The following is a 41420-nucleotide window of genomic DNA, read 5'->3' on the forward strand; positions in this document are numbered from 1 at the left end:
ATGAGTTGCATACCGTCGCCCGCAACAAGCTCAAAAGCGCTCAACACCGGCCTTCGATCATCGCCGCGTGCTGGGTTCAGGCAACGTTGTGGTGATGTCATGATTTACGGAAAGATCAATAGAACGAAATGTGCTGTCGCTGGCCAATGGCGGCCGGCTGGTGCAGGTCGGCCTGCTTGGCGGCGCGGAGGGGGCTAATCTGCCGCTGGAGCGGCTGCTTTACGGCCATCTGCAGATCATCGGCACGGTGATGAAATCGCGTACGCCGGAGGTCAAGCGGCAGATGGTGGCGCGCTTCGCGGAGCGCTGGCTGCCGGGCTTTACTGAGAGCGGACTGGTGCCGGTGGTGGACAGCGTGTACCCGCTGGCCCAGGCCGCCGATGCGCACCGGCGCATGGAGTCGAACCAAAGCGTGGGCAAGATAATCCTGTCGACCGGGGCATAGCGGAATCACTACATTGCCGGCAGGCGGAATACGACGGTGGATTTGATCCGCCCTGACCTAGCTCAGGCCACCTGGCCAACTCGCTCTTGCGCACCGGCTCAAGCGTGGTTTCCCTGGCCTGCCCGCGCGCCCGCAGTCGACGCGAGCGCGTGCCTATCTTGCAAGCAATCGTTGCTTCCAAGCTGGTCGAGCGGCAGTTGTGGGTGAAGAAGGCAATCAGGTAGCGGTGGGCCGAGGTCCCTTCCCGGCCAGCTTGAGTCGACCTACTGCTCGGCCGGAGGGTTGAGAATACCGCGCGGGATCAGCGCGATCAGCACGCAGCTCACCAGCAGGCAGGCACCCAGCGCATAGGTGCCGTTGTTGATGTTGCCGGTCATTTCCTTGGCGATGCCGGTAATCATCGAGCCCGTGAAGCCGGACAGGTTACCCACCGAGTTGATCAGTGCAATGCCGGCGGCCGCAGCCGTGCCGGACAGGATCTGCCCCGGGAAGGTCCAGTAGATCGGCATCAGCGCCAGGATGCCGCAGGTGGCGATGGTCAGGAACAAGATCGACAGCGCCACGTTCTGCGCGCACGCCGCGCTCAGGATCAGGCAGACGCCCCCAATGAGCGCGGGAATGGCCGCGTGCAGGCGGCGCTCGCCGGTCTTGCGCGAGTGCGATGCGTTCCACACCATCGCAAAGATCGCCGTCAGGTACGGAATGGCGGTGAGCAGGCCGATATGCAGCGGGCTCTGCACGCCCGACGCGCGAATGATCGACGGCAGCCAGAAGGCCAGGCCGTAGAAGCCGGTATTGAACGTGAGCAGGATGAAGGTCAGCAGCCAGACGCGCGGGCTGCGCAGCGCGGCGCCGACACTGTGCGACTTGTGCGCGGCCTCGCGTTCGAGGTTGCGCGACAGCAGCGCCTTTTCCTGTGCAGACAGCCACTTCGCCGACTGCGGGCCATCGCCGAGGAAGGCCAGCACGATGAACGCCACCACGATCGACGGCAGGCCTTCGAGCAGCAGCATCCATTGCCAGCCGCTCATGCCGGACAGGCCGTGCGTCTGCTCCATCAGCCAGCCGGAAACCACGCTGCCCAGCGTCAGGCTCAGCGGGATCGCCACCAGGAAGCCCGACATGGCCACGCTCTGGCGGCGCGCCGGGAACCAGTAGTTCATGTACAGGATGACGCCTGGGAAGAAGCCCGCTTCGCACAGCCCAAGCAGGAAGCGCAGCGTGTAGAACATGGTCGACGTCTGCATGTGGAAGAACTGCGCGAGCGGCACGATGAAAGCCATCGACGACGACACGATGCCCCACGTGATCATGATCCGTGCGATCCAGAAGCGCGCGCCGTAGCGGTGCAGCAGCAGATTGCTGGGCATCTCGAACAGGAAATAGCCCCAGAAGAAAATGCTGGCGCCGAGGGCATAGACGCTGTCGCTGAGGCTTAGGTCATCGAGCATTTGCAGCTTGGCGAATCCCACGTTGACGCGGTCCAGGTAAGCCACGACGTAGCACAGCAGCAGCAATGGCAGGATGCGCCGCATGACCTTGCGGTAGAGGGCGTCTTCGGACGAGTCGGTCGCGGCCGGCACGGCTGCGGTCTGCGTGATGGATGACATCGGGTTGTCTCCTGATTGTGTAGGTCTTCTTCGTACCGGCGGGCTCGCGGATGCTCTCCAATGTTACCGATAACATTTCGCGGCCAAAAAAATCCGCCGGCGGGCGACGGGGCAACCGGCGTTCTGATACCGGTAACTGACCTGAAGGTAGCATGCCGCGCCATGCGAGTTCAAGTCTCGGCGAACAAGGGATTTCCCTAATGCAGGCGATGATGAACCGGACGCGCGGCGACCGGCCTGCACGATGCGCCGCACCGGTATGATGTCGCCTTTACAGGCTTCTCCCGATCGCGATTCCGATGCCCAGCCCCACCGCCGTCCGGCCTGCCGGACCGCCCCGCATGTCCGATGTAGCCCGCCTGGCCGGCGTATCGAAGATGACGGTGTCGCGCGTGCTTGCCGGCCACAGCGTGGCCGTCGAGACGCGCGAACGGGTCTGCAAGGCCATCGACCAGCTCGGCTATGTGGCCGACGCCGCCGCGGGCGCCCTGTCGTCGGGCCGCTCCGAGTTCGTCGCGGTCCTGGTGCCATCGCTGTCGAGTTCAAACTTCTCGGACACGGTGCGCGGCCTGACCGATGCGCTCGAACCACATGGCCTGCAACTGCTGCTCGGCGACACCGACTACGACCTGGAGCGCGAAGAACGCCTGGTGCGCTCCATGCTGCGCCACCAGCCGCGCTGCATCGCGCTGACGGGTGCGCAGCACACCGATGCGACGCGCAAGGTGCTGGAGCGCTCCGCTATTCCCGTGGTCGAGATGTGGGACCTGCCAACGCATCCCATCGACACGGCCGTGGGCTTCTCCAACGTGCGCGCCGCGCGGGCGATGGTGCGGCATCTTGCCGGGCGCGGCTACCAGCGCATCGGCTTTCTCGGCGGCGCCAGCGCACTGGACCGGCGCGGCCTGGACCGCCTCAAGGGGTATCAGGCGGAGATCAAGGCACTCGGGCTGGGTGAGCCCCGCGTCGTGCGGCTCGGCGAATCCCCCATCACCATGAGCCACGGCGGTCCCGCCATGGCGGCGCTGCTGGAGAAATGGCCGGACACCGACGCGGTGATGTGCGTGAGCGACATGTCGGCATTCGGCGCGATCATGGAATGCCACCGGCGCGGCCTGTCCGTGCCGGGCGACATGGCGGTGGCCGGCTTCGGGAACTTCGAAGTTGCGACATGGTGCTACCCGGCCATCACCACCGTATCGGTCGACGCCTATGGCATCGGCCTGCGCACAGGCGAAGCCTTGCTGGCGGCGCTGCAAGCGCGTGACAGCGGCGGACAGATCGAGTCGCAAAGCATCCGCATCGACTACACGATCGTCGCACGGGAAAGCGCCTGATGGGCTGAAGATGGGCTGGTGGACCCGTGCGAGAACGGGCGCGTCTCAATGTGCGACGCGCGCGACTTCGCGAAAGCTTCCCGCCTCTTACATGCAAAATCTCCTTTCGCAATGTAAAACGTCCGTGCTAACATCCGCGAATGTTACCGGTAACTACCCGACAGACAAACCGAGCAAGACATCCCATCCGGAGATAGCCCCACATGTCAAAAACCCCTCGCCGCCTGCGCAGCCAGGAATGGTTCGACGACCCCGCGCATGCGGACATGACCGCGCTCTATGTCGAGCGCTTCATGAACTACGGGCTGACGCGTGAAGAGCTGCAGTCGGGCCGTCCCATCATCGGCATCGCGCAGACCGGCAGCGACCTGGCACCGTGCAACCGCCACCACATCGAACTGGCCGAGCGCACCAAGGCAGGCATCCGCGACGCGGGCGGGATTCCGATGGAATTCCCCGTGCATCCGCTGGCCGAACAGAGCCGCCGGCCCACGGCCGCGCTCGACCGCAACCTTGCCTATCTGGGGCTGGTGGAAGTGCTGCATGGTTTTCCGCTGGATGGCGTGATCCTGACCACCGGCTGCGACAAGACCACCCCCGCCTGCCTGATGGCCGCCGCCACCGTGGATATGCCCGCCATCGTGCTGTCGGGCGGCCCGATGCTCGACGGCTGGCACGAGGGCAAGCGCGTCGGTTCCGGCACGGTGATCTGGCACGCCCGCAACCTGCTGGCTGCCGGCGATATCGACTACGAAGGCTTCATGAAGCTGACTACGGCATCGTCGCCGTCGATCGGTCACTGCAACACCATGGGCACTGCACTGTCGATGAACAGCCTGGCCGAGGCACTGGGCATGTCGCTGCCGGGGTGCGCGAGCATTCCGGCAGCTTACCGCGAGCGCGGCCAGATGGCTTATGCCACGGGCAAGCGCGCCGTCGAACTCGTGCAAGAGGACCTGCGGCCGTCGAAGATCATGACGCGCGCGGCGTTCGAGAATGCCATCGTGGTGGCCTCCGCACTCGGCGCGTCGAGCAACTGCCCGCCGCACCTGATCGCCATTGCGCGCCACATGGGCGTGGAACTGAGCCTGGACGACTGGCAGCGCTTTGGTGAATCCGTGCCGCTGCTCGTCAACTGCATGCCCGCCGGTGAATATCTCGGCGAAAGCTTCCACCGTGCCGGCGGCGTGCCGGCGGTGCTGCGCCAGCTCGATGCGGCCGGCCTGCTGCGGCGCGACTGCCTGACGGTGTCCGGCCGTGCGATCGGCGAGATCGCCGACACCGCGCAGGACGCCGACCGCGACGTGATCCGCACGCCCGAAGCGCCGCTCAAGCACGGCGCCGGCTTCATCGTGCTGTCGGGCAATTTCTTCGACAGCGCCATCATGAAGATGTCGGTGGTAGGCGAGGCGTTCCGCCAGACCTACCTTGCCGAGCCCGGCGCGGAGAATACCTTCGAGGCACGCGCCATCGTCTTCGACGGCCCGGAGGACTACCACGCCCGCATCAACGACCCCCGCCTGGAGATCGACGAACGCTGCATCCTGGTGATCCGCGGCTGCGGCACGGTGGGCTACCCGGGCAGTTCGGAAGTCGTCAACATGGCGCCGCCCGCCGAACTGGTGAAGCGTGGCGTGACGTCGCTGCCATGCATGGGCGACGGACGCCAGAGCGGCACATCGGCCAGCCCGTCGATCCTGAACATGTCGCCTGAAGCCGCCGTCGGAGGCGGCCTGGCCCTACTGCGCACGAACGACCGCATCCGCGTGGACCTGAACCGCCGCAGCGTGAACGTGCTCGTAGACGAAGACGAACTCATGCGCCGCCGCGAGACCGCAAGCTTTACCGTACCTCAGGCGCAGACGCCCTGGCAGGAACTCTACAGGCAGCTCGTTGGCCAGTTGTCCACCGGCGGCTGCCTGGAACCGGCCACGCTGTACCTGAAGGTGATCGAGCAGCGCGGCAACCCGCGCCATTCGCACTGACCTCACCGCCCCCGACATTTGCCGAGCTGACCATGCGTACTCTCTCCGTTTCCGACTGCCTGCCGCACGACCTTGCGCGGGCCCTGCTGATCGGCCGCGTCTGGCGGCACGATGGCGCCCACGCGGGCCCGAGCGTCGTCGCCGTGCGCGGCGGCGAGGTGTTCGACATCACGCGCACCGTGCCGACCACCGCCGACCTGTTCGACCGCCTCGACGCCGCCGAGATCGCCCGCACTGCCCCCGGCGAATCGCTGGGCCGCGTCGAGCCGCTGCTGCAGGCGGCGCTCGACGGCAAGCCCGGTTCGACGCACCTGCTCGCCCCGTGCGACGTACAGGCCATCAAGGCCTGTGGCGTCACCTTCGCGGTGAGCCTGATCGAACGCGTCATCGAAGAACAGGCCGGCGGCGATCCCGCCAAAGCGTGGGACGTGCGCGAAACCATTGCCGCGACCATCGGCACCGACCTGTCGAAAATCGTTCCCGGTTCGGAAGCCGCCATGCGCCTGAAGGCGGAACTTGAGCGCCGCGGCGCGTGGTCGCAGTACATGGAAGTCGGCATCGGCCCCGATGCCGAGGTCTTCTCCAAGTCGCAGCCGATGTCCGCCGTGGGCTTTGGTGCAGATGTGGGCCTGCTCCCAGTGTCGGTGTGGAACAACCCGGAACCGGAGATCGTGCTGGCGGTCAGCAGCAATGGCACACCCGTAGGCGCCACGCTCGGCAACGACGTGAACCTGCGCGATATCGAAGGCCGCTCGGCACTGCTGCTCGGCAAGTGCAAGGACAACAACGGTTCGTGCGCGATCGGCCCCTTCGTGCGGCTCTTCGACGACGGCTTCACGCTCGATAGCGTGCGGCAGGCCAGCGTGTCGCTGCGCGTGGAAGGCGCGGATGACGACTTCGTCCTCGACGGCATCAGCCACATGCGCGAGATCAGCCGCGATCCGATCGACCTCATCGCGCAGACCTGCGGCCCGCATCACCAGTACCCGGACGGCTTCATGCTGTTCCTGGGCACGATGTTCTCCCCGATCCAGGACCGCGACGCACCCGGCGCTGGCTTCACCCACCACCTGGGCGACCGCGTCACCATCTCCACGCCCACGCTCGGCGCGCTCGTCAACACCGTGCGGCTTTGCACCGAGATCACGCCGTGGACCTTCGGCGTACGTGCCCTCTACGCAAACCTGGCCGCGCGTGGCCTGCTTAATGCCTGACGCCCCGACACCCAGCAAGAACATGAAGACATTCGCCAACTACATCGACGGACAGTGGATCGAAGGCAAGACCACTGCGCCCAACGTCAACCCGTCCAACCTGGACGACGTGATCGGCCAGTTCGCCGAAGCCGATGCCGATGACGCACAGCGTGCGATCGCCGCCGCACGCAAGGCGTTCGGACCATGGTCGGTGTCGACCCCGCAGCAACGCTTCGACGTGCTCGACCAGGCCGGCACGACCATCCTGGCGCGCAAGGCCGAATTGGGACGCCTGCTCGCGCGTGAGGAGGGCAAGACGCTGCCCGAGGCCATCGGCGAAGTCGCGCGCGCCGGCCAGATCTTCAAGTTCTTTGCCGGCGAGGCCCTGCGCCTGGGCGGCGAGATCCTGCCGTCCGTGCGCCCCGGGCTGACCGTCGAGGTCACGCGCGAGCCGCTCGGCGTGATCGGCCTCATCACGCCATGGAACTTCCCGATCGCGATTCCCGCGTGGAAGATCGCGCCCGCGCTGGCGTACGGCAACTGCGTGGTGTTCAAGCCCGCCGAACTGGTCCCTGGCAGCGCGTGGGAACTTGTCAATATCCTGGTCGAATCCGGCCTGCCGCAGGGTGTCCTCAACCTGGTGATGGGACGCGGCGCGGTGGTCGGCGAAGCCATGGTCGCGTCGCCCGACGTGGACGCCATCAGCTTCACGGGTTCCGTCGCCACCGGCAGCGCGATCGCCGCGCGCTGTGTGGCGTCGGGCAAGAAATTCCAGCTTGAGATGGGCGGCAAGAACCCGATGGTCGTGCTCGACGATGCCGACCTCGACGTGGCCGTCGAAGCCTGCATCAACGGCGCGTTCTATTCGACCGGCCAGCGCTGCACGGCATCGAGCCGCCTGATCGTCACCGAGGGCATCCATGACCGCTTTGTCGAGGCCATGTGTAACCGGCTGGCCGCGCTGCGCATCGGCGACGCGCTGTCGGCGGATACCCAGATCGGCCCCGTGGTCGATGCGCGCCAGCTCGAACAGGATGAGCGCTACATCGCCATCGCGCGCGAAGAAGGCGGTACCGTCATCGGTGGCGAACGCCTGGAACGCGCCACGCCGGGCTTCTTCCTGGCGCCGGCACTAGTGACGGGCACGACGGCGGACATGCGCATCAACCGCGAGGAAGTGTTCGGTCCCGTGGCCTCCGTGATCCGCGTCAAGGACTACGATGAAGCGCTGGCCGTGGCCAATGACACACCGTTCGGGCTGTCAGCGGGCATCTGCACGACATCGCTGAAGTACGCCACGCACTTCCGCCGCCACGTGCAGGCGGGCATGGTGATGGTCAACACTGCCACCGCGGGTGTCGATTACCACGTGCCGTTCGGCGGCCGCAAGGGTTCCAGCTATGGGCCGCGCGAACAGGGCAGCTATGCGCGCGAGTTCTACACCACGGTGAAGACCGCCTACATCCACGCCGGGCAGGTGTAAGCGCCCGCATTGACGACGATCATGAGCGTGCTGGCCCAGGCCGCGATCGTGGCGGGCTTCGCGTCAGGCAGCGAATGAGCAAGAGTCGGACAGACGACGCTCATTTCGCTCACGCCGTGGATCGAGCGGCTTCACTGCGCCGAAGCGGTTGAACTTCCCGGCGTGGTCTGGAGTACCCGATTGCGCAACACACCCAGCCCTTGTACCTCCAGCTCGACGACATCGCCGTTTTCCAGAAACCGGCCGATTTCCAGTCCACAACCATTCCCTACAGTGCCGCTGCCCAAGAATTCGCCGACATGCAGCGTCTCAGAGGCCGAGACGTGCTCGATCATTGCGTCGAACCGGTGCTGCATAGCGCTGGAGTGGCCGCGGCCACGCTCCTCGCCATTGACACGCACCACCATCTCCAGCGCGTAAGGATCAGGCAATTCATCGGGTGTGACGATCCATGGTCCAATTGCGTTGCCCTTGTCGAAGTCCTTCCCTTTGGCAGGTCCAAGCAGGCCGGGCATCTCCCGGAGCTGAGCGTCGCGTGCACTGAAATCGTTATAAATGCTATAGCCGAAAATGTGCCGTGAAGCCCGACTGCGAGGGATGTCGCGACCGGAGACGCCGATGAACACCCCAAATTCGAGCTCATAGTCCATCAGGTTCGAATAAGCGGGCCACTGAACATCGGTGTCAGTCCCGATCACCGAGAACCGATTGCCCTTGTAGTACAGTGGCTGCTCGTACCACACTTGGGGCAACGGACCTGCGTTTGGGCCGCCTGAATTGCCGGTCATATTAAGACGTGATACCGTTTCTCCGCATTGCAGCAGATGCTTTTCAAAAACCGAGAAGTCTCGCAATTGCGTTGGCACTGGCACCGGAGCTTGCAGGCGAACCGAGGACACGGGATACATGGCTTCGGCAACCTGGTGCTCGAGAACTTTGCGCGCCATGTCTAGGCCCCGTTCGCCCGCGCGCATCAGAGCCAGCATGTCAAAAAAGCCTGTATATGGGGCGCCATACATGTGACCAAATGCTTTGGCGAGATCAATGACCTGTTTGGTATCCGGGCTCAATACGCCAATTCGGCTACCATCCGCGCCTTCAAATGTAACCAGCTTCATGCAGTCTCTCCGCCTTTGAGTTGCTGGCCAACAGCGCATGCGGCCTTGCCAAACATCATGGCGTCATTGCTGACCATGACGAATTTGAAGCCGCGTTCGGCAGCCTTCAGCGCCGCTGCGGCATCCTGGGCCGCGGCACCGCACGGCAAGCTTCGCCTGGCACATCCCGCAAGCAAACGGTCGACTAGAGACTGCAACTCCGGATGGCTGGCCGGCAGACCACTGGTCAACTGAAGGTCGCCCATGCCGAGGAAGGCGGCGTTCAGGCCAGGCACGTCAAGCACCCCCTCGACATCCTCGAGCACCTGGCGGTCTTCGAGTTGCACGCAGCGCAGAACCTCCTCACTGCCCGTGCGCAAATAGTCGCTCAAAGGCATCATCCCCCAGCGACCTGCTCGCGAAGTGATGCCCAGGCCTCGTTGTCCCACCGGGCTGAATACCATTCGACCGATCGCGCGCTCGGCTTCGGCGCGATTGCGCACACGCGGCACCATCAAGCCGTCCGCGCCGCTGTCGAGCAGCCTCTGGTAGTCGTTGGTGTCCTGGTCGGGGATGCGCACCAGGGCCGACATGCCAAGCGCTTGAGAGTGGGCTATCAAGCGGTACACGGACTCAAGGCTCAGAGGCGCGTGCTCGGTATCGATGGCGACGAAGTCAAAGCCGGCACGCGCCAGCAGTTCCAAGGTCTCCAGCGTCGGCAACTTGACCCACGTACCGAACAAGCAGCGCTCGGCATTCTTCAGACGCTGAACAAAACTCTCGTGAATCATGAGCGATCTTTTGTAAGGATGGGCTTTCGATGCCCCCAGGCCAGACCATCGCGTTTGAACTTGTCAGCTTCCCAGGTCGATTCGTTGATGAAACGCGTGCCGCAGGCCAATTCGAAGTCGAAACCCTCAGGAGTGAGAACGTAGATCGAAACCACGCCGTCCAGAGGGTGCGATCCCAGATCCCGGCTGAGTGGGATGCCCGCGTTGAGCAATCGATCGCGCACCACCCCGAGATGGTCCAGACTGGCGATATCTGCCATCACATGCACTGTTCCAGTTGGGCGTTGCGACATCTGGGCAAAGGCATAACTGTGATGACGCGGATTGCACCTCAAGAAGTAAACGCGTGTGTGACCCTCCATCCAGGCTGCATCGCTGAGCCTGAAGCCCATGGCATTCAGGTAAAACTTCAGCGTGGCCGATGCATCGGCTACGTTCATCGTCACATGGCCGTTGCCGTATTGACCCGACTCGAAGGACGTGCCAAGCGGGGAGCGAAAGGGCTTGCGCAGCGCGGAGTTGGGCCCCCAATAGACTTCGATGCATAGGCCATCGGGACCAAGCACCGCGAACATGTCCTCCACCTTGCGGGCATTCTTCTCATCGCGCGACACCTCTATGAATTGCCCGCCATTCGCATTCAGGCGTTTTCGTACTGACTCCATCGCAGAAGCACTTGCGACTTCCCAGCCTACCGTTTGCACGCCAGGCTCGCCCGACGTCACTAACGCGAAGCGGTACTCCCGCTCGGCATCTGTGCGCAATTGCAACTCGCCCGAGGGTGCATCAGTCACTATGTCGAAACCGACCAGCTCGGCAAAACATTGCCACCACTCACGATCCTTGATGCCGAGCCGCATGTAGCCAAGCTGGAGAATTTCATTGTCGCGTTGGACCTCCATTGCAGTTCCCCAAATCAGGCCGGATAGTCGGCTTCATTGCAGACCCACCCTGGTTTCTCAACAAAATCGGGGCGCGGCGGCGAAAAAATGTCCACCAGTTGCACCCAGCCTTCGCCGACGTCCTGCGTCGTATGCACCGACTGTGCCGGAATGACGATGAGCGATGGACTACTCACCGCGTGGTGCCCATCGACACGCCATTTCGACATGTCAGTGGCCCACGGATAGCGCAGGTGATGGATGAAGTTCCCCTGCAAAGCGAGGGATGCCTGATCAAAATCATCATGCGCATGTGGAGTCATCTTGCGAGTGTCGCGTCGGAAGTCGCGTGGCACAAAGGCGTTGATGAGCATGTTCGTCGAGCGAAAAGGACGTGCCGGACTGTCTGGCTTTTTATATTGATCCAGTGCGTAATGCCGCAGCCGGAACCCGCCGGGAGGGGCCGGTGGCGCCTCGTCAGCCTCATCCGCGGGGTGGTCCGCAGCATTAACCGCCGTTGCCATCAAGTCGACTGCCCGATGGGAGAAGATGCGCGTGACATATCCATTGTTATGAAAGGTCACGCCACTGGCACCTGGCGGTACTACGGTAAGCGTGTCGCCCTCACCATCAGTCGTCACACTATCGTTACCCGCCTGTATGGTGGCCTGGACCCCTTTGGGGACTAGCAACATGTATTCGTCCGGGTTGTCGCCGCGGTCGAGGCGACAGTTCGCCACAACGCTCGAGATGGCCACCACGAATGTACGGCCGCGTGTTAACCACGTCGCGCAGCCATCCGGACTGGTAAGTTGGGCAGGGCTGTCATATGGGGTACAAATGCTGGCGTTTGGGATCTGCATGTTCATGGTGGAAAATTTCAATCAGGTTTGAAGCCGGAAGCCTTGATAATGGGCGCCCACTGCTTCATTTCTGCTTCTAACAGGAGAGCAACATCGGAGGCACTGCGATAGGTTGGCTGTACGTTGAGGCGTGTCATCATCGCGCGCTGTACATCCGGCATCTCCAACACCTTCTTGACCGCGTTTTGCATGCGTTCGATTTTTGCCCTCGGTGTCCGGGCCGGAGCCCAAATGCCTTGCCATCCTTCGCTGACCATCAGCTTGTAGCCCTGCTCGTTGATCGTGGGGATGTCCGGGATCAGAGGCGAGCGCGCGGCACTGAAAATCCCGATCACACGGATGCTGCCCGCCCGGTGAAACTTCAGCATGTCATCCATCAGACCAACCGCTGCCGGCAATTGCCCTCCTACCAGATCCGTCACCATTGGCGTTGCACCTTTGTATGGCACGGCATTCATAGCAACACCGATGCTCTGTCCCAAAGCCTCGCCAAGGAAATGAGTTTGCCCCCCGAGTCCAGTGGTTCCGAACGTGGCCTGCGCGGGATGCTCCCTCAGCCATCTTATGAATTCAGGCAAGGTTTTGACACCTAACGAACTCGGCACAGCCAGTCCCAGCGGATAAGAGGAGATTCCCACCACCGGGGCAAAGTCGTGCTTATAGTTCCACCTGATCTGCTTGCCAAACACAAGAGTCTGGAAGGTAAGAACCGCGTTGTTTGCCACCATGAACGTATCGCCGTCCGGAGTTGCCGAGACCAGGGCATCGGCAGCAATTCGTCCGCCTGCGCCAGCCCTGTTCTCCACAATCACGGTCTGGCCTAGCACGTCACGCAGTTTTTCGGCGATTAGCCGCGCCACCATATCGGTGCCACCACCTGCTGAAAACCCGACAAGAAAGCGGATAGCGTTCTTGTCCGCCGCCGCCGGCTGCGCGTGTGCCAATTGCGCCATCGCGAGGGCTATTCCCGATAGCAGAATATGGCGGCGCGTTATGATTTTCATTGATTGTCTCCTCAGACTCATGTGTGGTCAGCTTTGACTTGCCAGGATACCTAGAAGGCTGCGGTCATCCAGCAAGGACTGCCAGTTCTTATCCTGCGGGAACACGCCACCGAACGAGACGATATTCTTGTATTGAAGGTCCGGATTCCGCGCCAGGCGGGGCTCTTTGCCGGCCATGAACTCCTTGACTGACTTGAGAATTTGCTGACGTACACGTACGACGGCCATGTCGGACGAACACAGGTTTTCCTTGGTGCGATCCAGCCGTGGGCCCTGGCTCAGGAAAATCGCGAAGTCCTCCGTGGCAAAATGCTGGGGGAAGCCTGAGAAATAGCCGCGCTTCATCACGCTGCGGTTTTGCCCCCAGTTATTGTTTTCGTCACCGGGCGGCAGCGGGGGAAAGTTCATGACGTCCGGAGAAATCGTAAATTGCGTAATCCCCAGTGGGGCGTGCAGGTTGAAATGCACAAACCAGGCGCGGTGAGTGTTGTCGTCCACCGGAACTGACAAAAACACGGTGGACGGTCCGTATTGCTCCGGTGCGGTGATGATCCCGTACCAGGGCATCACGAAATTATTGACACGAGCATACTGGTTGCCGTCAGGCAGGGTTCGCACTGCGGCATAGCGAAAGCCGTAGGGACTGTCCTCGAACTCGAACTTCGGCTTGGAACTCTTGCTGAGGTTGGCGCGTTCGTTGTTGCCGCTGACCAGTGCCACGAAACTCTGATGCAGCGCGCCTGCATGGGTGGTATCCATCGTGGCCTCCACGCCTTGCACCCAGTTGGAGGGCACCAGAACCGACGTCACAAAGCGATGAGACTCAGGCAGGTAGGTGAACGGGAAATCCGGGAACACCGGTGCCTCGCCCTGCCCAAACCAACCCCAAACCATACCGCCTGCTTCACGCGCTTGATAGCGCGGTGATTTGATTGATTTACAAAACTCCTTTTCATCACCACCGTGGTTAGGAGCTTCGACCAGTCTGTTACCATCGACGCTGAACTTCCAGCCATGAAAGATGCAACGCAACCCGTCGTGTTCATTCATTGCCAGAGCCATGGACGCCCCACGATGCGGACACATCTCATCCACGATGCCGACCGTCCCATTGCCTGCGCGATAGGTCACATACTGGATCCCCATCAGTTTGGTCCGAAGCGGTGCGCCGCCGGCTTCCAGCGCAGCCGAGGGAACAACAGGAATCCAGTAATGCTGCCGCAGCATCTCCCCGAGCGGAGCGCCGTTATCGGTGCAAGTCAGAAGGTCGTTGTCTTCCTTGGAAATCGCCATCTCTGTTCTCTCTGTTTCAGCGGTTAAGGCAATGATTCGGCAAATGCTGTAGTACTTCAATCGGCGTAGACCTTCTTTCCGCGTGCCGGAATTTGGGCTCCGCGATGGGATTCCGCTGCGCGGAATTTTGACGCGAACTGCTGGTCAAGGACCCGCAGGCGCACTCACACTATCAACCGTTCAGTCTCGGGAGACCCCCAATGTCCTTAAGAATCGGTGAGACCGCTGGCCGTCCGTACCGGATCGCCGAAACCGACATGACGCCGGCTCAAGCCGACCTGGTGAACCGCATCCGAACGGGCCCCCGCAAGGACTTGCCTGTAAACATGGAAATCTGGCTGCATAGCCCTGAGTTTGCCGAGGTCGCCAACCGCTTTGCCGAATATGTAGGTCATTTGGCGCCGATGACACGACGTGTCAAGGAAATCACCATCCTGGTCGTTGCGGCCTATTGGAACTCCGCTTTCGAATGGTTTTGGCATGAAAGGCTGGGAAGTGAATTGGGGCTTACGTCCGAGCAATTGGCCACGCTGAAGACGCGGCAATTTACGCGCTTCGATAATGAGATCGAGCAAGCTGCGTATGATCTGGCGGTTGGACTGATGGAGAAACGAAACGTCGATGACGAGTTACATCGACGTGCCGTACGGGTGTTGGGCCACCAGGGTGTTTCCGATCTTGTCGGCCTTATCGGGCTTTACACGATGGTCGCGTTCTCGCTCGATTTTTACCGTGTACCGGTGCCGGACTGAAATTCTCCGAAATCCCGGCTGCTGTAGTTCGCCGAGATTTCGTTTGCCGTCTCACGCAGAACAGGAAGGAACTGTTCTATGGTAGGCGTGGTCATGAGGCGACCGAAGGTGGTCATGCCTAAAGCGGCGATCGCCACGCCGCTCAGGCAGATTGGTACTGCCAGTGTTGCCGAATCGCTAGCCTCGTTGGCTTGGCGCACGGCATGTCCCTGGGCCGCCACTTCGGCAATTTTTGACTCGAGCAATGCTTGCGCGGTGCCACCGTCGGTGGGGGTCATGGTCTGCAACAGATCCAGCACAATGCTCCTTTCCTGCTTGCTGCAATGGGCAAGGTACGCTAGCCCCATTGCCGAACTTTCCAGTCGCAAACTATGCCCGATGGTCGTAGCACGCACGGCGACCGGACTGTAGGGCATGGTACTGAATCCAATGACCAGCATATTGCGATCCCTGACACCAATCGCGAGCGGCCATTTGATTTCCCTGGTCACCCTGATGGCTATGGATGCTCCGGCAGAGACAATCTCGGCCTGCTCGGTGTAACCGCCACCCAGTTCTCGCACGTTCCTGGTCAGCGCGTAATATCCCCTGGCAATATCGGCTTGAACATATCCCTCGGACTGGAGAGTCGACAGGATTCGGAACAATGTGGTTTTCGGGAGCGCCAGCCTTTGGTGCAATTCATGCAGCGTCCAACGTTGCGCGGTGTTCATCAATCGAAGCACAGACAAGGCGCGCGCGACAGCGCGAATCTGGTTTTCTTCCATAATGAAGCATGTGTGATGCGTCTATTTTTCTCGCCTGTTTCCCTGTTGAACTGAAGCGCCGCAGAGCGTATCTCACTGAAGTGCGCGTGGCTCGAATACGGTCGCCCAGTTGATGCTCATCCCGCGACTTCACTGCGCACAGGGTTTCGCAACACCCCGAGCTTGCTGACCTCCACCTCCACCATGTCGCCATCCTTCATGAAGACCGGCGGCTCCCGGCGCGCCCCGACGCCGCCTGGCGTGCCCGTTACGATCACGTCACCGGCTTCAAGTTCGACGAAGGTCGAGCAATAGGCGACCAGCGTGGGAATCGAGAAGATCAGCATGTCGGTCGTCGCATGCTGCATGAGCTGGCCGTTAAGGCGCGTTTCCAGCGTCAGGATCTCGTCCTCGCCGATCTCGTCGGCCGTCACCAGTGCGGGGCCGAATCCGCCGGTGCACTGGAAATTCTTGCCCGGTCCCCATTGCGAGGTGTGGGCCTGCCAGTCGCGGATGCTGCCGTCGTTGTAGCAGGCGAAGCCGGCGATGTGCGAGAACGCCTTCTCCTCCGGAATGCGGCGGCCGGACTTGCCGATCACGACGGCGATCTCGCCCTCATAGTCGAGCCGCGTGGATTCTGGCGGCAGCAGGATCGGCTGCCCGTGGGCGACCTGCGAGGCGGCGACGCGAAAAAAGATGGTCGGCCGCACAGTCACCTCCCTGCGCGTTTCGCGGACGTGCCCGGCGTAGTTCAGGCCGGCGCAGAGGATCTTGCGCGGATCGGCCACCACCGGGCGGTAGGCGTCGAGTGCGTCGGCTTCAGGCAGATCGGCCGTGTGGCGGGCGGCCATGTCCATCAGCACCTCCACGGGCTGCCTGCGCAGCGCCGCACCGATGTCGGCAATGCGCAGGCGCGCGCCGAGGTCGATCACTCCGCCGGCCGTCGTGGCGCCAAAGCTCTGCCGTCCCTGATGGACGAAGCTGACCAGTTTCATGGGTATTCCTGGCTAATTGTTCGGGTTGGGAAATTGGCGCTCAGGCGCGCCGCGCCACCATGCAGGTGGCCGTGGCGGTCGCCAGCAACTGATCGTCCTGCCAGAGCTGTCCGACCACGTTGCAGACGCTGCGGCCGCGCCGCTCCAGCCGCGCGTGACCTTGCAGCGGCCCCGGCTTGCCCGGCCGGAGGAATGACAGATTGAGGTTCAGCGTCGAACAGAACTCACCGTCGGCCAGCGTCGCGGTGACAAGCATGGCGGTCACATCGTCGAGCATCGCGCCGAGCATGCCGCCCTGAACCTGGCCGGCAGGGTTCAGGAAGGTGTCCTGCGCCACGTAGGCGGCTTCCAGCGTGCCCGCTTCCGTGTCGACGGCGCGGACCTCGGCACCAAGCAGGCCACAGACGGCCGGTGGGGGCACCTCGCCGCAGCGCATGCGCGTGAAGTAGTTGTCGGGGGTCATATCGGTTTCAGTGTCCGGTAAAGCGCGGCGCCCGCTTCTCGCGCCACGCCAGCGCGCCTTCGCGCAGGTCATCCGAGGCGTCCGCGCGGGCGATGTCGCTCGCCAGCTCGTCGGCATCGAGCAGGCCGCGCGCGATGCGGTTCATGTGCTTCTTCATGCCGAGCAGTGCCAGCGGCGCCATGCCGGCCAACCTGTCGCTGACTTCCCGCACACGCGAGCGCAGCATGTCGACGCTCGCTTCGAGGGCATCGAGATAGCCAATGCGAAGCATGGCGTCGGCGTCGAGGCGCTCCGCCAGCAGCATCACGCGCCTGGCCGCGGCCAGCCCCAGCCGCGTGACGTAGCGCTCCAGTCCGCCGCGGTAGAACAGCAGGCCGAGACGGGCCGCCGGTACATGCATGTCGGCTTCAGGCGCGCCGAAACGGAAATCACATGCGAGCGCGAGATCGGTCGCGCCGCCGTAGACGCCACCGTGCAGCACGGCGATGGTGACCGGCCGCGCCTGTTCGAGCGCATTGGCCAGCGCCTCGAAGCGGGCTCCGACATCTTCGCCGCCAAGGCGGCCGATATTGAAGCCGCTGCAGAAATACCGGCCTTGCCCCTCGATGCGCAGCACGCGTATCTCGCTGTCCGCGTTCACGGTCTGCAAGTATTGGCGCAACACGTCAAGGTCCTCCGGCTCGAGGCGGTTCGCCACCTCGGGGCGGCGCAGCGTGATGACCGCGATATGGCCGTCGACGGCCAGTTCCGGCGGCTGTCCTTGCGGGGTCTCGCTCATGGCATCGGGCCTCGCTCAGTGAAAGCCGTAGATCCGCATGGTGGTCTCGCCCGCCTCCACCCGCTTCAGAATGGCAGCTTCAGTGGCCTCGCGGTCCTGGGCCTTGCGCACGACCTCGGCCGCGCGGGTGCGCGGCACCACCACCACGCCGTCGCGGTCGCCCACGACCAGGTCGCCGGCTTCCACGCGTGCGCCGCCAATCAGCACCGGCGCATTGAGCCAGCCGCTCGCGCCATAGTCCTTGCCCGTGCCACGGATGCACAAGCCGCGCGCGAACACCGGGAAGCCGATCTGCTCCAGCAACACGCCATCGCGCACGCAGCCGTCGATCACCAGCCCGCCGAGGTGCTTCACCTTTGCGGCAGTGGTCATGATCTCGCCCCAGTAGCCGTGCTCGTAGGCGCCGCTTACATGCACCACCAGCACGTCGCCGGGCTGCGCAATGTCCAGCGCGCGGTGCAGCCACAGGTTGTCGCCGCCGGGCGAATGGACCGTCAGTGCCGGGCCGCAGATGCGGAAGCCCGGGGCGACGGGCTTGATGGCCGGCGACACCACGCCGATCTTGCCGCCCGCTTCATGCAGCGTGGCCGTCGGCAATGCGCGCGCATCGTTGACGAGCTCGGCGCTGACCCGCTCGAAGTCGCGAATCGTGGTGCTGCTTGCGTCGTGTTCCGCCATGGTCAGGCTCCCTTGGTCTGCAGCTGGTGGTAGCGGAACTGGCGGCGCGCCTCGTCCAGGCGCATGCCGCCACGCACGGCTTCGCGGATCGCATTCTCGGCGTGCTCGATCTGCTCGGCGGTATCGAGTACCGCGGCTTCGTGCTCGCGCGGAATGACCACCACGCCATCGGCGTCGCCGCGCAGGATGTCGCCGGGCTGTACGCGCGCATCGCCGATATTCACGACCACATTGGTCGCTTCGACCTGCACGCGGTCCTTGCCCGTGCGCATCCAGTGGTCCTTGCTGAACACCGGGTAGCCGAGCTGGCGGCACAGCGCGACATCGCGGCACACGCCGTCGATGACCGTCCCGGCGATGCCGCGGCGATACGCGATCTCGGTCAGGATGTCGCCCCAGACGGTGGCATTGTCACGGCCGCCGTTGTCGAGCACAAGAATGCTGCCCGGTGGCACGTCGTCGATGTAGTCGCCCACGGTGCCGGGCGGGTTCGATGCCGGCCCGTACAGCAGCGTGTAGGCGCGCCCCGCTGTGGCAAAGCCCTCGCCACGGGCCTTGATGCGATAGCACTGGCCCGCTATGCCGTGCTTGTCCAGCGCGTCGCTCAGCGTGGCGGTGTCCAGCTTCGCGGCGCGCGCGACGTTGATATCTTGTTGTTCGCTCATGTCTCTCAACCCTTCAGCATGTGTTCGTAATTGCCGCCCATGACGTCGCCGATCGGCGTGCCGCCCAGGATGGCCTTCGCCATCACGGCCTCCTTGCGCACGATGGCTTCTGCCGTCTCCAGCACGCGGGCGATGTCGCGCGCAGCGATAAAGATCACCGCGCTGCGGTCCGCCACCACGTAGTGGCCCTCTTCCACTGTCACGTTGCCGATCTGCACCGGGACATTGGTGCCCTGCTCCACCACGCGGCTGCGCGCGGTGAACGCGGTCAGTGCGCGGCTGAACACGGGGAAATCAAAATCGAGCGCTTCATCGATATCGCGCACCGGACCATCCGCCACGACGCCGGCGACGCCGCGCACCTTGGCCCCGAGCGACAGCAGTCCGCCCCAGCTCCCCGCCTCCACGCCGGTGCGCTGCTCGACGACGATGATGTTGTCCGGGCCCGCCTGTTCGATTGCCGTGCAGCCGAGATGGCGCGCCGGTCCCGGCGGCGGCGCGCCGGTGCCGAGCTTGACGGTGATGGCCCGGCCGGCAATGCGCCCGGAGCCGGAGCGCTGCGGCAGGCCGGTGACAGTACCCGGCAATTGCAGCTTGTCGAGCGCGTCGGATACTGCGCAGCAGTCGAGCCGGCGCAGCCTTTGTACGTTGGATTCGGTTTCACTCATGGTCGTTGATATGGCTTTTGTTCGGTTATTCAGTCCAGCGTCTGCCAGGCCGCGAAGCACAGGCCAGTGCCGGTCAGCGCAGGCGTGCGGTAACCCGGGACATAGGAGACCCATTCAAGGTCGAGATCGCGCACGGCCTCGACGGCGATCAGCCAGTTGCGGATCTCGGAGCTGCCCGCCTGGAGCTGGCGCGGGTCCAGCGAAGCGAGGAAGCCTGTGTCCTTCCTGCGGATGGCGTCGATGATCGCGTTATCGAGATCGGCATCCACCACGAAATGGCTCAGCCCCCCCGAGGCCAGCACGCCCACGCGCAGGTCTTCGGGATAGGCGGCAATCAGCTCGCGCAGCGCGGCGCCGAGCTGGACGCAGCGGCGCGGCGTGGGCTGGTTAGGCGGATCGAAGGTGTTGACGATGACCGGCACCACCGGCAGGTCCAGCCCCTGCAGATAGCGGCGATGGATGAACGAGAACGCATGGCCTTCGAATTGCCCGCGTTCGAGCCCGTCCATCGCGGTGATATCGAAATCGCGGTCGCACAGTTCGCGGATCATCCAGCGGCCCATGTCGGCGTTGACGGGGTAGTCGCGGTCGGCGTCAGGCTCCTGGCGAACCATGCGGGCCTTCTTGTACCAGCCGTCGGAGGCGCTTTCGTCGCGCTTCGCATTGCGGATGGTGTCGCCGTAGTAGATCGCGAACGCCGGGTTGTTGGTGGTGCGGAACAGCTCGGTCTGGTCATCGCCCACCACCAGCAGCACGTCGAGCCGCGCCGCGCGAATGCGGTCTCGCAGCTCGTCCATGGCTGCTTCGGCCTGGTCGTAGCGTTCGCCCATGCGCTCGGGCGTCACCATGGACTCGGCATCGTCCGGGGCGATCGCGAGCAGCGCTTCATAGGTGGTCGGATTGCCGGCGCGGTCGAAGTAGTGCGGGTTCTTCGGATCGACCTGGCGGAAGCCGTGTTGCCAGTCTTCACGCTGGCAAACCAGCATGATGCTGTGGGAGGAACCGAAAGCGGCGACGAGTCTTGCCATGGAAGTGTCCTTCGTTCAAACGATGTAGGCGGCGCGCAGCTCGCCGACCTGTGCCGCGCTGTAGCCAAGCTCGCGCAGGATGTCGTCGGTATTGGCGCCCTGCTCCGGCGCGGGCTGCGGCGGCAGGTCGCGCGGATAACGCGACAGGCGCATCGGCTGACCGACCAGCGCCACATCGCCAAGCTCGGCGTGCTCCATCGGCCAGGCCACGCCAAGGTGCTTCACCTGCGGATCGGCAAATACCTGGTCCACGCGATGGATCGGGCCGCACGGCACGCCGGCCTTCAGCAACCGCTCGGTCCATTCGGCGGTGGTGCGCGTGCGCAGCGCCGCCTCGATCGCGGCATTGACCTTGTCGCGGTTGCGCACGCGCTCCGGATCGGAACCCAGGCCAGGCTCGTCGACGAGGTGCGGCACTTCCAGCGCCTCGCACAGGCGCTTCCACATGGTCTGGCCGATCGCGGCGATGTTCAGGTAGCCGTCACTGGTGGCGAACACGCCCGTGGGCACGGTCAGCGGATGTTCGTTGCCGGTCTGTTCGGGAATCTTGCGGTCGACCAGCCACTGCGCGGCCTGGAAGTCCAGCATGGCGATCTGCGCTTCGAGCAGCGAGGTCTGCACCCACTGCCCTTCGCCCGACGCCTCGCGCTCCAGCAGCGCCGTAAGGATGCCCATCGCGCAGAAGTGGCCCGCGCAAAGGTCCGCGAGCGGAATGCCGACGCGCATCGGGCCTTCGCCCGGCTTGCCGGTCACGCTCATCAGTCCACCCATGCCCTGCGCAATGGAATCGAAGCCGGGCCAGCCCGCGTAGGGGCCATCCTGGCCGAAGCCGGAAATGCTCGCGTAGACCAGCCGCGGGTTGATCGCGCGCAGAGCGTCCGGACCGATGCCGAGGCGGTGCTTCACGTCGGGGCGGTAGTTCTCGATGAAGACGTCGGCGCGGCTGACCAGTTCATGCAGGATCTTCACGCCCTCCGAGGTCTTCATGTTGAGCGTGAGGCTTTCCTTGTTGCGGTGCAGGTTCTCGTAGTCGGCGCGGTTGTGGTCGCGTCCGCCGATCATGTCGTCGCCGCCGGGTGCGCCCGGCGGGATCTCCAGCTTGATCACGCGCGCGCCCATGTCGGCGAATAGCCGCACCGCGGTGGGACCGGCGCGCACGCGCGAGGCGTCGAGGATGGTGAAGCGGGACAGCGGGCCCTTTCGCTCGCCCGTGCCGTGTTCGTTGTGTCGGGTATCAGCCATGGTCGTTGCCTCAGGTCTTTATGCCGGGGTGAACATCGGCACGGCGTAGCCGCCATCGCTCGGCTTGAACACGACCTTCACGCGCTGGCCGATCTCGATCTCGCGCGGGTCGCAGTCCACCAGGTTGGTCATCATCGTCACGCCTTCTTCCAGCCTTACGTAGGCGAGCGTCCAGGCGGCCTCGCCCTTGCCCATGGTGCTGAACGAGTAGACCGTGCCAAAGCCGCCGGTCTCGCGCCATTCAGTGCGGTCGGACTGGCAGTGCGGGCAGATGTCGCGCGGGTAGTAGTGCGGTGCGTGGCAGTCCAGACAGGCCTTGATCACCAGGCGGCCGGCGTCCGCGGCTTCCCAGAACGGCTGGCTTTCCGGTAGCGTGCGCGGCGCGGGAATCTTGCGCGGACCGGCGGGCGGCGCCTTTGCGGCCGCGTTGGCAGAGGTGGCCGGAGTAGCGTGTGTGCTCATGGTGTTCATTCCCTTTCAAGAATCAGCGTGGCCGCGGTATGGCGCGAAGCCAGCGCGCCACCGATGCCGCTGGCCAACGCCAGGTCGCAGTTGGGGACCTGCACCGCGGGGTGCGCCTCGCCGCGCAGCTGGCGCACGGCCTCGATCACCTTGGTGACGCCACCGCGGTTGGCCGGATGGTTGTTGCACAGGCCGCCGCCGTCGGTGTTGAACGGCAGGCGTCCCACGCCGGAAATCAGGCCGCCGTCGGCGACGAACTTGCCGCCCTCGCCCTTCTTGCAGAAGCCCAGGTCTTCGAGTTGCATCAGCACGGTGATGGTGAAGCTGTCATACAGCGACGCGTACTTGATGTCGGCAGGCGTGACGCCGGCTTCAGCAAACGCGGTCGGGCCCGACCATGCGGCGGCCGACCACGTCAGGTCGATGTTGCCGCCCATGGCGTGCTTGGGTGCTTCGCCAGTGCCGCGCACCTTCACCAGCGGACGCTTGAGCTGGCGGGCGATCTCGGGGCGTGCGACGATCAGCGCCCCGCCACCGTCGCTCATCACGCAGCAGTCCAGGCGGTGCAGCGGGTCGGCAACCATCGGTGAATTGACCACGTCTTCCACCGTCACCACGTTGCGCAGCATGGCGTGCGGATTGTGCTGGGCGTGATGCGACGCGGCCACCTTGATCCACGCTAGCTGCTCGCTGGTGGTGCCGAATTCGTACATATGGCGTTTCGCCACCATGCCATAGAGATTCTGCGTGGCCGGGCCGAAAGGCAGTTCGAAGGCCACGTCGGGCGCATCCGGGTCCGGTGCCCGCAGCGCCAGCGCAGCGCCCGCCGCGCGCGGCCGTCCGGCCAGCGTGATCAGCGCGACGTTGCAGCGCCCCGCGGCAATGGCCTCGGCAGCGTGCGCTACGTGCAGGATCGGCGCGGAGCCGCCGCATTCGGTGGAATCCACGTGGCGCGGCTTCAGACCAAGGTATTCCACGATCGTGGTGCTGCCCAGGCCCGGTGCATCGCCGGCACAGAAGTAGCCGTCGACATCGGCGGCGGTGAGGCCGGCATCGGCCAGCGCGCCGCGCGCCACGTCGGCATGCAGGCGCGCCACCGACAGGTCATCGGCTTTGCGTGTGGGATGCTCGTAGGCCCCCACGATGTAGGCGGATCCGTTCAGGGTCATGATGAATGGCAGGAGCTTGGGAAGATATGTCGGGTGTTGCCTCGGGCGTCACTGGTCCGGGGTGAATCCGCTGGCCTTGATCACCGGCCCCCAGTAGGTCAGTTCCTTGCGCTGGAGGCGGTCCAGGTCCGCGGCCGGCCGGAAATCGGGATTCAGCGTGGCGCGCGTCTGCAGCGTGGTGCGCACATCAGGCATGGCAAGGACCTTGCCGAGCGCCGCCTGCATGCGGTCCAGTTCGGCCTTGGGCGTGCGAGCCGGAGCCCAGATGCCGGCCCAGGCTTCGCCGCTGTCAACCGCCACGCCCTGCTCCGTCGCCGTGGGCACGCCTGGCAACAGCGGCGAGCGCGCCGCCCCGAACACGGCGATGATGCGAACCTTGCCGCTCTTCGCATGCGGCAGGATGTCGCCGGCCGTCATCACGGCCGAAGAGAGCTGTCCGCCGAGCAGGTCCGTGACAAGCGGGCCATTGCCCTTGTAAGGCACGACGTTCATTGGCACGCCAATGGCCTTGCCGAACTGCAGGCCCGTGAAGTGCGTCTGCCCACCCAGGCCGGCGGTGCCGAACATGGCCTTGCCGGGATGCGCCTTCACCCACTCCACGAAGCCCTTCACATCTGTGACGCCCGTCTGGGTGCTCACCACGAGCGCCAGCGGATAGGAGATCACCACCGCGACCGGCGTCAGGTCGGTCAGCAGGTCGTACTTGAGCGTGGCCGGCGGATACAGCAGCGTGGGGAAGATGGCGGTGGCATTCGGCGCCACCATGTAGGTCAGCCCGTCCGGTGCGCTGTGCTTGAGCATGCCTGTCGCCACGCGGCCGCCGGCGCCGGGGCGGTTGTCGACGATCACTGTCTGCCCCAGTTCGCCTTGCAGCTTCTCGGCCAGCACGCGCGCCACGGTGTCGGTCGAGCCACCGGGCGGGAAGCCGACCAGGAACTTGATCGGCTGCTTCTCCTGCGCCTGCGCACCGCAGGCGAATGCCAGGCCCAGCGCTAGCACGCCGCAGGCTGACCTTAGGGTATGGATGAGGGCCATGTCTTTGTCTCCTGTGTATTGTTTTGTGCGAACCGGCCAGGCGCCGGTCAGGCCTGCCTGGCGAAACTCGCCAGGTGGTGTCCGGCGTCGCCGAACAGCTGGTTGATAACCATCAGGCGCTTGGCGTAGTGGCCGACGCGGCATTCGTCGGTCATGCCCATGGCGCCGTGCATCTGGATCGCCCACTGCCCGACCTGCCGGCCCGCCTGGCCGATCACCGTCTTGGCCGCCGACACCAGCCGGCGGCGCTGCGCTGCGTCGCCGTCGGCGACCGCCATGGCAGCCACGCAGGCCATCGACTTGCACTGTTCGAGCGCGATCAGCATGTCCGCGACGCGGTGCTGCAGCACCTGGAACTTCGCCAGCAACGAGCCAAACTGCTTGCGTGTCTTCAGTTGCTCCGCGGTCAGGTCCAGCAGGGCTTCCAGCGCGCCGACGGCCTCCGCGCACAGGGCGGCGTTGGCGCGGTCAGCGGCGGCGACAATCACCGGCAGCGCGGCGCCGGCCTGGCCCAGTACCGCATCGGTACCGGCGCCGACATGGCGCAGCGTGAGGTGCGCGGCGCTGCGGCCGTCCAGCGTGCGGAACTCGCGCACGGCCAGTCCGGGCGCATCGGCCGGAATGAGGAAAAGCGTCACGCCCTGCTCGTCGGCAGCCTCGCCTGCGGTGCGCGCAGCCACGATGAAAGCATCGGCCTGCGCGCCATCGAGCACCAGCGTCTTGGTCCCGTCGAGCACCCAGCCATCGTCGTCGGGGCGCGCCAGTGTGCCGACGTGCGACAGGTCATAGCGGGCGTCGGCTTCGCCGATCGCCAGCGCCAGCCGTGCCTGCCCCGCGGCCAGTGCCGGCAGCCACTGCTGCCGCTGCGGTGGCGTGCCGGCCTCGTCGAGCAGTTGCCCGGCCAGCACCACGCTCGACAGCCACGCACCACCGCCGAGCGCCCGGCCCAGTTCCTGCGCCACCAGCATCATTTCAGTCGGGCCTTGCTCGCTGCCGCCGACGTCAGCGGCCAGCGGCAGCCCGAGCAGGCCGAGGTCGGCCATGGCGGCCCAGCGCGCGGCGGCTTCGCCGTCCGTTTCGGCATCGCCACGGCGATGCGCGGGGTACTCGCCGTCGCAAAAGCGGCGCACCGCATCGCGCAGCGCGATATGTTCGTCGTTGAGTGAGAAATCCATGGTCTCGGAGAGGTGTCAGGCCGCGAGGAAGGCCTTGCTGATCAGGTTGCGCTGCACTTCGTTGACGCCGCCGTAGATCGACAGCTTGCGCGCGTCGAGGTAGTTGGCGGCCAGCGCCGACAGTTCGAGCGGGCTGGCGGGTTCGTCCTGCTCGCCGCGCAGCGCCGATTCCTCGAACGGTATGGCATGCGGGCCCGCCACTTCCACCAGCAGTTCGTAGATGGCCTGGCGCAGCTCGGTGCCGCGAACCTTGAGCATCGACGCCTCTACCGTCGGCACCCGGCTTTGCTGGTTGGCGCTGAGCAGGCGCAGCGCGGTGAATTCCAGGGCCAGCAGCTCGATCTCGAACTGCGCCAGGCGCGACTGCAGCACCGCGTCGCCGTCCAGCCCTTCGCTGGCCGCGAGCGCACGGGCCCGCTTCAATTGCTGCTTGCACGAGCCGATGCCGGCGATGCCGGTTCGCTCATGGCCCAGCAGGTACTTGCCGTAGGACCAGCCCTTGTTCAGCTCGCCCACCAGGTTCTCCACCGGCACCCGCACGTTGTCGAGGTAGCACTCGTTCAGGTCGGTGCCGCCTTCGAGCATGCGGATGGGCCGGACCTCCACGCCCGGGGTGTTCATGTCGATCAGCAGGAACGAGATGCCCTCCTGCGGCTTGGTCGCGTTCGGGTCGGTGCGCACCAGCGCGAACATCATCGAGCACCAGTGCGCGTAGGAGGTCCACACCTTGTGGCCATTGACCACGAAATGCTTGCCGTCCGGTTCCAGCACCGCGGTGGTCCGCACCGCCGCCAGGTCGGAACCGGCGCCCGGTTCGGAGAAGCCCTGCGCCCACCATGTGTTGCTCTGGCGGATGTCGGGCAGGTACTTCGCTTTCTGCTCGGGCGTGCCGAAGGCAATCAGCACCGGGCCCAGCATCTGGATGCCGCTGGCGATGATGCGCGGCGCGCCGCCCAGCATGGTTTCCTCGTCGAAGATATAGCGCTGCACGTGGTTCCAGCCCGGGCCGCAGTGTTCCACGGGCCAGCCCGGCGTCAGCCAGCCGCGTGCTTCGAGAATGCGGAACCACGTCACGTAGTCGGCATGCTCCAGGCGCAGGCCGAGTTCGACCTTGCGCCGGATATCGGCAGGCAGGTTCGCCTTGACGAACGCGCGCACCTCCTGGCGGAACGCCTCGTCGGCGGGGGAAAAAGTCAGCTTCATGGTGATGAGCCGTGGAATGTGTGCCTTGGATTCAGGCTTACGGGGCGCAGACGACCAGCGCATCGAGCGCGAGCACGCGGTCGGGGTACGCCACCAGCGGGTTGACATCGATCTCGGTGATCGCGGGGTTGGCGCGCATCTGTGCGCCGATCAGCGTCACGGCGCGCGCAATCGCAGCCACGTCGACCGCGGCCGCGCCACGGATGCCGCGCAGCAGGGACGCCGCCTTGAGCCGACCCAGTTCCTGCACCACATCGGCTTCGGCCAGGTCGGCCGGGATCAGCCGCACATCCTTCAAGGCCTCGATCCACACGCCGCCAAGGCCGACCAGCACCACCGGCCCCCAGCCTTCATCGCGCCGTGCGCCGACCACCAGCTCCAGCCCGCGCGGGCCCATCGCCTCAACCAGGACCCCGTCGAGCCGCAGGCCCGGGCGGTGCGTGACGATATTTACCTGCAGGCGGCTCCAGCCGGCACGCAGTGCGGCTTCATCGGCCAGGCCGACGATCACGCCGCCCACATCGCTCTTGTGCGGCAGCTCGCTTGCCTGCGCCTTGATCACCACCGGGTAGCCGATGCGCGCGGCAATCGCCGCCGCCTCGTCCGCGCTGGTCGCCAGCGCGCCTTCGGGCACGGTGAGGCCCGCAGCAGCCAGCCACGCCTTGCCCTGGTATTCCGCAAACACGCCCGACGGGGGTACCGCGCCGGGCAGCGGCACCGCCGCCGGAACGGACTGGCTCGCCCGCCCGGCACGCTGCAGGGCCTCGCCATAGGCCGACACCCGGGCCAGCGCGCGCAGCGCACGGTCGGGCGAGCGGAAGAACGGCACGCCGCTGGCGCGGATGGCGTCGACAAAGAAGGTCTCGATCGGGCCGCTGTCGCCGGTGACGACCAGCACCGCCGGCTTGCCGGCGCGAGCCAGCGCCGGCACGATGTGCTCGGCCTTGTCGCGCTGCGCCACTTCGGGCCCGGCGGGAATGCTGAGCACGATGCTGCCCACTGCCGCGTCAGACAGCATGGTCAGCAGCACTTCGCCGACCAGGCCGGGGTTGCGCACGCCGATGGTGGTGTAGTCGAGCGGGTTCTCGGCCACTGCGTAGTCCGGCAGCATGGCCTTGAGGCGTGCCGTCGTCTCCTCTCCGAGAGCCGGCAACGACAGGCCAAGCCCGTCGCAGAAGTCCAGCGCGACGTTCTTCATCGCACCGGACCCGGTCATAAAAGCCGGGCCACCGGCAGGCGGCACCGGAAAACGCAGCAGGATCGCCGCAGCGTCGACAAGTTCGTCAGGGGTATCGACCAGCACCACCGCTTCGCGGGCCAGCGCCACGCAGGCGGTGGCGTGATCGCCGGCCAGCGCGCCGGTGTGGGACTGGGCCGCTTCGCGCGCCCGTTCGCTGCGGCCCGGCATCAGCATCACAATGGGCTTGCCGGCCAGGCGCGCCTTGCGCGCCAGCGCGAGGAACGTACGCGGGCGCCGTACCTGTTCGGCATACACGGCCAGCACGCGGGTCTGCGGGTCGTCGATGTAGTGGGCAACGAAGTCCTCGACACCGAGCGATGCTTCATTGCCCGTGGATACCACGGCGGTCAGCGGCAGGCCGCGCCCGATGAAGGCGTCGCGCATGTTCGCGGCCATCGCGCCGCTTTGCGCCACCACGCCGATACCCGGTCGTCCGTCGCAGGGATAGGGCTGGACGGCCTCGAAGGTCACGGGCACGTTGCCCTCGAAATTCGTGAAGCCCATGCAATTCGGTCCGAGCAGCAGCATGCCGGCGTCGCGCGCGGCGGCGGCCAGCTGGTCCTGCCGTGCGCGGCCGGCCTCGCCGGTTTCCGCATAGCCGGATGCGAACAGGACCGCCGCACGGGTGCCCTTCGCAGCCAGACTGCGCACGGCGTCGAGCACGCCCGCCTCGGGAATCGCCAGCACGGCCAGGTCGATGCCGGCGGGCAAGTCGTCCACCGTCTTCACGCAGCCGCGGCCATTGATCTCGGTGCTGCTGCGGCTGACCAGGTGAATCGACCCGGCATAGCCGAAGCGCTCCAGATTCGCCAGCACAAAACCGCCGAACGAGCGCGCGTCCGCCGAAGCACCGACGATGGCAATGGAAGCCGGACGGAGAACGCTGGTCGCGGCAGCCACCGCGGCTTCGGCCGCGGGTTGAGGCTGTCCGGCCTGCGCGCCGGGAAAGTCAGAGGTCTTCATGGGTTGGTTGTTCCAGGAAAGGGGCAGTTGTTTCGTCTTGGCTGCATTCTGGCATACCAGAATTGCAGTTTCAATACACCACTAAGCCATATACTCGAAAACTTTCTAAGGGGTTTCCCCTAGGCGATCTGAGGTGGCCGGCCCTCCACGAGGCGGTATCAGCGTCTTCCACGCCACCGCCGCAACGTCCTTGGATGCATTGTTGGAACCACTCGCCCGAAGGCGATATGGTCAAGTACGGCATGGAATTCCGGGGAATTTCCAGCCCCCCGCCTGGCGCATGAGTCTGCGTCCTCCTAGCGTAGGACATGAACGCCCTGGCATCCTTGCCATCGGCATGCCGATCTTTTTCTTCCAGTCTTTGCATACCAGCCTTTTTTTGTTGTATATTTTTAAACGACAAAGAGATGCTTTTTTGCGTCAAACCGTATGCAACTGACCGACCCCACCCTGAACCCACCCCGCCCCGCCGGACGTCACAGCCGGGCCGAAGACATCCGAGCCACGCTGGAGGCCGAGATTGAGGCCGGTGTTTTGTGTCCCGGCGAGCCGCTTGACGAGCGGGAGCTGGCCCAGCGCTTTGGCGTATCCCGCACGCCGGTGCGGGAAGCCTTGCAGCAGCTCGCCGCGCATGAACTGGTCAGCATTGCCCCGCGCCAGGGCGCGGTGGTCGCGCGCCTGTCCGTCGGCAAGGTGCGCGCGATGCTGGAATACGTGGGCGAACTGGAATCCCTGGCGGCCCGTCTGTCCGCGCGCCGCGGCGACGAAGCGCTGCATGCGGCGCTCGACGCCGGCCTGGCGCTGTGCCGGCGCGTCGCGGCGACGCCGGGTGCGGTCGGCTACGCCGCCGCGAACGCGGCCTTTCACGAAGCCATTTACCAGGGCTGCCGCAACGAGGTCCTGGCCGGCCACATCCGCGCGGCGCGGCGGTGCCTGCAGCGCTACCGCATGCGCGACTTCGCCACCGGGCAGCAAGTCGCGAAGTCACTGGAAGAGCACCAGCGCATTGCCGACGCGATCCGCGCCGGCGACGAACAGCAGGCCGCCGCGGCCATGACGCTGCACGTGCCCGCGGGCACGACCGGCTTCGCCGAATTCCTGGCGACCGTGCCGACCCATTTCTTCGACGGCGGCCATGCCGCCGCGTCCTGATCACAGCCATTCCCGAACCCTCAGGCATCCCATGACCAGACCTCTTCGCTCGCTCGATGTGCCCGGCCTTGCGCACAACGCTCCCATTCCCACCGGCGCCCGCGTGGGCAATGTCATCTGCACCTCCGCCATCTCGGGCAAGGATGCGGCCACCGGTGAACTGCCGCATGGCGCGGCGGCACAGGCCGCGCACGCGTTCCGCAATCTCGCCAGCGTGCTGGCGGCCGGCGGCGGCAGCGTGGCGGACGTGGTCAAGATGACCATCTACGTGAAGGACAACAGCGTGCGCGAAGCCATCAATGCCGAATGGCTGCAGTGCTTCCCGAACCCTGAAGACCGCCCCGCGCGGCACATCGTCGTGCATGACCTGCAGCACGGCATGCTCTTGCAACTCGAATGCCTGGCCGTCCTGGCCGGCGCCAACCAAGGCTGAACACCATGATCATCGATTCCCACGCCCACGTCGTCATGCCCCCGGAGAGCTTCCGCTACATGGCGGAACTGATCGGCGGCCGCGCCAACCCGTCCACCACGCCGAAGATTCCGGACGCCTCGGTGCGCAAGGCAGCGGAAGAACTGGTGCGCAGCATGGACGCCGTCGGCACCGACGTGCAGTTCATCTCGCCGCGCCCGTACCTGCAGATGCATTCGGTCAAGCCGGGCCGCGTGACCGAGCTGTGGTCGCGCCACTGCAATGACATCATCGCGCGCTTCGTCGCCATGTTCCCGGACCGCTTCCGCGGCGTGGCCGGGCTGCCGCAGCACATGCTGGAATCGCCGGCCGAGCGCGCGGTGCAGGAACTGGAACGCTGCGTGAACGAACTCGGCTTTGTCGGCTGCCTGATCAATCCAGATCCGACCGAGAGCGAAGGCCCGACGCCGCCGGGGCTGGGCGATCCGTTCTGGTATCCGCTGTACGAGGCCATGACGCGCCTGGACGTGCCGGGCCTGATCCACTCCGCGGGCAGCTGCAGCGCGCGCGAGTCGTACACGCTCAAGTTCATCAACGAGGAAAGCATTGCCGTGATTTCGCTGCTGAACTCGAAGGTGTTCCAGGAATTCCCGAACCTGAAGATCGTCGTCGCGCATGGCGGCGGTGCGATTCCATACCAGATGGGCCGCTTCCGCTCTTGGTCGGTGCGCAAGGGCGAGACCGTCACGTTCGACGAGCAGCTGCGCAAGCTCTACTTCGACACCTGCAACTACTCGACCGAGGCGATCGACCTGCTGCTCAAGGTGGCTGGCACCGACAACGTGCTGTTCGGCACCGAGAAGCCCGGCACCGGAAGCTCGCGCGACCCGCTGACCGACCGCGACTACGACGACATGAAGCCGGTCATCGAAGGCATCTCGTGGCTGACCGACGAGCAGCGCAAGAACATCTTCGAATGCAACTGCCGGCGCCTGTACTCGCGCGCCTTCCGCACCGACGAGGAGTGCTGACATGCCAATGACCCGCGAAGACAACGAGCTGCTCACGCGCGTCGAGAACGGCGCGCCGATGGGCGAGATGATCCGCCAGCATTACTGGCTGCCGGCGGTGCCGTCGGCCAAGCTGGTGGCGGACGGCGCGCCCGTACGCGTGCGCCTGCTCGGCAGCAACTACGTCGCCTTCCGCCGCACCGACGGCGCGGTGGGCGTGCTCGATGAGTTGTGCCCGCATCGCAAGACCTCGCTGCTGATGGCGCGCAACGAGGACAACGGCCTGCGCTGCATCTTCCACGGCTGGAAACTCGGCACCACCGGCGAAGTCATGGAAGCACCGAACCATGTCGGCGACCAGGCGCAGTTCTGCAAGCACGTGCGCGTGAACCGCTACGGCGTGCAGGAACGCGGCGGCATCGTGTGGGTGTGGCTCGGCAAGGGCGAACAGGCACCCAAGTTCCCCGACCTGCCGTTCACGTCGCTGCCCGAAGACCAGCGATCGGTCACGAGCCAGGAAGTGCCGACCAACTGGGTGCAGGGCGTGGAAGCATCGATGGATTCTTCGCACGTCGGCGTGCTGCATGAATCGACCACGCAGATCACCGCGGGCTCCGGCAACCAGCGCATGCACATGACACAGGCACTGGCACCGCGCCTGGAATTCGAGGATCGCCCTTACGGCTACCGCTACGCGGCGCTGCGCCCGCTGCCCGACGACAAGCTCTATGCGCGCGTGAACAACTTCGTGATGCCGTGGTACGGCATCATCTGCGCGCCCGATGAAAAAGGTCCGAGCACGGTGTTCTTCTCCACACCGGTGGACGATGTCACCCACCGCGCCTGGTTCGTGCATTTCAACCCGCACCGCCCGCTCGGCATGACCGTCATGTCGGCCACGCCAGACGTGTGGAACTTTCCGCCGTTGCCGCCGGGCACGCCCGCCGACAACTGGGGCCAGAACCGCGACCTGATGCGCCGCGGCCATGCCACCGGGTTCCCGCAGCACCTCGGCACCGAAGACTTCGCCATGTTCATCGGCCAGGGCCCGATTGCTGACCGCACCACCGAGCAGCTTTGCTCGGCCGACGGCGCGGTGCTGCGCGTGCGGCAGGCGCTGCTGAAGTCGGTGCGCGAGTTCCAGGCCGGCAAGACGCCGACACTCGCCGACAACCCCGATCTCGACTACAGCCAGATCTTTTCTGTCGGCGGCGTGCTGCCCGCCGGCGAAGACTGGCGTTCGCTGACCACGGCGCCCTGAGCCGGCAAGACTGACAAGAAGACGGAGACAACGATGACCAGCCCCCGCTCCCCCTGGCGCCGTCAGCTCTTGCTGGCGGCGTGCGCCGGCCTCGCCGCGCCCGCGGCCTCGTTCGCGCAGCTGCGCGGCAAACCCGCCATTCGCATCCTCCTGGGCCTGCCGCCCGGCGGCGGTACCGATGCCATCGCGCGGTTCTTTGCTGATTCGCTGCCTGCACTGCTCGGTCAGCCGGTGATCATTGAGAACCGTGTGGGTGCCGGTGGCAGGCTGGCGGCTGATACGCTGAAGACAGCCCAGCCGGATGGACTCACCTACATGATCGCGCCCAATGCGACACCGACTTTCCAGACGCTGATCTTCGGCAAACAACTCAAATGGGATCTGTGGAAAGATTTCGAGCCGGTGGCCGGCCTAGTCTCCTTCCCATGTGGCATGGCGGCCGGCGCCAGGACGCAGGCTCGCAATGCAGCAGGCTTTGTACGATGGGTCAGGGCCAATCCAGACAAGGCCAACTTCGGTGTACCCGGACTCGGAGGTCAGAACCATTTCCTTGGCATCCAGTTCGCCAGGAGCGCCGGAATTGACCTGCCAGTGGCTCCATACAAAGGTACGCCTCCGATGATTACCGATCTCCTCGGAGACCACATCGCCAGCGCTGTCACACTGCTGGAGGATTTGCGCAAGTACCACCAAACGGAGCGCATCCGGCTGCTCGGCATTTTCAGTGACAAGCGCTCAGTGCTGGCGCCTGACATCCCGACGATGGCCGAACAAGGCTTCGACGTTACCCAAGGTGACGGCTGGACTGCGATGTGGGCGCCGGCCCGCACACCAGCACGAGAGATAGCGCGCATGCAGATGGCACTGCGCACGATCCTGTCTTCGCCGCAATCGCGCGACTTCCTGATGAAACAGCTTGCGGTCGTGCCCGACTACCTGGATGACCAGCAGATGGCTCGCCGCCAGCGCGCCGAACTTGAAACCTGGGCGCCTGTCATCAAGGCCTCCGGCTTCCGTGCAGAGCTCTGATCAACAGGAGGGCACACAAATGCTGAGCGAGGAAAGGAATCGAATCCTGACCAGCGTAGGTGCAGGCACACCGATGGGGGAAGTGTTGCGTCGCCACTGGCACCCGATCGCGGGTATCGACGAATTGGAACGCGAACCCATCAAGCCTGTCCGGCTGATGGGGGAGGACCTGGTTCTATACAAGGACCTGAGCGGCAACTACGGCCTGGTGGACAGGCACTGCGCTCACCGCCGCGCCGATCTTGCCTACGGGTATGTAGAGACGAACGGCTTGCGCTGCAACTACCACGGCTGGTGCTATGACCATCACGGCCGCTGCGTCGAGCAACCGTTCGAGCAAGTGGTCGACCCGACAGGAAGGCTGCGGGAGCGCGTACACCTCAAAGCATATCGGGTTGCGCCGAAAGCCGGCATGCTGTGGGCGTATCTCGGGCCGGATCCAGCGCCCCAACTGCCTGACTGGGAGCCCTTCAGTTGGGCCAACGGTTTCGTCCAGGTGGTATTCGCCGAAGTCCCCTGCAACTGGCTACAGGCGCAGGAGAACTCCATCGATCCGGTCCATTTCGAATGGATGCATGCTAACTGGGGGCGCCAGTTGCGCGGCAACACAGGACAGCGCGCACCACGTCACCTGCAGGTTGCCTTTGAGGAATTCGAGCACGGCTTTATCTACAAGCGCATTAGCGAAGATACCGACGAGCGCCACCCGCTCTGGACCATCGGACGCGTCTGCCTTTGGCCAAATGCCTTTTTCCTCGGCGACCACTTCGAATGGCGTGTACCGGTCGATGACACCAATACGCTAAGCGTTACGTGGTCCTTCATCCGGGTGCCCCGTGAGGCCGAACCCTTCGTACAACAAGAGATCCCCAGCTGGACTAGCCCCACCCGCGATCCTGCCACTGGCCGCTGGATATCCAGCCATGTCATCAACCAGGACATCATTGCCTGGGTCGGGCAAGGCCCGGTGACGGACCGCACACGCGAAACCTTAGGCGCCAGTGACAAAGGCATCGCGATGATCCGCCGTCGGCTGCTCGACGACGTCGACGCCGTGGCACAAGGACACGATCCCAAGGGAGTCATCCGAGACGCGCAAGCCAATCACCGCGTGATGCTGCCAAGCGATTCGCGTGAATTTTTTCTGAACGGCCTGCCACGAGCCGAATATGAACGACACCCGAAGTGGGGCAAGCTACTGCGCCACTTCATCTTCCACGCCGGACAACCGGCGGTTGTCCAACAAGCTTATGAGGCAGCCACCGGCGTCGCCATCGAAGACATTGGCGTCGTAGATGTCTGAGCCGAGGGACCTGCCCCCGCTGCAAAGCCCGTGGCCGGCGGTCCATGGTGCCATGCCTGGAGATAATCAATGAACCCTACCGAAACTCTGCAAGTCAGGGTCAAGTCCATCAGCTGGGAAGCCGAGGGCATCCTGGCGTTCGACATGCGGCCGGAGCCGCCGCTGCGCACGCTGCCCGCCTTTACCGCAGGGTCGCATATCGACCTGCACCTGCCCAACGGCCTGATTCGCAGCTACTCGCTGCTGAATGCGCAGAACGAATCGCACCGCTACGTGATCGGCGTCAACCGCGACGCGCAGAGCCGCGGCGGCTCGCGCTACGTGCACGAAACCCTGCGGCCCGGCGACGTGCTGACCATCAGCGCTCCGCGCAACAACTTCCCGCTCGACGATTCCGCTTCGCTCGCGGTGCTGGTAGCCGGCGGCATCGGCATCACGCCGATCCTCGGCATGATCCATCGCCTGCGCGAGCTGGGCCGCCCGTGGCGGCTGCACTACGCCGCGCGCACGCGCAAGCAGGCAGCTTTCGTCGAGATGCTGGAAGCCATGGGCAGGGAGCCCGGCGGCGAGGTCCACCTGACCTTCGACCGCGAGGCCGGCGCCGATCGCCTTGACGTCGCGGCTATTGCCGCCAGCCTGCCGGAAGGCGCGCACATCTATTGCTGCGGGCCGGTGCCGATGCTCGAGGCCTTCGAACAGGCCACGGCGTCGCTGGCGCCCGAGCGCGTGCATCGCGAGTACTTCGCCGCGCGCGAAGCCGCGGCCACCGCGGGCGGCTTCACCGTGGAGCTCGCGCGCAGCGGCCGCAGCATCGAGATCGAGCCGGGCAGGACCATCCTGGAATGCCTGATCGCCGAAGGCGTCGAGCCCATGTACTCGTGCCAGGAAGGCGTCTGCGGGACCTGCGAGGTACGCGTGCTGGACGGCGAACCGGACCACCGCGACCTCGTGCTGAACGCGGCCGAGCGCGCCGCCAACGACCGGATGATGGTGTGCTGCTCGGGCGCGAAGACCCGCAAGCTGGTGCTTGACCTGTAGGCGCCGCACCGTGGAACCACAACACAAGGTGCGGCCCCCTGCCGCACACCGCAATACCAAAGGAGCATGAGATGAGCACCGCACTGGTGACCTATGAACTCGACGGCAATGTCGCCCTGATCGGCCTGAACCGGCCCGACAAGCGCAATGCCATCAACGAAGAGGTGGTCTGGGCTCTGCACGACGCCGTGGTGCGTGCCGGCGAGGAAGCCGACGTGGGCGTGCTGTTCGGCCACGGCAGCAACTTCTGCGCGGGGCTGGATCTGAAGGAAGCGCTGGCGCGCGCCTCGGGCGAGCAACCGCGTCCGCGCAAGCGCACGCGCCATTCGTGGCACACCGTGTTCGACGGCATTGCGCGCGGGCCGATCCCGTTCGTCGCGGCGCTGCACGGCGCGGTGGTCGGTGGCGGGCTGGAACTAGCCACGGCCGCGCACCTCCGCGTCGCCGATGAATCGGCCCTGTTCGGCCTGCCGGAAGGACAGCGCGGCATCTTTGTCGGCGGCGGCGGCACCGTGCGCATCCAGCGCGTGGTTGGCTACACCGTCATGGCCGACATGATGCTGACCGGGCGCTTGCTCAACGCGCAGGAAGGCGAGCGCGAGCACATCGTGCGCTACGTGGTGCCGCAGGGCCAGGCGCTGGCCAAGGCGCGCGAGCTGGCTGCTGTGGTCGCGCGCAATACCGCGGACACGAACTGGCGCATTACCAACGTGCTGCCGCGCATCAACGACTTGTCGCACGACGACGGCCTGTTCGTCGAATACCTGACCTCGAACATCCCGCGCCCGCCCGAGGCCGCCGAACGCCTGCGCGACTTCGTCGAAGGCCGTGCCAAACCCCTCGCCACCCCAGGCGCGAAATCCGACTGAAACCCAGGAACGCCATGACGACCACGATTCAATCCAATGCCGACGCCGAAGCGCAGGCCACGGCCGACTACGTCCGCTTCGCCCAGGCCGAAGCGGCCCGCATCCCGGACTTCCCACAGGACCTGCCGCTGCGCACCGTGAACCAGGTGGCCGTGGTGGGGGCCGGCACCATGGGCGGCGGCATCGCGATGGCACTGGCCAATATCGGCATTCCGGTCACGCTGATCGACAGCAGCCAGCAAGGGCTGGATACCGGCCTGCGCCGCGTGCGCGACAACTACGCCGGCAGCGTCTCGCGCGGCAAGCTGGAGCCGTCAGCCATGCAGGCGAGGCTGTCGCTCATCAAAGGCTCGGTGGACCTGGCTGATGCCGCGTCCGCCGACATGGTGATCGAAGCGGTCTTCGAGGACATGTCGCTCAAGCAGCAGGTGTTCCGCGAGCTCGATGTGCTGTGCAAGCCCGGCGCCATCCTGGCCACCAATACCTCCGGGCTCGACGTCGACGCCATCGCGGCGGTCACGCGGCGCCCGCAGGACGTGGTCGGTGCCCATTTCTTCAGCCCGGCGCACGTGATGCGCCTGCTGGAAGTCGTCCGTGCGCGCGAGACCGCGCCGGACGTGATCGCCACGCTGATGGACCTCGGGCGGCGCATGGGCAAGACCGCCGTGCTGGCACGCGTCTACCCGGGCTTCATCGGCAATGCGCTGTTCCGCAACTACACGCGCGAAGCGCATTTCCTGGTGGAGGAAGGCGCGCTGCCGCACGAGGTCGACCAGGCGCTGACCGGCTTCGGCTACGCCATGGGTATCTTCGCCGTGCACGATATGGCCGGCAACGACGTGGGCTACCAGACCCGCAAGGCGCAGATGGCGACACGGCCGCAGGACCGGCGCTGGAACGACCTGATCCTCAAGCTGACCGAGCTCGGCCGCCTGGGCCAGAAAAGCGGCAAGGGCTGGTACCGCTATGAGCCCGGCAGCCGCCAGCCACTGCGCGATCCCGAGGTCGAAACCTTCATCGAACAGGAATCCGCGCGGCTCGGCATCGCACGGCGCCCCATCGGCGCCGAGGAAATCATCAAGCGCTGCGTCTATGGCATGGTCAACGAGGGCGCGAAACTGCTCGAAGCCGGCGTGGCGCTGCGGCCAAGTGACATCGACACCGTCTACCTGACCGGCTACGGCTTTCCCGCGCGCCATGGCGGCCCGATGTACTACGCCGACCGCATAGGTCTGCGCGAGGTGTACGCGGACATCGAACGCTTCCATGCGGAGCATGGGTATTGGTGGGAACCGGCACCGCTGCTGGCGCGGTTGGCTCGCGAGGGCAAGACCTTTGCCGACTACCAGCGCGGTGAAGCCTGAGGTCTTGCAACATTTTTCCAGCGACGCCGTCTCGTCCTGTTGCATATAAAACACGAATTAACGTATACCACTATCACAATTCAAAATGCCACGGTGCGATAGTTCGCAACATTCCTGCGCTTGGGAATGACATCCGAAACTTGGAGGAGAAGTTCATGAAAAGAAGTCTTGTTGGCCTGGCCTGCGTGATCGCTAGCGCCACTGCGGCCGCGCAGACATCGGGCATCACGCTGTACGGCGTTGCCGATGCCAACATCGAATACACCAACAACAACCTCGGAACGGGTCCTGACGGCCATTCCAAGGTCGCCCTGAATTCCGGGGGCTTGTCCCCCAGCCGTTGGGGCTTGCGCGGTACTGAAGACCTGGGTGGCGGCAATCAGGCGATCTTTGCCCTGGAAAGCGGGTTCAACCTGGATACTGGCGTTGCCGGGCAAGGCGGACGCCTGTTCGGCCGCCAGGCTTGGGTTGGCCTGCGCAACAGCGCTCACCAGGTAACGCTGGGCCGTCAGTACACTTCGCTGTTCCTGATGATGGCCAACTATTCCCCCACTGCGTATGCGACGACGTACGAACCGGTGGTCGGCATTGCGGGCTCGAATCTGCGCGAAGACAACATGGTGAAATACCATGCCGACTTCGGTCCGCTGACGGCCGAGGCGCACTGGAGCTTCGGTGAGCAACCGGGTACGTTCCAGGGTTCGTCTGGCTTCGGTGGCGGGCTTGATTACCATGCCGGCCCGTTTGGCATCGCCGCCGCCTATGACAGCATCAACAGCGCAAAGACCGCCGACTACACCCGCACCCAGAAGGCGGCGCTGGGCCTGCGCTATCAAATTACGCCGGCGCTGCTCGCGCAGGCAGCATACCGGTACAACAACAACGGTACGCGGGCGACAAACACGGCTGCGCGCGACGATCTGTGGTGGCTTGCCTTGAATTACCAGGCAACGGGAGCCTTGCTGCTGACCGGAGCCGTCTACTACGACAATGTCAAGTCCCTGTACACGGCAACCGGTCGAACCAACCCGAGCAATCCGTGGCAAGTCACCCTCATTGCGGATTACTCACTGTCCAAACGCACCGACGTCTACGTCAGTACGGCCTACACGAAGAATGCGTCGCTGAACTTCGAAAGCCTGAACGGCGCCGCGGCGGCCTACCAGATCGCGCCGAACGAGAACAGCCAGTTCGGCGTGGCCATGGGCGTGCGGCACAAGTTCTGAGCCATCACATCGGAACCGGACGGGCCGCTCCCGCTCCCTCTTGGGTGCGCGTGGGGAGCGATCGGGCTGTGCGGCTTCCCGGCTAGGCTGCCCGCGTGGCAGCCGGCTTGCGCCCGCGCCGGGCACCGCCGCGGGGCGCGGTGCTCCCGGCGGCCATGGCCTCGCCGCCGCCTTCGCCCTCCAGGTAGCTCGCCGGCAAGGTCGACAGAAATTCCGAAAATCCGGTCGTGCCCACAGGCGCGTGTTCAAGCATGGCCGCGTGCGCGGCAGCTTCGTCGCCGCTGAGAATGGCTTCTGCGAGCCGCTCGTGGTCTTCCAGCACGCGCTGCCGGCGCGTCGGTGTCTGGAAAATGCGCGGGCGGTAGCGCTGCATCAGCCGGCGCATTCCCTGGATCTGCTCCACCAGATATTCGTTGTGGCTGCCCGCATATACCGTGTCATGAAACTCGGCGTTAGCCGTCGCGAAGCGCTTGCCGTCGTCGTCGGCATGCGCCTGCTCGCACTCGGCACGGGCGGCCTTTAGCCGAACGCGCTGGTCGTCGTCCATGCGGCGCGCGGCCAGCTTCGCCGCCACCGCCTCGAGCTCGCCGAGCAGCTCCAGGGTCTCGCGCAGCTGCGTGATCGACAGGCGCGATACAAACACGCCGACGCGGGGCACGATGCGAACCATGTTCTGCACGGACAATTGCTGCAGCGCCTCGCGCACGGGTGTGCGGGAGACGCCGAAGCGCTCCGCCAGCATGCGCTCGTCCAGCGGCGTGCCGGGCGGCATGTTGCCGTCCTCGATTTCGCGCTGGATCGTGGCCTTGATCTCGCCGGCCATGCTTTTCTTTTCGGACTGTGTCATCAGGTCTGAGTAAGCGGTTCTTACTGCGCAGTATACCGAAAGAGAGTACTGGCATGCCCGTCCAGCGGCAGAAATCGACCGAACCCGCCGACAAAGTGACCGGCTTGGGCAGAACGGGCTTGCAGCACCAGCATCCGCGTGCCAAAATCACCCGAATAAATACCAAAATAAGTATCTGGCATTAATAAAGTGCCCCACATGTGCTCGACAAAGCAGACGACGCCGCACCTGGACAACCCTCTCAAGGAGACGCCCCGCTCATGCAAGACCTGGCCCGCGTGCCGGTCCGGACTACCGCCGGATCACGCGCGCACTACCGCTATTGGTTCCTGTTCCTGCTCATCCTGGTCTATGCCTCCAGCTTCGTCGACCGCATCTTCATTTCGGTGGTCGCCCAGAGGATCAAGGCCGAGATGAACCTGTCCGACGTCCAGTTGGGCGTTCTGGGCGGCCTCGCATTTTCGCTCCTCTACGCAACGCTCAGCATCCCCATGGCACGGCTGGCGGAGCGCCGCAACCGCGTGATGCTGATTTCCGTTTCCATCGCGATATGGTCGGCCATGACCGCGCTGTGCGGTACCGCCGGGCACTTCTGGCATCTGCTGCTGTATCGCCTGGGTGTGGGAATCGGCGAAGCCGGTAGCACGCCTACAGCCCACTCG

39 protein-coding genes and 1 pseudogene are annotated in these 41420 nt (G+C 65.0%); 17 read left to right on the forward strand and 23 right to left on the reverse strand.

Features of this window, described 5'->3' with window-relative positions:
• Positions 1–118: 118 nt before the first annotated feature.
• A pseudogene (locus DN412_RS31415) lies at positions 119–445 on the forward strand (zinc-binding dehydrogenase); the annotation flags it as partial.
• A gap of 263 nt (positions 446–708) precedes the next feature.
• Here DN412_RS31415 and DN412_RS31420 read toward each other — a convergent pair.
• Positions 709–2055 (reverse strand): MFS transporter, encoded by a 1347-nt coding sequence (locus DN412_RS31420; protein ID WP_115215142.1) that lies wholly within the window; start codon positions 2053–2055, stop codon positions 709–711.
• Between the two features lie 299 nt (positions 2056–2354).
• Between DN412_RS31420 and DN412_RS31425 the strand changes: the two genes are divergently transcribed.
• The 4 genes from DN412_RS31425 (at position 2355) to DN412_RS31440 (ending at position 8056) form a co-directional block, all read left to right on the forward strand.
• The gene (locus DN412_RS31425; RefSeq protein ID WP_208647692.1) at positions 2355–3392 is read left to right on the forward strand and encodes a LacI family DNA-binding transcriptional regulator; all 1038 of its coding nucleotides are present in this window, start codon (positions 2355–2357) and stop codon (positions 3390–3392) included.
• A gap of 203 nt (positions 3393–3595) precedes the next feature.
• Complete coding sequence (locus tag DN412_RS31430) at positions 3596–5377, forward strand: IlvD/Edd family dehydratase (protein WP_115215144.1); 1782 nt, start codon at positions 3596–3598, stop codon at positions 5375–5377.
• Between the two features lie 32 nt (positions 5378–5409).
• Positions 5410–6591 (forward strand): fumarylacetoacetate hydrolase family protein, encoded by a 1182-nt coding sequence (locus tag DN412_RS31435; protein WP_115215145.1) that lies wholly within the window; start codon positions 5410–5412, stop codon positions 6589–6591.
• 22 nt (positions 6592–6613) lie between these two features.
• Positions 6614–8056 carry an aldehyde dehydrogenase family protein gene (locus DN412_RS31440; RefSeq protein ID WP_115215146.1) on the forward strand — a complete coding sequence of 481 codons (1443 nt, stop codon included), beginning with the start codon at positions 6614–6616 and terminating at the stop codon, positions 8054–8056.
• 131 nt (positions 8057–8187) lie between these two features.
• Here DN412_RS31440 and DN412_RS31445 read toward each other — a convergent pair whose 3' ends face one another.
• The 6 genes from DN412_RS31445 to DN412_RS31470 are packed head-to-tail and all read right to left on the reverse strand — an operon-like array spanning position 8188 to position 13985.
• A complete protein-coding gene (locus DN412_RS31445; RefSeq protein ID WP_115215147.1) occupies positions 8188–9174 on the reverse strand; it encodes a fumarylacetoacetate hydrolase family protein in 987 nt (328 codons plus the stop codon).
• Entirely contained in the window at positions 9171–9944 is a 774-nt protein-coding gene (locus DN412_RS31450) for an HpcH/HpaI aldolase family protein (RefSeq protein WP_115215148.1), read from the reverse strand. The genes DN412_RS31445 and DN412_RS31450 overlap by 4 nt, the downstream gene beginning before the upstream one ends.
• A complete protein-coding gene (locus DN412_RS31455; RefSeq protein ID WP_115215149.1) occupies positions 9941–10846 on the reverse strand; it encodes a VOC family protein in 906 nt (301 codons plus the stop codon). Before DN412_RS31455 ends, DN412_RS31450 begins: the two co-directional genes overlap by 4 nt.
• A gap of 14 nt (positions 10847–10860) precedes the next feature.
• On the reverse strand, positions 10861–11709 hold the full coding sequence (locus DN412_RS43140) for a cupin domain-containing protein (protein WP_133303111.1): 849 nt from the start codon (positions 11707–11709) through the stop codon (positions 10861–10863).
• On the reverse strand, positions 11706–12692 hold the full coding sequence (locus tag DN412_RS31465; protein ID WP_244222849.1) for a Bug family tripartite tricarboxylate transporter substrate binding protein: 987 nt from the start codon (positions 12690–12692) through the stop codon (positions 11706–11708). Before DN412_RS31465 ends, DN412_RS43140 begins: the two co-directional genes overlap by 4 nt.
• 27 nt (positions 12693–12719) lie before the next feature.
• Positions 12720–13985: a Rieske 2Fe-2S domain-containing protein gene (locus DN412_RS31470; protein WP_115215152.1), complete on the reverse strand. Its 1266-nt coding sequence runs from the start codon at positions 13983–13985 to the stop codon at positions 12720–12722.
• Between the two features lie 200 nt (positions 13986–14185).
• Between DN412_RS31470 and DN412_RS31475 the strand changes: the two genes are divergently transcribed.
• On the forward strand, positions 14186–14737 hold the full coding sequence (locus DN412_RS31475) for a carboxymuconolactone decarboxylase family protein (protein ID WP_115215153.1): 552 nt from the start codon (positions 14186–14188) through the stop codon (positions 14735–14737).
• Here the strand turns inward: DN412_RS31475 and DN412_RS31480 are convergent.
• The 15 genes from DN412_RS31480 to DN412_RS31550 form a co-directional block, all read right to left on the reverse strand.
• Positions 14713–15504: a helix-turn-helix domain-containing protein gene (locus DN412_RS31480; RefSeq protein WP_115215154.1), complete on the reverse strand. Its 792-nt coding sequence runs from the start codon at positions 15502–15504 to the stop codon at positions 14713–14715. The genes DN412_RS31475 and DN412_RS31480 overlap by 25 nt on opposite strands.
• Before the next feature lie 116 nt (positions 15505–15620).
• On the reverse strand, positions 15621–16478 hold the full coding sequence (locus tag DN412_RS31485) for a fumarylacetoacetate hydrolase family protein (protein WP_115215155.1): 858 nt from the start codon (positions 16476–16478) through the stop codon (positions 15621–15623).
• A 40-nt stretch (positions 16479–16518) separates the two neighbouring features.
• Positions 16519–16941: a PaaI family thioesterase gene (locus tag DN412_RS31490; protein WP_115215156.1), complete on the reverse strand. Its 423-nt coding sequence runs from the start codon at positions 16939–16941 to the stop codon at positions 16519–16521.
• 7 nt (positions 16942–16948) lie between these two features.
• On the reverse strand, positions 16949–17719 hold the full coding sequence (locus tag DN412_RS31495) for an enoyl-CoA hydratase/isomerase family protein (protein ID WP_115215157.1): 771 nt from the start codon (positions 17717–17719) through the stop codon (positions 16949–16951).
• Positions 17720–17734: 15 nt separating this feature from the next.
• Positions 17735–18397: a 4-carboxy-4-hydroxy-2-oxoadipate aldolase/oxaloacetate decarboxylase gene (locus DN412_RS31500; RefSeq protein ID WP_115215158.1), complete on the reverse strand. Its 663-nt coding sequence runs from the start codon at positions 18395–18397 to the stop codon at positions 17735–17737.
• 2 nt (positions 18398–18399) lie between these two features.
• Positions 18400–19062 (reverse strand): RraA family protein, encoded by a 663-nt coding sequence (locus DN412_RS31505; protein WP_115215159.1) that lies wholly within the window; start codon positions 19060–19062, stop codon positions 18400–18402.
• A gap of 5 nt (positions 19063–19067) precedes the next feature.
• Complete coding sequence (locus DN412_RS31510) at positions 19068–19730, reverse strand: RraA family protein (RefSeq protein WP_115215160.1); 663 nt, start codon at positions 19728–19730, stop codon at positions 19068–19070.
• Positions 19731–19759: 29 nt separating this feature from the next.
• Positions 19760–20758 carry a DODA-type extradiol aromatic ring-opening family dioxygenase gene (locus DN412_RS31515; RefSeq protein WP_115215161.1) on the reverse strand — a complete coding sequence of 333 codons (999 nt, stop codon included), beginning with the start codon at positions 20756–20758 and terminating at the stop codon, positions 19760–19762.
• 15 nt (positions 20759–20773) lie between these two features.
• On the reverse strand, positions 20774–22000 hold the full coding sequence (locus DN412_RS31520; protein ID WP_115215162.1) for a CaiB/BaiF CoA transferase family protein: 1227 nt from the start codon (positions 21998–22000) through the stop codon (positions 20774–20776).
• A gap of 18 nt (positions 22001–22018) precedes the next feature.
• Entirely contained in the window at positions 22019–22462 is a 444-nt protein-coding gene (locus DN412_RS31525; protein WP_244222850.1) for a Zn-ribbon domain-containing OB-fold protein, read from the reverse strand.
• A gap of 5 nt (positions 22463–22467) precedes the next feature.
• A complete protein-coding gene (locus DN412_RS31530; protein WP_115215164.1) occupies positions 22468–23631 on the reverse strand; it encodes a thiolase domain-containing protein in 1164 nt (387 codons plus the stop codon).
• 48 nt (positions 23632–23679) lie between these two features.
• The gene (locus DN412_RS31535; protein WP_115215165.1) at positions 23680–24666 is read right to left on the reverse strand and encodes a Bug family tripartite tricarboxylate transporter substrate binding protein; all 987 of its coding nucleotides are present in this window, start codon (positions 24664–24666) and stop codon (positions 23680–23682) included.
• A gap of 47 nt (positions 24667–24713) precedes the next feature.
• Positions 24714–25841 (reverse strand): acyl-CoA dehydrogenase family protein, encoded by a 1128-nt coding sequence (locus tag DN412_RS31540; protein WP_115215166.1) that lies wholly within the window; start codon positions 25839–25841, stop codon positions 24714–24716.
• Positions 25842–25856: 15 nt separating this feature from the next.
• On the reverse strand, positions 25857–27044 hold the full coding sequence (locus DN412_RS31545; RefSeq protein ID WP_115215167.1) for an acyl-CoA dehydrogenase family protein: 1188 nt from the start codon (positions 27042–27044) through the stop codon (positions 25857–25859).
• A gap of 37 nt (positions 27045–27081) precedes the next feature.
• Positions 27082–29247: an acetate--CoA ligase family protein gene (locus tag DN412_RS31550; protein ID WP_115215168.1), complete on the reverse strand. Its 2166-nt coding sequence runs from the start codon at positions 29245–29247 to the stop codon at positions 27082–27084.
• 429 nt (positions 29248–29676) lie between these two features.
• On the opposite strand from DN412_RS31550, the gene DN412_RS31555 reads away from it, so the two are divergent.
• The 10 genes from DN412_RS31555 (at position 29677) to DN412_RS31600 (ending at position 39911) form a co-directional block, all read left to right on the forward strand.
• A complete protein-coding gene (locus tag DN412_RS31555; RefSeq protein ID WP_115215169.1) occupies positions 29677–30399 on the forward strand; it encodes a GntR family transcriptional regulator in 723 nt (240 codons plus the stop codon).
• A gap of 31 nt (positions 30400–30430) precedes the next feature.
• The gene (locus tag DN412_RS31560; protein ID WP_115215170.1) at positions 30431–30832 is read left to right on the forward strand and encodes a RidA family protein; all 402 of its coding nucleotides are present in this window, start codon (positions 30431–30433) and stop codon (positions 30830–30832) included.
• A 5-nt stretch (positions 30833–30837) separates the two neighbouring features.
• Entirely contained in the window at positions 30838–31842 is a 1005-nt protein-coding gene (locus DN412_RS31565; protein WP_115215171.1) for an amidohydrolase family protein, read from the forward strand.
• A gap of 1 nt (position 31843) precedes the next feature.
• Entirely contained in the window at positions 31844–33082 is a 1239-nt protein-coding gene (locus DN412_RS31570) for a Rieske 2Fe-2S domain-containing protein (protein WP_115215172.1), read from the forward strand.
• A gap of 33 nt (positions 33083–33115) precedes the next feature.
• Positions 33116–34111: a tripartite tricarboxylate transporter substrate-binding protein gene (locus tag DN412_RS31575; protein WP_115215173.1), complete on the forward strand. Its 996-nt coding sequence runs from the start codon at positions 33116–33118 to the stop codon at positions 34109–34111.
• Positions 34112–34130: 19 nt separating this feature from the next.
• A complete protein-coding gene (locus DN412_RS31580) occupies positions 34131–35414 on the forward strand; it encodes an aromatic ring-hydroxylating oxygenase subunit alpha (protein WP_115215174.1) in 1284 nt (427 codons plus the stop codon).
• A gap of 69 nt (positions 35415–35483) precedes the next feature.
• The gene (locus DN412_RS31585; RefSeq protein ID WP_115215175.1) at positions 35484–36452 is read left to right on the forward strand and encodes a PDR/VanB family oxidoreductase; all 969 of its coding nucleotides are present in this window, start codon (positions 35484–35486) and stop codon (positions 36450–36452) included.
• 71 nt (positions 36453–36523) lie between these two features.
• A complete protein-coding gene (locus DN412_RS31590; RefSeq protein WP_115215176.1) occupies positions 36524–37321 on the forward strand; it encodes a crotonase/enoyl-CoA hydratase family protein in 798 nt (265 codons plus the stop codon).
• A gap of 14 nt (positions 37322–37335) precedes the next feature.
• Positions 37336–38685, forward strand: a complete 1350-nt coding sequence (locus DN412_RS31595) for a 3-hydroxyacyl-CoA dehydrogenase (protein WP_115215177.1) — start codon at positions 37336–37338, stop codon at positions 38683–38685.
• Between the two features lie 155 nt (positions 38686–38840).
• Positions 38841–39911, forward strand: coding sequence for a porin (locus DN412_RS31600; RefSeq protein ID WP_115215178.1), 1071 nt, complete (start codon positions 38841–38843; stop codon positions 39909–39911).
• Positions 39912–39993: 82 nt separating this feature from the next.
• On the opposite strand, the gene DN412_RS31605 is transcribed toward DN412_RS31600, so the two are convergent.
• Positions 39994–40734, reverse strand: a complete 741-nt coding sequence (locus tag DN412_RS31605; protein WP_244222851.1) for a GntR family transcriptional regulator — start codon at positions 40732–40734, stop codon at positions 39994–39996.
• Between the two features lie 284 nt (positions 40735–41018).
• Between DN412_RS31605 and DN412_RS31610 the strand changes: the two genes are divergently transcribed.
• On the forward strand, positions 41019–41420 hold a 402-nt coding region (locus DN412_RS31610; protein WP_115215180.1), incomplete at its 3' end, for an MFS transporter.

Source organism: Cupriavidus lacunae (genome assembly GCF_003353055.1).
Classification (GTDB): Bacteria; Pseudomonadota; Gammaproteobacteria; order Burkholderiales; family Burkholderiaceae; genus Cupriavidus; species Cupriavidus lacunae.

What these genes read in the sequence shown, in the direction of transcription:
- DN412_RS31420 (WP_115215142.1), bottom strand. Translation starts at nt 2,055, where the DNA reads ATGTCATCCATCACGCAGACCGCAGCCGTGCCGGCCGCGACCGACTCG.
- DN412_RS31425 (WP_208647692.1), top strand. Translation starts at nt 2,355, where the DNA reads ATGCCCAGCCCCACCGCCGTCCGGCCTGCCGGACCGCCCCGCATGTCC.
- DN412_RS31430 (WP_115215144.1), top strand. Translation starts at nt 3,596, where the DNA reads ATGTCAAAAACCCCTCGCCGCCTGCGCAGCCAGGAATGGTTCGACGAC.
- DN412_RS31435 (WP_115215145.1), top strand. Translation starts at nt 5,410, where the DNA reads ATGCGTACTCTCTCCGTTTCCGACTGCCTGCCGCACGACCTTGCGCGG.
- DN412_RS31440 (WP_115215146.1), top strand. Translation starts at nt 6,614, where the DNA reads ATGAAGACATTCGCCAACTACATCGACGGACAGTGGATCGAAGGCAAG.
- DN412_RS31445 (WP_115215147.1), bottom strand. Translation starts at nt 9,174, where the DNA reads ATGAAGCTGGTTACATTTGAAGGCGCGGATGGTAGCCGAATTGGCGTA.
- DN412_RS31450 (WP_115215148.1), bottom strand. Translation starts at nt 9,944, where the DNA reads ATGATTCACGAGAGTTTTGTTCAGCGTCTGAAGAATGCCGAGCGCTGC.
- DN412_RS31455 (WP_115215149.1), bottom strand. Translation starts at nt 10,846, where the DNA reads ATGGAGGTCCAACGCGACAATGAAATTCTCCAGCTTGGCTACATGCGG.
- DN412_RS31465 (WP_244222849.1), bottom strand. Translation starts at nt 12,692, where the DNA reads ATGAAAATCATAACGCGCCGCCATATTCTGCTATCGGGAATAGCCCTC.
- DN412_RS31470 (WP_115215152.1), bottom strand. Translation starts at nt 13,985, where the DNA reads ATGGCGATTTCCAAGGAAGACAACGACCTTCTGACTTGCACCGATAAC.
- DN412_RS31475 (WP_115215153.1), top strand. Translation starts at nt 14,186, where the DNA reads ATGTCCTTAAGAATCGGTGAGACCGCTGGCCGTCCGTACCGGATCGCC.
- DN412_RS31480 (WP_115215154.1), bottom strand. Translation starts at nt 15,504, where the DNA reads ATGGAAGAAAACCAGATTCGCGCTGTCGCGCGCGCCTTGTCTGTGCTT.
- DN412_RS31485 (WP_115215155.1), bottom strand. Translation starts at nt 16,478, where the DNA reads ATGAAACTGGTCAGCTTCGTCCATCAGGGACGGCAGAGCTTTGGCGCC.
- DN412_RS31490 (WP_115215156.1), bottom strand. Translation starts at nt 16,941, where the DNA reads ATGACCCCCGACAACTACTTCACGCGCATGCGCTGCGGCGAGGTGCCC.
- DN412_RS31495 (WP_115215157.1), bottom strand. Translation starts at nt 17,719, where the DNA reads ATGAGCGAGACCCCGCAAGGACAGCCGCCGGAACTGGCCGTCGACGGC.
- DN412_RS31500 (WP_115215158.1), bottom strand. Translation starts at nt 18,397, where the DNA reads ATGGCGGAACACGACGCAAGCAGCACCACGATTCGCGACTTCGAGCGG.
- DN412_RS31505 (WP_115215159.1), bottom strand. Translation starts at nt 19,062, where the DNA reads ATGAGCGAACAACAAGATATCAACGTCGCGCGCGCCGCGAAGCTGGAC.
- DN412_RS31510 (WP_115215160.1), bottom strand. Translation starts at nt 19,730, where the DNA reads ATGAGTGAAACCGAATCCAACGTACAAAGGCTGCGCCGGCTCGACTGC.
- DN412_RS31515 (WP_115215161.1), bottom strand. Translation starts at nt 20,758, where the DNA reads ATGGCAAGACTCGTCGCCGCTTTCGGTTCCTCCCACAGCATCATGCTG.
- DN412_RS31520 (WP_115215162.1), bottom strand. Translation starts at nt 22,000, where the DNA reads ATGGCTGATACCCGACACAACGAACACGGCACGGGCGAGCGAAAGGGC.
- DN412_RS31525 (WP_244222850.1), bottom strand. Translation starts at nt 22,462, where the DNA reads ATGAGCACACACGCTACTCCGGCCACCTCTGCCAACGCGGCCGCAAAG.
- DN412_RS31530 (WP_115215164.1), bottom strand. Translation starts at nt 23,631, where the DNA reads ATGACCCTGAACGGATCCGCCTACATCGTGGGGGCCTACGAGCATCCC.
- DN412_RS31535 (WP_115215165.1), bottom strand. Translation starts at nt 24,666, where the DNA reads ATGGCCCTCATCCATACCCTAAGGTCAGCCTGCGGCGTGCTAGCGCTG.
- DN412_RS31540 (WP_115215166.1), bottom strand. Translation starts at nt 25,841, where the DNA reads ATGGATTTCTCACTCAACGACGAACATATCGCGCTGCGCGATGCGGTG.
- DN412_RS31545 (WP_115215167.1), bottom strand. Translation starts at nt 27,044, where the DNA reads ATGAAGCTGACTTTTTCCCCCGCCGACGAGGCGTTCCGCCAGGAGGTG.
- DN412_RS31550 (WP_115215168.1), bottom strand. Translation starts at nt 29,247, where the DNA reads ATGAAGACCTCTGACTTTCCCGGCGCGCAGGCCGGACAGCCTCAACCC.
- DN412_RS31555 (WP_115215169.1), top strand. Translation starts at nt 29,677, where the DNA reads ATGCAACTGACCGACCCCACCCTGAACCCACCCCGCCCCGCCGGACGT.
- DN412_RS31560 (WP_115215170.1), top strand. Translation starts at nt 30,431, where the DNA reads ATGACCAGACCTCTTCGCTCGCTCGATGTGCCCGGCCTTGCGCACAAC.
- DN412_RS31565 (WP_115215171.1), top strand. Translation starts at nt 30,838, where the DNA reads ATGATCATCGATTCCCACGCCCACGTCGTCATGCCCCCGGAGAGCTTC.
- DN412_RS31570 (WP_115215172.1), top strand. Translation starts at nt 31,844, where the DNA reads ATGCCAATGACCCGCGAAGACAACGAGCTGCTCACGCGCGTCGAGAAC.
- DN412_RS31575 (WP_115215173.1), top strand. Translation starts at nt 33,116, where the DNA reads ATGACCAGCCCCCGCTCCCCCTGGCGCCGTCAGCTCTTGCTGGCGGCG.
- DN412_RS31580 (WP_115215174.1), top strand. Translation starts at nt 34,131, where the DNA reads ATGCTGAGCGAGGAAAGGAATCGAATCCTGACCAGCGTAGGTGCAGGC.
- DN412_RS31585 (WP_115215175.1), top strand. Translation starts at nt 35,484, where the DNA reads ATGAACCCTACCGAAACTCTGCAAGTCAGGGTCAAGTCCATCAGCTGG.
- DN412_RS31590 (WP_115215176.1), top strand. Translation starts at nt 36,524, where the DNA reads ATGAGCACCGCACTGGTGACCTATGAACTCGACGGCAATGTCGCCCTG.
- DN412_RS31595 (WP_115215177.1), top strand. Translation starts at nt 37,336, where the DNA reads ATGACGACCACGATTCAATCCAATGCCGACGCCGAAGCGCAGGCCACG.
- DN412_RS31600 (WP_115215178.1), top strand. Translation starts at nt 38,841, where the DNA reads ATGAAAAGAAGTCTTGTTGGCCTGGCCTGCGTGATCGCTAGCGCCACT.
- DN412_RS31605 (WP_244222851.1), bottom strand. Translation starts at nt 40,734, where the DNA reads ATGGCCGGCGAGATCAAGGCCACGATCCAGCGCGAAATCGAGGACGGC.